Source organism: Pseudarthrobacter phenanthrenivorans, assembly GCF_036455295.1.
GTDB classification, from domain to species: Bacteria; Actinomycetota; Actinomycetes; order Actinomycetales; family Micrococcaceae; genus Arthrobacter; species Arthrobacter phenanthrenivorans_C.
This window is the reverse complement of the sequence record NZ_JAYXNX010000025.1, coordinates 1-41,970: the sequence shown is the minus strand read 5'-3', so window position 1 is coordinate 41,970 and position 41,970 is coordinate 1. Positions and strand designations below refer to the sequence as shown.

Sequence of the window (41,970 nt, the reverse complement as noted above, 5' to 3'; positions counted from 1 at the left end):
CCACCCGGCCAACGCCCGATCCGCCGGCAAATACGCCGACAGCCAGGCCATCCCGTCCCGATCCGCACGGAACTCCACCCGCCGGTCCACCACGGACTTGGCATGGCGTTCCTCGATGCTCTCGGCGTGGTGGCGTTCCCGCCACGTCCGGGCCCTGGCCCTGAACCGGTGCGCCGGCATCTGCCCGGCCGGGCACCCCCGCGCCGCGTCCGGTGCANCCGGCATCTGCCCGGCCGGGCACCCCCGCGCCGCGTCCGGTGCATCCGGGTCCAGGAAATGCGCCTCCAACGCCGCCGCCCCCGCAGCATCCAGACTTGCTGACTCGTCCGCCATGGCCACCGCGTGGCCCCAGGACACCGTCCCGGCCTGCAGCGCCGCAAGGGTCCGCGGCAACGAGGTAATAACGGCATGAGCAGTGGCAAGGAACGATGACGCCGCCCGCGGCCCCAAAGCCAGCACACACCCGATCTCCGCCGCGACCGCCATCTCCTGCGCCTGCACCGTCACATCCGGTCCGGCAACAGCATGGGCGCTCTCCGCGTACACCACCGCCGCCGTGGCCACGCGGCAATTCCGGCCTCCACCTCACCGGCACCAGCCAGAATCTCCAGGCAACCATCCGCCAAACCAGCCAACGGATCCGCCACCGAAAACGGCTCCGAACCAGAGCCCTCCACCTCCGCAACCAGCACGGCAAGGGCAGCACGGATATCCGCCAACGCCCCCACCACCGCCGCTTTCCCCATAAACCCATCATGACAAGGGGGTACGACATTCTGGCCTACGGGGCGTCTACCGATCATCGCCCTGAAGGTCTGTACAGCGAGTGCCGGCCCACGGGACACTGGCGCCATGCGCAAACTTTCCTTCGGCATGAACCTGAGTGTGGACGGCTATATCGCCGCGCCCGGCGGCGACCTCGGCTGGAGCGTACCAAGCGACGAGCTGTTCCAATGGTGGTCCGACCGTGTGGGGACGACGGAGCTGGCGCTGTACGGGCGCAAGCTGTGGGAGACGATGAGCTCGCACTGGCCGACCGCCGACCAGCAGCCGGGCGTCACACCGGCGCAGAGTGAGTTCGCCCGCCGCTGGCGGGACATGCCGAAGGTGGTGTTCTCCTCGACGACCAGCACGGTCGACTGGAACACCCGCCTGGTCACCGGCGACGCGGTCACCGAGATCACCCGGCTCAAGGCGGACGACGGCGGCCCCATGGACATCGGCGGCGCCACCCTCGCCGCAGCGGCCATGCGTGCCGGGCTCATCGACGACTACGTGATGGTCACCCATCCGGTCCTGGTGGGCGGCGGCACGCCGTTCTTCACAGCCCTGGACAGCTGGGTGAACCTGCGCCTGGTGGAAACGCAGACGTTTCCCGATGGTGTACTCCTTACCAGATACGAGACCAGGAGCTGACTGCCAGTCGTCGAATCAGCGTGGTTTCTGGCTGCCCAAGCCCTGCCCTGTCAGCCTAGGCTCCGCGCGGTTCGGCGGGACCGCCCGGCTCGCCGGGGCCACCGGAGCCGTGCCAAAGGCAGGCATCCACCTCGAACGGCAGCAACTGGTCCTGCTGTGCCATCAGGGAGGCGCCGTGCGCCGTCACCCGCCGCATGAAGTGGCGCCGGCACAGCGTCTCGTACCCCACCACCGGAGCATGCTCCGCTTCGGTGGGGGCCGCGGCCTCCACCACCATGTCCACGTCGCCCACCACAACCTGGGCGCCCTCGGTGACCATGACGCCGTCGACCGTCCTGGCATTGTGCGTGGCCCGGCGCCCGCACCAGCACAGCGCTTCCACCTGCAGCACCTGCACCCGGTCCGCAAGCTCTATCAGGCGCTGGGAACCCGGGAAGAGCCGGGTACGGAAATCGGCGGTGATGCCGAAGGCAAAGACGTCGACGTCGATCTCGTCCACCACTTTGGCCAGCTGCTCCACCTGTCCGGGAGTGTAGAACTGGGCTTCGTCGCAGATGAGGTAATCGATGCGCTGGCCCCGGGTACGGCGGATCATGACTTCCTCCCAGAAGTCGGTGGTGTCCTGCACCTCCACCGCGTCCGTCTCCAGGCCAAGGCGGCTCGAGATGCGGGACGCGCCCGCCCGGTCGTTCCGGCTAAAGCGCACTCCCCCGCGGCCACGCGCCCGGTGGTTGTAGTCCATTTGCAGGGCAAGGGTGGACTTGCCGCAATCCATGGTGCCTGAGAAGAAGATGAGCTCAGCCACGGCGGCGGGTCCTTCCTTCAGCGGTAAAGCACAGCAGCGGGACCTCCCGCTCGGCCTTGGTCAGGGAGCCGTGCTGGCCCACCACTTCCATGGCGGTGGGCCGCATCCGCCGTCCGTCGTAAAGCGCGACGGCGTCCCGCGCCGCGATCATCACGTCACCGATCCTGCCCTCGACAGCGGGCCGCACGTCACCGAAGAGTCCACCCGCCACGGCTTCATCCCGGGTGAAAGCCCACACCCGGTCACCGAACCGGTCTTTCCAGGCGGCGAGCAGACGCTCCGCGGCCCCGTCCGCTGCGGCTGCTTCCTCCAGGTACAGGTGGACCATCCGCGGTTCGCCGGCCGTGTGCCGGACGCCGTCCACCAGGCCGGGGTCCTGCGAGAAGTCGATGCGCTGGGATTCGGGGACGTCCAGCATGCCGTGGTCGGCGGTCAACAGGATGGTGGTGCCGGCGGGGAGGGAGGAGTTGAGCCGCTTGACGGTGGAATCGAGTTCTTCCAGCTGGTGTTCCCACTGCTCGGAACGGCAACCATAACGGTGGCCGGCCTTGTCCAGTTCATTGACGTAGAAATACATCAGGGCGGGGCCGGCAGCGGCCATGGCCTCGGCGGCAGCGGCGGTGCGCGCGTGTGAGGTCATCCCGGAGATAAACCGGCCGCCGCGCAGCGCAGCGCGGGTCATGGGCGACCCGTCAAACTGGGAAAGGCTGACGGTGCTGACGTCCACGTGTGCGTCGATCCGTTCAAACACTGTGGGGAACGGCTGCCAGGCAGAGGGGTCCACGCCGGGGTCCCAGTTACCCAGCAGGTTGACCACCTTGTCCTGGTCAGGGTCCAGGACGTCATAGCCCACCATGCCGTGCTGGCCGGCGGGAAGTCCGGTCCCGAAGCTGGACAACGCCGCTGCGGTAGTGGAGGGAAACGCCGAGTCCAGCCACACCGGCACGTCGCCCTGCCCGGACTGCATCACCGCACGCAGGAAGGGCGTATGGGCGGCCTTTTGCTTCAGGAGGTTCCTGCCCAGGCCGTCCGCGAGCACAATGCAGACCCTGGACGCGGCGGGCAGCCCCAACGTGTTGGTGAAGCCCTCAACGCCAAGGCTGGCTGCCGCGCTGGTGAGGACCTCCGCGATCGACCGGTTCCCATAGGCAGGAGCCGGCGGAAGGTCGCTAGTACGTGCGGAAGCTTGTACGGCGTGGTGGTCGTCCGGCATCTCAGCGCTGCTGGTGTCCGCGGCTGAGCCGGTTGCCGAACACTCCGGAACGCGGCCTGGGTGCCATGGACTGTGCGTGGGATACGGGGGCGGCGGAACCGGTGTTGACCGCGCGGAGCGCCCTGGCGAAGAGCTTGGCGTCCTGAACGGCCTGGAGCCCATCCGCCTCGGCACTGATCCGCAGCACGATGTCTTCCTGGGCGATGGTTCCCGTGTAACCGTGGTCGGCCTCGCACTGCGGGTCTCCGCAGCTGGCCGGCCCCATGTCCAGCCGCTGGCCCCCGGACCAGGCAATGGACAGGGTGAGTTCGCGAACGGGGTCGGAGGGCTTGTAGTCCTGCGGCTGGGCGTACATGTAGCTCAGGACCACCGAGCGGATCTGTGCCACGGGGACGGACTCCGTGGAGATCTGGGCGACAATCTGCTCCCCCGCTTCGTCCAGCTGCTGGTCATCCACGTGGGTGATGACCAGCATGTCGGCGGTCAGGACCAGTACCGTGATGTGGCGCCGGACCTCGGCCCGGTCGAAGTGGGTTTCCAGGTGGACAAGGTGTGCCACGCAGTCCCGGCCGTCCAGTGCGTCGTCAACGACGTCGGACACCAGGCGCGGGTAGAAACCGGCCTTCTGCAGCGCGTCTTCCAGGCTTTGGCCCTGGAGTCCGTGATTGTGTGAGCTGTGCTGGCGGAGTGCCTGGTTTTCATTTCCGGGCGTTTCGGGCGCCGACGCAGGGGGCTGGAAGCTCATGTCCCCATTTTCACAGATCGTCCGGTCACTTGCTAACCGCGTCAGCCCAGCATGGCCCGCCGGGCGCTGTCCGTACGCTGCGCGGCGTTGCCGATCCGGACATCCGCGGCGAGGATGGTGGCCCCTGAAGTACCGCACAGGACAGGGTTGAATTCCACCAGCGCGATCTCCGGGTGGTTGTCCTTCATCCACGCCAGCCGCCCGGCAAGGTCCTCCAGCGCCTGGACATCAACGGCCGGGAGTCCCTGGTAGCCGAAAAGTTTCCGTGAGGCCCGTGGCGACCGGATGAAATCGTGCACGTCCGCTGCGGAAAGGGGCGGCACGCGGTGGGCCCAGTCGTCCAGGAGGTTGACGGCGTCTCCGGCCAGGCCGAATGAGATCACCGGGCCCAGCAACGGATCCTCGATGGCACGGAAGGTGCAGGCCTGCCCCACCGGCGCCATGGTCTGCACTTCCAGCGCCGCATCCCCGTAGGCCGCGAGCGCGCGGCGCATCTGCACCACGTTCTGGCGCAGCGACTGTTCGTCCTCGATCCCCAGGCGCACCCCGCCAAGGTCAAGCCGGTGGCGGAGCGCGGGGTCCGTGGTTTTGAGCGCAACCGGCCAGCCCAGCCCGTTGGCCGCGGCCACAGCCTCGTCGGCAGTGGTGAAGGGCGCCGAGGGCAGGACGGTGATGCCGTAATGTCCCAGCAGGGACGCCGTTGCGGCAGGATCCAGCTTCTTGAGCTGCTCGCCGGGGACGTCACGCAGCAGGTGATCGAGTTCGGCCTCCGCCTGCCGGGGGTCGCAGCCGGCGGGTTCCACGAACTGCCCCTGGTCTCGGGCGGCCCACTCGGCGTACCGGACCACGGCGGCGAGTGCGGCCACGGCGGCCCCCGGGTTTGAATAGCAGGGGACGGTGCACCCCTCCACTCCCACCAGGCCCTCAACGTTGATGGCGGGGTCGAGGATTCCGGTGAAGGCGGCAACCACGGGCTTGCCGGCGCTGGCCGCGCATTCGGCGAGGACCTTTGCCACGGCATCGGCGGTCAGCCCCCGTGCCGGGAGCAGGGCAGCGACGGCGGCATGCACGGCATCCGAGGACAGGGCGTCAAGGAGGGCCTTCCGCAGCGCGGGCAGGGCCACTGACTGGCCGGCGTCGAGGTCGAGCCCCGACACCACACGGGCAACTCCCAGTCCGTGCGCGGCGGCGCTGTCCGCCACCACGTTGCCCAGTGCCTGTGAGTTGCTGAAAATGGCAACATCCGCTCCCGAGGGCAGCGGCTGGCCTGACACCACCTGGGCCACATCCACCAGCTGCTCCACGGTCTCCACCCGGATGACGCCCGACTGGCGCAGCATTGCGTCCAGCGCGCCTGCCGGGGCCTGCGTGGTACGGACGGCGTGCCCCGGCGGGAGCCGCAGCCCCATGGTGTCCGACTTCGCCACAATGACGGGTTTGGTGCGGGCCAGCCGCCGCGCGATCCGGGAGAACTTGCGCGGGTTGCCGATGGACTCCAGATACAGGCCCACGGCGGCGGTATCGGCGTCGTCCTCCCAGTACTGCATCATGTCGTTGCCGGACACGTCAGCCCTGTTGCCGGCGGACAGGAGGCTGGAAACACCCAGCCTGCGGCGGCTGGAAGCGGCGTACAGGGAAACCCCGATGGCTGCGGACTGGCTGAACAGCCCCAGGCTTCCCCGCAGCGGCATGCTGGGCGCCATGGACGCATTGAGGGACACACCCGGGTGGGTGTTGGCGATGCCAAGCGACGCCGGCCCGATCACCCGCATCCCGTTGGCCCTGGCCTGGCGCACCAGGGCGCGCTGCCGCTGGAGTCCGCGTTCGCCGTCGTCCCCGAAACCCGCCGAGGCGATCACCACACCCTTGACACCGGCCGCGGCGCATTCCGCCACGACGCCTTCCACTTCCTCGTAGGGCACAGCGACGATGGCGAGCTGGACAGGCTCCGGCACGTCGGAGAGCCTGCCGTAGGACAGCATGCCCGCAAGCTCCAGCGCCTCCGGGTTAATGGCGTAGACCGGGCCGTGGAAGCCACCTTCGATGATGTGCTCCAGGAGCTGGTACCCCACCGTGCCCCACTTGCGGCTGGCACCGATCACGGCAACGGACGACGGCGCCAGCAGCTCCCGCACGCTCCTCGCCTCGGCGCGGTGCTCGCGGGATTCCATCACGGCGCGGGATTTTTCGGTGGGGTCGATGTTGAACTCGAGGCTCACGACCCCGTCGTCGAAGTGGCGCTTGACGTCGTATCCGGCGTCGGAGAAAACCATCAGCATCTTCCGGTTTTCCGGCAGGACCTCGGCGGTGAACTTCCGGATCCCGTTCTCATGCGCGGCGGCGGCAAGGTGCTCCAGCAGGATGGAGCCGATGCCGCGGCCCTGGTGGGCGTCCGCGATGTTGAAGGCAACCTCGGCTTCGGTGGGATCGGTAAGCCGGTCGTAGCGGCCGATGCCGATGATTTCGCCGTGGATAGTGATGACGAACGCCACCCGGTCCTTGTAGTCCACCTCGGTGAAGCGCTTGAGCTCCTTGGCGGACAACCTGGCCTTGAACGCGAAGAAGCGCATGTAGATTGAATTCTGCGACTGCCCGGTGTGGAAGGCCTGGACAGCGTCCGCGTCCGACGGGTGGATGGGCCGCACGTGCGCTGTTCCGCCGTCACGCAGGACGACATCGGCTTCCCAATGTTCCGGATATTCGCCGTCCCCGGGCTGATCCACCATAGGCTTAGCCTAGCCAAAAACTATCGCAGCACACCCCGAAGCCTGCGCAGTAACCCCAGAAGGATTTACCAAACCCATGGCCCGCCGCCAAAGTCCAGCCCCGATTGCAGACGACAACTACACGGAGAACATCGTCGATATCGATGTCACCTCCGAAATGCAGGGCTCCTTCCTGGAGTACGCGTACTCGGTGATCTATTCCCGGGCGCTTCCCGACGCCAGGGACGGGCTGAAGCCGGTGCAGCGGCGGATCCTGTACATGATGAGTGACATGGGCCTGCGCCCTGACCGCGGCCACGTCAAGAGCGCCCGCGTGGTGGGCGAGGTCATGGGCAAGCTGCACCCTCACGGTGACGCCGCCATCTACGACGCCATGGTGCGCATGGCCCAGGACTTCTCCCTGCGCCTGCCGCTGATCGACGGGCACGGCAACTTCGGCTCGCTGGACGACGGCCCGGCGGCGCCGCGGTATACCGAGGCCAGGCTGGCGGCGGCCGCCCTCACCCTCACCAACCACCTCGACGAAGACGTGGTGGACTTCGTCCCCAATTACGACAACCAGCTCACCCAGCCGGACGTGCTTCCGGCCGCGTTCCCCAACCTGCTGGTCAACGGCGCCACCGGCATCGCCGTCGGCATGGCCACCAACATGGCCCCGCACAACCTGGTGGAGGTCATCTCCGCTGCCCGGCACCTGATCGCGCATCCCGACGCCACGCTGGATGACCTGATGCGGTTCGTCCCCGGCCCGGACCTGCCCAGCGGCGGCCGGATCGTGGGCCTGGACGGCATCCGGGACGCCTATGCCACGGGCCGCGGGTCCTTCAAGACCCGGGCCAAAGTGGAAATTGAGCAGCTCTCCGCACGGCGCACCGGCCTGGTGGTCACCGAGCTGCCGTACATGGTGGGCCCGGAAAAGGTCATCGAGAAGATCAAGGATGCGGTCAACGCCAAGAAGCTGACCGGCATCAGCGACATCGTGGACCTGACCGACCGCAAACATGGACTCCGGCTGGTCATCGAGCTCAAGAACGGCTTCAACCCGAACGCCGTCCTGCAGCAGCTCTACCGGTACACGCCGATGGAGGACTCCTTCGGCATCAACAACGTGACCCTGGTGGACGGCCAGCCGCAGACGCTGGGGCTGGTGGACCTGCTGTCGGTCTACGTCAACCACCGGATCAACGTGGTCCGGCGCCGGACCGTCTTCCGCCTGGGCAAGAAGAAGGACCGCCTCCACCTGGTGGAAGGCCTCCTCATCGCCATCGTGGACATCGACGAGGTCATCCAGATCATCCGGTCCTCGGACGAGGCCGCCGCAGCCCGCGAGCGGCTGATGTCCATCTACGACCTCACCGAGATCCAGGCCAACTACATCCTGGAACTGCGTCTCCGCCAGCTCACCAAGTACTCCCGGATCGAGCTGGAAAAGGAACAGGACGAGCTCCGCCGGGAGATCGCGGAACTGCAGGCCATCCTGGACTCGGAGGAGCTGCTCCGCACGGTGGTCTCCGACGAACTCGGCGCCATCGCCGAGGAACACGGCACTCCCCGCCGGACTGTCCTGCTGGAGTCGGAAGCCGTCTCCCCCACCGTGGCCGCCGAGATCGCAGGGGCCAACGGCAAGAAGGGCAAGGCGGCGCCGCTGTCCCTGGAGATCGCGGACGACCCCTGCTGGGCCATCCTCACAGCCTCCGGACAAGTGGCGCGCACCGCCAACCAGGAGCCCCTCGCAGAGGCCGGTCCCCGCAGCAAGCATGACGTGTACACCTCGGTGGTCAAGACGTCAGCCCGCGGCGAAATCGCGGCCGTCACCTCGCTGGGCCGCATGCTCCGGCTGCAGGTCATGGACATGCCCGTACTTGCACCGGTGGGCGGCCTCCCCAACCTCGCCGGGGGCGTGCCGGCCAAGGAATTCCTCACCCTGGTGAAGGGCGAATCCCTGGTGGCGTTCGTGCGCCTTGACGAGGTCCTGGCCATCGGCACCGCCCAGGGCGTGGTGAAGCGCGTCCAGCCTGACTACCCCCTGAACCGCGAAGACTGGGAAGTCATCACCCTCAAAGACAAAGACGTGGTGGTGGGAGTGGCTCCCGCGGGCGCGGATGACGCAGAACTGATCTTCATCACCAGGGAGGCGCAGCTCCTGAAGTTCCCCGCCTCCGCGGTGCGGCCGCAGGGGCGCACTGCCGGCGGCATGGCGGGCATCAAACTTGCCGCGGGCGACCAGGTGGTCTTCTTTGGTGCGGTGCAGCCCAAGGATGAGGCCGCCGTCGTGGTTACCATTGCGGGCACCAACGGTGCCCTGCCCGGCACCGCCCCGGGCACTGCCAAGGTGACCGCCTTCTCCGAGTACCCGGCCAAGGGTCGCGCCACCGCCGGCGTCCGGTCGCACCGGTTCCTCAAGGGCGAGGACATGCTGCTGCTGGCCTGGGCGGGACACGGACCGGCGAAGGCCTCGTCCGCCGCCGGCGTTGCCAGGTCGCTGCCGCAGGAACATGGCCGCCGTGACGGCTCGGGTGTCCCGCTCTCGCAGGCCGTGGATGCAGTGGGCCCGGCCATGGCATGGGCGGACGGCGCGTCGGCGGAGGCCTAGCAGCGGCTGGGGCTTCTCCTCGGCGGACAGGCCCCTGGATAGGAACAAGCTGGAGCTCAGCCGACCACGTCCCGCCGCCGGAAGCCGGGGACGGCGAGCGCAAGCAGCACGGCGATGGTGAGGGCGGAGACCAGCACGCTGTCCCATGCGACCCCCTTCCGCAGCGGGTCCTGGCCGATGTACTGGAAGAACGGTGAGGCTTCCTGGATCCTGTCAAAGGCGTCCACCAGCGGCGCAAGCGCGTTGATGATGTAGGCCAGTACCGCCAGCACGGCCGGGATGCCGCGGCTCAGCCCGGTCCGTCCCGTCGCCGCAGACAGCGCCAGTGCCAGGGAGCCGAAGACAACGCCCAACAGTGCCAGGTGCAGCATGGCGCCCGCCACCTTGTCGGGCGGCAGGACCATGTCTGCCAGGTTGCCCTCCAGCACCAGTGAGAACCCCATGACCGCGGCCAGCAGGAACGTGCCCAGCGCCATGGCCAGGAACTTGTCCACCACCACCCGGCCCCGGCCCACCGGGTTGGACAGCAGCAGGTCCATCGTGTGCCGGTCCTCTTCCCCGCCGATGGCCCCCGCGCCCGCGTTGATGGCGTAGATCAGCACGGCAATGGGTCCCATGAAGGACAGGAGTTCCACCTGGATGTACCCCGTGGGAGTGGACATGTCGGCGCTGGAGGTGGCGAACAGCGACCGGAACGCCTCCGGCATTTGGTCGATGAAGTCGCTCATCGACGGCTGCGACTTCACCGACGGCCAGATTGCTGCATACGTGGCCACGATGAGCGCCAGGGAGAGTGCCCAGGCCAGCAGCAGCCGGCTCTGGTCCCGGAGTGTCTTCGTGAGGACGCTAGTGAGCATGGCCTGCCGCCGTCCGGGCAACGGTTTCGGCTGCCGCCGGGGGCGACTGTCCTTGCCGGCTGTCCATTCCGTAGTAGCTCAGGAACGTCTCCTCCAGGGGAGCTTCGGAACATTCGAAGTCCTCCACCTCCCGTGCACTGACCAGCTTCAACAGTGCGTCGAGGGCGGACTGCGGGGCGTTGCAGCTCAGGGTGCGGCCGTCCACCAGCAGGTCCCGCACGCCGGGCACACCCCCGAACTCCGCGGCGGACACGTCCATGGCAAAGCGGGCCCGCACCCGGTGGAGGGAGCGGGCGGCAAGGTCCTGCAGCCGCTCCACCGCCACCAGTTGCCCCGCGCGCACCACCCCGATCCGGTCCGCCACGCGCTCCACTTCGCCCAGGACATGGGAGGAGAAGAGCGCCGAACCGCCGCCGGCAGTGTGCTCGCGGAGGATGGAGTGGAAGGTCTGCTGCACCAGCGGGTCGATCCCGCTGGTGGGCTCGTCCAGGACCAGCAGCCGCGGCTGCGACATCACGGCCAGGACGACGGCGAGCTTCTGCCGGTTCCCGCGTGACAACGTCCGGGCCGGACGGTCCAGGTCCAGTTCAAGCCGGTCCGCCACCCCGGCTGCCCGGCGCCGGTCGTCCCGGTGGCGCAGATGGGAACAGTAGGCCACGTGCTGGTTGCCGGTGAGCCGGTCGTAGAGGGCGGGCTCGCCGGGCACGTAGCCCACCAGGCGGTGGACTTCCCGGGACTGCCGCCAGGCATCGAGCCCCAGCACGGACGCCGTGCCCGCGGTGGGCCGCAGCATGCCCATGAGGAGCCGGATGGTGGTGGTCTTTCCTGCCCCGTTGGGGCCCAGGTAGCCGAACACCTCGCCGGGTCCTATGGTGAGGCTCACGCCATCGAGCGCGGTGTTGCGGCCGAACCTCTTGGTCAGGCCGTCCAGTTGCACCATGCTTTCGTTGTTTTCCTCGCCCATGCGCGCTTCGGGGCTCATGCCGCAAGGGTAGGCGCGCGTCCGGCGGCGTCCCAGAGTCTTTCGGCCCGCAGCGCCTAGACTGCTCCCATGCCTATCGTTCCTGATGAGAAGGACTGGACCTGGGTCCTGTCCCGCCCCTGCCCGGAGTGCGCCTTCAATGCCTCCAGCGCCACCCCGGCAACGGTTCCGGGAAGCATCGAAAGCATGATTCCCCGATGGCTGGCCGTCCTCCGCCGCCCGGACGCCTCGCAGCGTCCGGACGAGGACACCTGGTCCCCGGCGGAGTACGCCTGCCATGTGCGGGACGTGTTCACCCTCTTCGTCCAGCGGCTGAACCTCATGCTGGCAGAGGACGGTGCCCGTTTCGTGGACTGGGACCAGGACCGGACGGCCATCGAGAAGGACTACGCCAACGCCGACCCGTCCGAGGTGGGGCCCGAACTGGCAGCGGAAGGACACGAAGCCGCCGAGTCCTTCGCCCGGGTCCCGGAAGAGGACTGGGGGCGGAAGGGCCTGCGCAGCAATGGCTCGGAATTCACCGTCCTCACGCTCTCGCAATACTTCCTGCACGACGTCGTCCACCACCTGCACGACGTCAACGGCTAAGCGCGGGCCCCGCGGTCCCTGCCGGGCCCTAGCGGGAATGGGCGAGCGAATCCCGTGGCTGCCCGGCGCCTGCGACGAGGTCCAGCCGGGCGTCGCCGGCCTGGATATCCGCCGGGTTGTGGGTCACCAGCACCACGGTGCGGTGGCTGAGGCCGGCTCGGAGGTCTGCCAGCATGGCGGCGGCGGACTCTGCGTCGAGGTGGGCGGTGGGCTCATCCAGCAGGATCACTTCCGCGCCGGTCAGCAGCGTCCGTGCCACCGCCAGGCGCTGGCGCTCGCCGCCGCTCAGGAAGGCACCACCGGGCCCGATCCGGGTGTCCAGGCCCGCCGGCAGCCTGCCTACCAGCCCGGCAAGTCCGACGGCGGCCAGGACGGCTTCCAGCTCATGGTCCCGTGCCAGGGGGCCGGCGCTGCCCGCTTCAGTGCTGCCCGGCGCCCTGCCCAGCAGCAGGTTCCCACGGATGGTGGAGTCGAACAGGTGGGCCTCCTGAGGGCACCACGCGGCGCGCCCGGTGACCTCCACGTGTCCGGCCGCCGGCGGCAGGAAACCCAAGAGCACTGAGAGCAGGGTGGATTTTCCCGAGCCGGACGGACCGGTAACCGCCAGCCAGCGCCCCGGCCCGGCCACTGCGGCCACGCCCGAGAAGACCGGTGCCCCTCCCGGCCACGAGGCGGCCAGTCCCACCAGCTCGACACCTGGCTCGGCACCGGTCCTGCCGGGAACGGACTGCAGACCATCAGGGGTGTCAGCGCCCTCCTCAAGTGCGCCGGACTCCCCCACCCGGCGTATGACGGCACGGAGCGCCGGGAACTGGACCACCGCCGTCGTCATCGCCGCGTAGGGCTCCACCAGGGCCAGGAGCAGGAGGACAATGACGGCTGCCGTGGCCGGGGCAACCTGCGCCGCAAGGACATTCGGGCCGGCCAGCCAGGCAGCAGCCAGCGCGGCCATGCCGCAGGCGGCGGTGGCAACGGCGTGTCCCAGCCCGTCAGCCCAGGCGGAGCGCTGTGAGGCGCGGGTGGCCTCCCGGTCTTCGGCCAGCAGCGCCTCAAGCACGCGGGGAGCTACACCGTTGGCATGCAGTTCGGCGCGCGCATCCAGGGCTGCCGTGACGCGGCGCAGGACGCCGGAGCGGAGGGACTGCTCGGCGGCCGCCGACCTCCGGTCGCCCCACAGAGCAGCAGCGGGCGCCAGGAGCAGGCCGCAGGCAGCTGCGGCAACCACGGCGGGAAGGGCTGCCGGCACCAGCACTCCGGTGGCTGCAACCGCCAGGGCAGATACTGCGAGCGCCGTGACGGGCGGCAGCACCACACGGGGCAGGAGGTCGCGGACGGTGTCGACGTCGTCGATCACCGTGCCCAGCACGTTGCCGCCCTGCAGCAACCGGCGCACCGACAGGGCCCTGCGGCTCAGGGATTCCCAGAGCCGGCCGCGCAGGCGGGTCAGGGCGGCGAACACGGCGTCGTGCAGCAGCAGCCGCTCCCAGTAACGGAAGACGGCCCGGCCGATGCCGAAGAACCGCACCCCCACGATGGCGGTCAGGAGATAGAGAATGGGCGGCTGCTCGCTGGCGCGGATGATCAGCCAGCCGGAAAGGCCGGACAGTGCGACGGCGAAAATGGCCGCGAGGGTTCCTACCAGGGCCGCAGCAGCGAATTTCCCGCGGACCGGGGCCAGCAGCGCTGCCAGAAGGCGGAGGGCGCCGGGATGGGCCTGGGAGGAACCGGTGCCTGTGTTACCGGTATCCGCGTCGCTGAGGCCCTCCGCCTCCGTGACATGTGGTGTGCTGGGACTCCCCGGCGAGGCGGCATTCTCTGTTGAGGGGCTATCCGGCGAGACAACTGCTGCCGGCAGCGCGATGGCATCGCCAGCCTGTTGCTGCGGTGCGGCGGACCTGTCAGCAGGCTTTACCGGCACCAGCACGTCCGCAAGCTGCCGGGTGCGCTGGTTATGGGCCACCAGGATCACGGTGACCCCGCCGCGGAGCCGCCGGATGGCTTCCTCCACAATGGCCGCGGACGCGTCATCCAGGTGTGCGGTGGGCTCGTCAAGCAGCAGAAGCGTCGCTCCCGCTTCGATCCGCGCCAGACCGCGGGCCAGTGCCACGCGCCGCAGCTCTCCCGGGCTGAGCTCCGCCTGGTGCTTCGCTGCAAGGTGTCCGGCTCCGGCGCGTTCCAGGCATTGCCGTGCAGCGTCCTCGGCGGTGAACCGGTCCGGGCCGTGGGCTGGGTCCGGCGACAGGTAAAGCAGCACCTCGTCGAGGACCGTTCCGGCCACCATCACAGGATGCTGCGGCACCCAGGCCACCAGCCGGCGGTCCAGGCCGCTGATGGATCCGGTGATGCGGGTGCCCGTGCTGCCGGCGCCTGTGCTGCCGGTGCCGCCATCGGTGCCGATGGTGCCTGCCAGCACGCCCAGGATGGTGCTCTTGCCGGCGCCGCTGGGTCCGTCCAGTGCCGTGATCCTGTCCTGGGGCGCGGTGAAGGTCAGGGGCCCGACGGCGGCCGCGGACCGTCCGCCGTACGTCACGGTAAGTGCGGTGACCTCGAGCGGGGCGCCGGGCCTGCCGGCCCTGGCGGCGGAAAGGGGGGTTGGTTCGGGCGCGCCGGTCACCGCGGCGGTTTCCGCGAGGGCCGCCCGGCCGTCGTCGCTGGCGTGGTGTGCGGTGCCCAGTTCCCGCAGCGGGAGGTAGCAGTCCGGCGCCAGGAGGAGTGCCAGCAGGCCGGCTTCAAGGGGCATGTCGCCGTGGACCAGCCGGACGCCGATGAACACCGCCACTACTGCCACCGAGATGGTGGCGATGAGTTCCAGGGCCAACGCCGACAGGAACGCGGTCCGCAGCGTTCCCATGGTGCGGGAGCGGTACTCCTCCGAGATCTCCTCCAAGGCCCTGCGCTGCGCTGTGGCCCTGCCCAGGCCCACCAGGACCGGCAGGCCCTTGGCGAGTTCGAGCATGTGGGCGGACAGCCGGGCCAGCGAGGCCTGGGCCTGGCGCACGCTGTCCTGCGTGTACCGGCCGATGAGCACCATGAACACGGGGATCAGCGGCACGGTGAGCACGATGACCAGCGCGCTGACCCAGTCCGCGAAGAGGATCCGGGCGCCCAGCAGCAGCGGAATGGCGGCACAGTTGACCAGTGCCGGAAGGAACTGGGTGTAGTAGCTGTCCAGGGCGTCCAGGCCGCGCGTTGCCAGCACCGCCAGGCCACCGTCGCCGGGCCCTGAAGCGCGCACGCCGGTGCGCAGGGCGCGCTCCAGAAGCTCCCCGCGAAGCTCTTCCTTGACCCCGAGCGCCGCCCGCCGGGCGGCGACGGCCTGTCCCCACACCGTCAGGGAGCGGAGCACGACGCCGGCAAGTCCGGCAGTCAGCTGGCTCCCCCATGCAGGGTTCCCGGCGGCGAGACCTGCAAGGACGGAGGCCACGGCCTGGCCGATGAGGACCAGGGACAGGGCTTTGAGCGCGGCCAGGAGTCCCAGCCAGTAGATGGCTGACCGGGTTGCCGGGCCTGCCGGGAAGGTGGGCCGCATGTCAGCCCTTGGTGGTGAAGACCTTGGCGGCAATGGCCGGGAGGAAGCTGTGGGCCTCCGGGATGTGCGCGGCGCTGACGCGGCGGCGGAACACCCAGTAGGTCCAGGCCTGGTAGGCAATGACCAGGGGAAGGCCGAACGCAGCCACAATGCTCATCAGTCCCAGGGTGTAGTTCGAGGACGAGGCGTTGGAAATGGTGAGGTCAAAGGCGCGGTCCAGTGTGGACGGAAGCACTACCGGGAACACGGCACCGAAGATGGACGCCGTGCCCAGCACCAGGAAGGCGCCCAGGAACAGGAACGCCCTGCCTTCGGAGCCCTTGCGGGCCAGCAGCCATGCGGTTGCGGCCGCGCCTACGGCCAGGACGACGGCGGCCCAGGTCCAGGGCTTGCCGTCCAGGAACTGGATGGCCAGGGCCCACGCCGCAATGGGCAGGAGCAGGACCGGCAGGAGCCGCACGAACCACTGGCGGGCACGGTGCCGGACGTCGCCGTCGGTCTTGAGTGCCAGGAAGGCCAGGGCGTGGAGCAGCGCGAAACCGACGACGGCGAAGCCGCCCAGCAGGGCGTAACCGCTAAACCAGGCCATGGGGCCGCCTTCGCGGTCTCCGTTGGCGTTCAGCGGCAGGCCCGTGGTGGTGAGGGCCAGCGCGGCGCCGACGCCGAAGGCCGCAAAGAAGGACCCCAGAGCGATGGCCCAGTCCCAACGGTTCCGCCAGCTGTCGGTGTCCACCTTGCCGCGGTATTCGAACGCCACTGCGCGGAAGATCAGGGCGAGCAGGACGACCAGCAGCGGGAGGTAGAGCGCGGAGAACAAGGAGGCGTACCAGAGCGGGAAGGCGGCGAAGGTGGCACCGCCTGCGGTGAGCAGCCACACCTCGTTGCCGTCCCAGACGGGTCCGATGGTGTTCAGGAGCACGCGGCGCTCGGTGTCGTTGCGGGCGAAGAGCTTCATCAGCATCCCTACGCCCAGGTCGAAGCCCTCGAGGAAAAGATATCCGGTCCACAGCACCGCAATGGCGATGAACCAGATGGTGGGCAGCAGTTCCATTGTGTGTTTCCTCTGCTAGTAGGCGAAGGCCAGGACGTCGTCAGCGGGTTTGGAGCCGCCGTTGGGGCCCGGGGTTTCATCCTCGTTCTCGTCCGCCGGGACGTGGCCGAGTTCCGGCATCGCGGAGACCACGCCGCCGCGGATGTATTTGACCAGCAGCTTCACTTCCACCACCAGCAGGACGGCGTATACCGTGGTCAAAGCAACCAGCGAAGCGATCAGCTCGCCCGCGGAGACCCCGGGCGATACGGCGGCGGCCGTGAACATGAACACCTGGTCTATGCCGCTCGGGTCCGGGTTGGGCGCCACGACGAAGGGCTGGCGGCCCATCTCGGTGAAGATCCAGCCGGCGGCGTTGGCACCGAAGGGTGCAAGGATGCCGAACACTGCCAGGCGCATCAGCCAGCGGGATTCCGGCACCGTCCCCTTACGCGTGATCCAGAGGGCCACCAGCGCAGCCAGGGCGGCGAGGCCGCCAAAGCCGATCATCATCCGGAAGCCCCAGTAGGTGACTTCCATGACGGGCACATACTGGATCTCCTGCCCGGCGCGGTCACCGTAGATCGGGTTGTCCGGGAGTGTGGTTCCGTATTTTTCCTTGTACTCGGGCAGCAGGCTGTTGACGCCCTTCACCTCGGTGGTGAAGTCGCCCTTGGCCAGGAAGGAGAGGATGCCGGGGACCTCGATCACTGCCACGACGTCATCGCAGTTCTTCGAGCCGACGTTGCCCACGCTCAGGACGGAGAAGCCGGTGCCGTCATGGCAGGCGGCCTCGGCGGCGGCCATCTTCATGGGCTGCTGCTGGAACATGAGCTTGCCCTGGAGGTCACCGGTGACGGCCGTGCCCGCGAACGAGATCATGGCCACGACGGCACCAATGCGCAGGGACCGGATCCACACGCTGTAGTCGGCGCGGTCGCGGCCGGGAATGCGCGTGTCCTCACCGGGGATGACCCGCCCGTCGGCACCCACGGTGTCGACGCCGTCGTGCCGCCTGCGCCACAGGTGGTACCAGGCGATGCCAAGGAGGAATCCGCCGGCTACCGCGAGGGCGCCGAACAGGGTGTGCGGGACGGCCACCAGGGCGGTGTTGTTGGTAAAGACCGCCCAGGCATCGGTCATGACGGGCCGGCCGTTCACCATTTGCACGCCCACCGGGTGCTGCATCCAGCTGTTGGCCACGATGATGAAGTAGGCGGAGAGGGCTGAGCCGATGACGGCCACCCAGAGGCAGGCGAGGTGGATGGCCGGCTTGAGCTGCTTCCAGCCGAAGATCCACAGTCCCAGGAAGGTGGATTCGACGAAGAAGGCCAGGAGCGCCTCGAGGGCCAGCGGTGCGCCGAAGACGTCGCCCACGAAGCGGCTGTATTCGCTCCAGGCCATGCCGAACTGGAATTCCTGCACGATGCCGGTGGCCACGCCCATGATGAAGTTGATGAGGAACAGCTTTCCCCAGAACTTGGTCATGCGCAGGTATTCGGGCTTGCCCGTACGGAACCACGCCGTCTGGATGACGGCCACCACCAGGCCCAGGCCGATGGTCAGTGGCACCATCATGAAGTGGTAAACGGTGGTGATGCCGAATTGCCAGCGTGCGATTTCCAAGGCGTCCATGGCGGTCCCTACTGTTAGCCAATGCAGTTTTCTACGCTTCGTAGAACTCCAACTTCTACAAAGTGTAGAACATCCTCGGTGGCGGTACGAAAACGAATCGCCCTCCCCTAGGATCCCCCGCCGGGGCGCGGCGCGCCAGATGTTCTACCAGATGTAGAAGGTTGCCGCGTTTCGGGGTAAATTTAAGTCTGTAGTTGAATAACCGCGTGACGTCACCGTGCTACCCAAAGCGCCCGGTGCGGGGAAATAAAGGAAAAGTGAAATGGCTAGTCTTGGTGAACTGGAACGGGCGGTCATGGACCTGCTCTGGGCGGGCCAGGAAGCGGCTACGGCCAACACCCTGAGGGATCAGCTGGCGCGGACGTCCGCCGCACAGGGCGGACCGGGCCACGAAGGCAAGGAACTGGCCGTCACCACGGTGCTCACCGTCCTCTCCCGCCTGGAGAAGAAAGGCCTGGTGGAGCGCGAACGCGGAACCCGGCCCCACCGCTACCAGGCGGTGTCCAGCCGCGCGGACCACACCGCAGAACTGATGCACGAGGTCCTCGGATCGGCCCCGGACCGCGAAGCCGTCCTGGCCCGGTTCATCGGGTCGGTATCCGAAGGTGAAGCCGAGACGCTGCGCAAACTGCTGGGCCACGTCTAGCACACCATGTTCTGGGCCTCATACCTGCTGGCGGTCCTTGCGATAATCCTGGCGTGGCCGGTGCCGATCCTCCTGTCGCGGGCACAATGGCCGGCCAGGTCACCGTTTACGGCAATGCTGCTGTGGCAGGCGATCGCACTCGCGGGTGGGCTCTCGATGATCGGCGCCATGCTGGTCTACGGGCTGGAGCCCGTCGGGGACAACCTCATTGCAGGGCTCCGGGCTCTTGCCGGAATGGTTTTGTTCAACGCTCCCACCACCGCACTGGGATTCTGGCATATCTTTGCGCTGTCCGCCGCCGCGCTGCTCACGGCCCACCTGGTCTTCACTCTGTTGCTGACCTACTACAAGATCCAGCGGCAGCGGCGCCGGCACCGTGAACTGCTCGCCCTCCTGGCCTCGCCCTCCGGCCAGGATGCCGGAACCCTCGTTATCAGCCACGATTCCCCCGTGGCCTATTGCCTTCCGGGTGGCGCACGCTCCGTGACGGTCCTGTCGGACGGCCTGATGGCTGCCCTCGAACCGGCGGAACTGCGTGCAGTCCTGATCCACGAGAATGCCCACCTGAGCCAGCGGCACCATCTCCTGCTGTGGGCATTCGCGGCGTGGCGGCAGGCACTGCCCTGGCTGCCCACCACCCGGCTCGCGCAGGAATCGGTGAACTCCCTCATTGAGATGCTGGCCGACGACGTTGCCCTCCGCACCGAAAGCAAGGCAACGCTGATCAAAGCCATCGCCATTGTGGCCAGCGGCTCGGCAGGTAACGGGGGCACCGGTGATATCCGCCCGTCCTCGCCCACGGTTGCCCTGTCGGGGCTGGAGGCGGCCTCCGGCGGTCCCGGCTCGGATTCAGTCCGTACGGCAGCGTCGCGTGTGAGCCGCCTGCTGTCGCCCCAGCCCCAGCTTCCGGCCGCTGTCCGCACCGCCGTCATGGCCGGCAGCGTCCTCCTGCTGGCGCTGCCCACCGCACTGCTGGTGGTTCCGGGGCTGCTCGGCTGAAGCACCGCCGTCGTTGTTCATGCCGGTGGTTGAGCCCGTCGAAACCGGCGGTCAGGCGTCGATGCGCTCCCGGTCCAGGCTGGATGCGCCGGCGATGATGAAGTCCTTGCGCGGGGACACGTCAGAGCCCATCAGCAGGTCGAAGATTTCCTCCGCCTGCTGGGCGTTTTCAATCCCCACCTTGCGCAACGTGCGGTGCCGGGGGTCCATGGTGGTTTCGGCCAACTGCTCGGCATCCATTTCACCCAGTCCCTTGTAGCGCTGGATGGGTTCCTTGTACCGCTTCCCCTCCTTCGCCAGGCGGGCCAGCAGGACGTGCAGTTCAGCCTCGGAGTAGGTGTAGATCATCTCGTTGGCCTTCTGGCCGGCGTTGATGACTTCCACCCGGTGCAGCGGCGGAACGGCGGCGAAGACCCGGCCCTCGAGGATCATGGGCCGCATGTACCGGAAGAAAAGGGTCAGCAGCAGGGTACGGATGTGGGCACCGTCCACGTCGGCGTCCGTCATGAGGATGACCTTGCCGTAGCGGGCGGCGCTGATGTCGAAGCTGCGGCCCGACCCGGCCCCCACCACCTGGATGAGGGCCGCGCACTCCGCGTTGGAGAGCATGTCCCCCACCGAGGCCTTCTGGACGTTCAGGATCTTGCCGCGGATGGGCAGCAGGGCCTGGAAATCGGAGGAGCGGGCCAGCTTGGCAGTGCCCAGCGCCGAGTCGCCTTCCACGATGAACAGCTCCGAGCGTTCGACGTCGTCCGTCCGGCAGTCAGCGAGCTTGGTGGGCATCGAGGACGTTTCCAGCGCGTTCTTACGCCGTTGCGTCTCCTTGTGCACGCGGGCCGAGATGCGGGACTTCATCTCGTTGACGATCTTTTCGAGCAGCAGCGAGGACTGGGCCTTGTCGTTCTTGTTGCTGGAGGACAGCTTGGCGGAAATCTCCCGCTCCACCACCCGGGCCACGATGGCGCGGACGGCACTGGTGCCGAGGATTTCCTTGGTCTGTCCCTCGAACTGGGGTTCGGCCAGCCGCACCGTCAGCACCGCGGTGAGGCCGGCGAAGATGTCGTCCTTTTCGATCTTGTCATTGCCTGCCTTCAGCTTGCGGGCATTGGTCTCCACCGCTTTGCGGAAGGTTTTGACCAGCGCCTGCTCGAAGCCCGACTGGTGCGTGCCGCCCTTGGGGGTGGCGATGATGTTCACGAAGCTGCGCACGGTGCTGTCGTAGCCGATGCCCCAGCGCAGCGCCACATCAACCTCGCAATCGCGCTCAACCTCCGCCAGCTGGCTGTGTCCCCGCTCGTCCAGGACCGGGACGGTCTCCTTGAACTTCCCTGCTCCGTGGAGCCGCCAGACATCAGTGACTGCCGGATCAACGGCCAGGAACTCAGCGAATTCCGAAATGCCGCCGTCGTGGTGGAAGACCTCCTCGTGCGGGCCCGCTTCACCGGGGGTCCCTGCGAGCCTCCGCTCGTCCCGGACGGTGAGCTTGAGGCCGGGCACCAGGAAGGAGGTCTGGCGGGCACGGGCAACCAGGTCCTCGTAGGAGAACTTGGCGTCGGGGGTGAAGATCTGCCGGTCAGCCCAGTAGCGGATCCGCGTTCCGGTGACCCCGCGCTTGGCCTTGCCCACGATGTCCAGCACTGAGTCGTCCACGAACGGCGTGAAGGGTGCCGCCGGGTCGAGGCGGGAGCCGGTGTCCTTGAACCGCCCGGGTTCGCCTCGGCGGAAGGACATCCGGTAGGTCTTGCCGCCCCGGTCCACCTCCACGTCGAGGCGCGAGGACAGGGCGTTGACCACCGAGGCGCCAACGCCGTGGAGGCCGCCGGAGGCGGTGTAGGAGCCGCCGCCGAATTTGCCGCCCGCGTGCAGCTTGGTGAAGACCACCTCGACGCCGGTGAGCCCCGTCTTGGGCTCCTTGTCGATGGGAATGCCGCGGCCGTCGTCGTGGATCTCCACGGAATTGTCCGCGTGGAGGATGATGCGGATGTCGTGACCGAAGCCGGCAAGGGCCTCATCCACGGAGTTGTCGATGATTTCCCAGAGGCAATGCATGAGGCCGCGTGAGTCGGTTGAGCCGATATACATGCCCGGGCGTTTGCGGACGGCCTCAAGGCCTTCCAGTACGGAGAGGTGCCGGGCGGTGTACTCAGAGCTTGGTGCCACTGGTGATGAACTCCTTCAGGGACGTGGAAGCGGCGCTGGGACCGCACCTTCTAGGGTAGCCGCCGGCGGCCCCGACAGGCGCCTGCCACACGCTCCGGCCGCTGTGCGGCACGCCACGGGCCCCCGTGACCAGTGAAACCCGGCATATCTTGACTGAACCTTGCGGATACGCGCACAGCGAACTTGCCCCATCCTTGCGATGGATTGGATACGAATGCTGGTTATATAGATGTACTGATCTACTAAGGAGGCCGACATGACAACAGCAGTGGCAGACCGCACACTAAATGCACTCGACCGGTGCGACCGTTGCGGAGCTCAGGCATATGTCCGGGTTGTACTCGAGTCCTCCGGCGGTGAGCTGTTGTTCTGCGGCCACCACGCCCGTGCAGTCGAGGCGACGCTCAAGCCCTTGAGCTCCGACTGGCACGACGAGACGGGAAAGCTTCACGAGAAAGCTCCCGTGGAAATCGACTAGATGAGGCATCGGTAACAACCAACCCTGCGGGACCCTTCCACCTAGGAAGGGTCCCGCAGGCGTTTAAGGACCTCCGCCTTCGCCCGCGAAGAGAGCCTTTTACGTGAAAAGAAAGGGCCGTTCCGGAACCACCCGATGGTGGTTCCGGAACGGCCCTCTCTATAAACGGTCCGGCTGTCCCTGCGGACAGGCTTAGTCCAGGTAGTCCCGCAGCACCTGCGACCGGGAGGGGTGGCGGAGCTTGGACATGGTCTTGGACTCGATCTGGCGGATGCGTTCGCGGGTGACGCCGTAGACCTTTCCGATTTCGTCTAAAGTCTTGGGCTGTCCGTCGGTCAGGCCGAACCTCATGGCAACCACGCCGGCCTCGCGTTCGGAGAGGGTGTCCAGTACCGAGTGCAGCTGCTCCTGCAGGAGGGTGAAGCTCACGGCGTCAGCCGGAACAACAGCTTCCGAGTCCTCGATCAGGTCACCGAACTCGGAGTCGCCGTCCTCGCCCAGGGGCGTGTGCAGCGAAATCGGTTCGCGGCCGTACTTCTGGACCTCGACAACCTTTTCGGGGGTCATGTCCAGTTCCAGGGCCAGCTCTTCAGGCGTGGGTTCGCGGCCCAGGTCCTGCAGCATCTGGCGCTGGACGCGTGCCAGCTTGTTGATGACCTCAACCATGTGCACGGGGATACGGATAGTGCGGGCCTGGTCGGCCATGGCGCGGGTGATGGCCTGGCGGATCCACCAGGTGGCGTAGGTGGAGAACTTGAAGCCCTTGGTGTAGTCGAACTTCTCCACGGCGCGGATCAGGCCCAGGTTGCCTTCCTGGATCAGGTCCAGGAACAGCATGCCGCGGCCGGTGTAGCGCTTGGCCAGCGAGACCACCAGGCGGAGGTTGGCCTCCAGCAGGTGGTTCTTGGCCCGCTTGCCGTCGTGGATGATGAACTCGAGTTCACGCTTGTACTTCGGGTCCATGGATCCGTCGTCGGCGGCGATCTTTTCTTCGGCGAACAGCCCGGCTTCGATCCGCAGTGCAAGGTCCACTTCCTGCTCGGCGTTGAGCAGGGCCACCTTACCGATCTGCTTCAGGTAGTCCTTGACGGGGTCGGCAGTAGCACCGGCAGACATGACCTGCTGCACGGGGGCATCGTCATCGTCTGCATCGGAGTAGACAAAACCCTTGCCGCTGCCGGCCGCACCCTTGACGGGATCGGCGTCGGCATCGGCGTCCTCGGCCGCCTCCGGTCCCTCAAGGACGATGTCGTCAAGGTCTTCCTCGACTTCCTCGACCTCATCCGGGTCAACGTCTCCGGCGGCTTTACCTGCAGCCTCTGCTGCAGCCTTGGCGCCGGGCTTGGGCCCACGCTTCTTGGGCTCGCGCTTGCCGTCCGCTGCAGCCGTACCGGCCGAAGCCTTGTTGGCTGCCCGCGTAGCTGCCCGCTTGGCATTGGTCGCGGCCTGCTTCTCCTCAGGGGACAAGACATCCTGGGCGGCGGAATCCTTCTTCGTGGAAGACGGGGTCACAGAAAACCTTTCTAGCGGTGGTCTGTGGAATCACCATACGGGCAACACCACTATGACCCTGTCAAGTCCGTGGTGGAAACCAAGCGCCACCACGGCCGGCAGAGTCACTTAAGACAACTCCCGGAGCGGCTGTAATGTTCCCTTGCGGGGACTGCTACAAGCACTCGATACACGGACCCAACCGGGTCTCGGCATCCATTGTCTCATGTTTTGCCCGGATCCGGCCTCCCTCGCTGCCATCGGATCCAACAGCCTTCCAGCGCCACCGGTGGGCGGCCGCCGATTCCGGCCCGCGGGGCGGCCTGAGCTGCCGCCGCCGTCAGGGCGCCTCCTGGCCCCAGGCGGAGCCGTCATGAAACTTTTGCCACGCCGCTTCCTTCCGGGCCGCCCAGCCGCAGAGCGTCCCCGTGCCCACCAGATTCAGCAGCAGCTCCGCGAGCCGGTATCCGGGCTCGAGTTCAAGGGCCTGGCCCAGGTAGGCAGCTGAGTAGGAGCCGCGCCCGCGGGACCACGCCACCCAGCCACGGACCGTCAGTGCCGCGGCCGCCGCCGGCCCTCCGGGCACGGCGAGTTCCCGGAGGACACCGTCCAAGGCGTCCAGGCCCGCCCAGTCAGGCACGCTTGGGGCAACACCCATCAGGACGTCACCGTAACCGGCGGGAGCGGAGGCAGATACGGGGGCGGGCGTGGCCGGGCCCAACCCTGCCCGCTGGACCTGGGCCGCCTTGCGGCCGGTTCCGCCCACCGCTTTCAGTCTCGTCCGGGACTGCCGGGAAGCAACCGCCGGCGGCAGCAGCGGCAGCAAGGAAACGTCCGTGCCGTCGCTCTCTTCCCCGTCGGGGAAGAGTCCGAACTGTTCTGCGCCCGCGGCCGCTGCGCTCCTGCCTGCTGCGGCCATCACCATCACAGCGTCCCGCCAGGCGGGGATGAGCAACGTGGCGCGGAGGAAACCATCGCGTTCGACGTCCGGTATCCAGGCGGCCCCACCAACCCGGTCCAGGAGCATCTCCCAGAACCCGAGCACGGCGTGGAACTGCGCCCGGCTTCGGGTCCTCCCGCCCAACTCCGCCTCCCATCCGGTCTGTGCCTCACGGACGGCTGCGTCGTGCAGTGCGGAACCTGCTGATGGTGCAACGCCGCCGGCCTCCGGGGCCGGCCCCACGCTGCTCCCCCGGTACACCATCTCCGCGTTCAGCATGCTGTCCCGGATCTCCTGCACGGGACGCCCCGGCAGCGGACAGCACGAGCCATCACTGCACCAGGCATCCCGCCAATACTCCCGGCCCACCAGCCAGGCATCGCGGACGGGCATGCCGGCACGTTCCAAGTGCGACTGCACCACGGAAATAAGGCGGTGGCAGTCGGACGGCGGAACAATTCCGGCGTCGCTGGTGAAAACGGCGAGCAGAGCCCCGTCGGCATCCCGATCGGACTCAAGGTACCGGCGAACGGTGCTGGCGAACGCGGCGGAGCCGGCCTGCGATTGCGGCCCTGGCAGGTCCAGCCGAAGCGTGGCCCCCAGGCTGGTGCCGTGCAGCGTCATGGCCACCAGGCTGGAGGCGGGCCAGTACCCGAGGGAATGCGGAATGAATCCAAGGATGTCCTCCGGCCCACGGACTATCAGTCGTTCTGAAGCTGTCATGGCTTCAGCATCCGCTCCATGATGCGCCCCGGACAGGCGCGGGCTCAGCTATGTGCGCAAAGGGCCCCTGTGGAGGAACAGTGCGGGACGAAGGGCGCCACGTCAGTCGTCGCTTGGTGCCGGCTGCCGGCGGCGCGCAAGGCTTTCGCGCCGCTGCCGGGCCAGTGCGCTGCGCAACGGGGGCACCACGATCCCCTGCTCGGCCATTTGGCGGCGCACCTTCCGGCGAGAGGCCAGGATGGCTGCCGCGCCGAACGCCAGAAGCACGAACTGAACGCTCAGGGCAAGCCTGAAGGGATCAAGGCCGTACAGGACGCCTTGCGAAAATCCTGTGGCGTAAAGGAAGTCCAGGACCAGGCCAATCAGGAAGATGGACACCAGGGCAGCGATGAAGCCACCGACGTTGACGATCCCCGTGGCCGTGCCGATCCGGTGCGCGGGGTTGAAGGTGCGGGCGAAGTCGAAGCCGATCATGGAGCCGGGGCCGCCGATGGCGAGCACCACCACCAGTCCGGCCAGGAGCCACAGCGGGGCCCGCCCGGGCAGCAGGAGCACCGCGGCCCAGGCGCCGGCAGTGGCAGCGGCGATCAGCAGCACCATGGTGGACCGGCGCAGTGGATGCCGCGAGACGAACCGGCCGATGAACGGCCCCACGGCCATCGCGGCGGCGACGTACAGCGCCATCAGCCCGGCAACGGTGCCGGCGTCCAGGCCCTGTCCGGAGATCAGGAACGGGTAGCCCCAGGTCATTGCGAATACCGTGCCGCTGAACTGGATGGTGAAGTGGCTCCACATGCCCAGCCGCGTGCCGGGCTGGCGCCATGCGCGGGCAAGGGAGGCTCCGGTGGCCTTGAGCCCCTGGCGGGCGTGCGGGCGCTCGGTGCCCGGCGGGGCGTCCTGCAGGAGTACCAGCACCAGCACGACGGCGAGTGCGGACATCCCTGCGAGCATCAGGAAAGCGGTGGTCCAGCCGGACAGGTGCAGGACCAGCGCGAAGGGCAGCACACTGAACAACTGCCCCAACTGCCCGGACATGCCGGTCAGCTGGGTGACAAGGGGGACGCGGGCGGGAGCGAACCACAGCGGGATGAGGCGGATGACCGAGATGAACGTCATCGCGTCGCCGGCCCCCACCAGGACACGGCCAAGGACTCCGCCGGGAATGCTTTCGGCAAAGGCCAGCTGAAGCTGCCCCAGTCCCATCAGCACAGCGCCGCCGGCGATCATGGCACGTGAACCGAACCTGTCCACCAGCAGGCCAACGGGAATCTGGAGTCCGGCGTAGACCAGCAGCTGCAGGACCGTGAAGAAGGAAATGGCGGATGCGGTCGCATGGAAGCGCTCCGTAGCTTCGAGTCCCACCACGCCGAACGACGTCCGCTGCGCCACGGCAACCAGGTATCCGAAAATTCCGATGGTCCAGATAAGCCAGGCGCGGGGTGCAGTCACTTCTTCATTATGCCCGGCGGGCGGCCACTTACCCGGAAGCTGTGACGCAGGACTACTGCCCGGGGTTCTCCCTCGCCAGGTAGGCCTCCACCGCGGCGCCGAGGTCGTCGGCGTCGGGAAGCTCATCATTTTCGTTGGCCAGAAGTGAGCGGCGCACGATGCCGTCCGCCTTCTCGTCATACCGGGTTTCCAGCCGGGAAACCACCTGCTGGACTTCCTCGGACGCCTCAATCTGCTCGGCGATCTGGCGGCTGACCTCGCGGCCCGACTCCCGGAGCCGGTCGGTGGGCAGCATCAGGGACGTCGCAGCACCCAGGTATTCCAGCCCCGCGACGGCGGCGGTGGGGTACTCGGCTTCGGCGAGGTAGTGCGGGACGTGGATGACGTACCCGGCAACGTTGCGTCCGGCCTCCACGAGGCGCAGCTCCAGGATGTGGCCGACGGCGGCGGGAACCTCGACGGTGGGCTTCCACACCGAGATGCCCTCGATCAGTTCCGGCCGGTTTCCGTGCACGGTCACGCCCACGGGCCGGGTGTGCGGCACGGGCATGGGAATGGAGTGGATCCAGGTGACCAGGTTGACGTCCAGCTTCTCCACGATGTTCACCACGGCACGGGCGAACCGTTCCCACTGCAGGTCCGGTTCGAAGCCGGCCAGGAGGAGGAACGGCTTGCCCAGCCCGTCCACCAGCCGGTACAGCGCCAGCCGGGGCTCCTGGTAGTCCTGGATGTGGTCTTCCACGAAGCTCAGGTGCGGGCGGCGGGAGCGGTAGTCGATCAGCTGGTCCGCGTCGAAGACCGCTACGGGCTGGGCGTCGAGGGAGTCCAGCAGCTCAGCGTTGATCTGCTTGACGACGTGGCCGGCGTCGGCGAACCCGGTGAAACCCATGACCATGTTCAGCCCCTGGAGTTCGGGGCTGTGGAACAGCTCGATGTTGCTGGCATAGAGCGCGTCGGGGTCCAGCAGGGAGCCGGAAATCCGTTCAAGCACGGCATGTTCCTTTCAGGGGCGGGGTGGACATCATTCATAACGCCGCAGGAGCAGCCGGCATTCCGCCGGCATGTGTGGCGCACCTCTCAGGAAATTCTTTCGCCGCCCGCGGTAAGGGCTACGATCGGAACTGGCCTGCCAGGCGGGCTTGCACGCACCCTGGGACCGTCCGGAACGGCCGGATCCGGGCCACCATGGCAGAGCGCCCAACATGCATCCCTGCCCGAACGTTTTCGAGAATTGAGGACTCATCCCTGTGGTCAAGAATACTGAACTAAACCTTAGTACCGTCTCGCGGGAACTTAAGAGGAACCCCAGCGACGCAGTTGTCATCGGGGTGGGCCAGGGCACCGACGGACCCGTACTGCTGGACAACCCGTTGAGCGCGAAGTCCGCGGAAGCTGTGGCGGACTCACTCAAGGCCCTTGGCGTCACCGGCGCCGCCGACCAGCTGGTCCGCCTGCCGGGCCTGCCCGAAACCGGTGCAGGCATCCTGGTGCTTGCCGGCGTGGGCAAGGTTTCGGCAACCGCTTCCCTTACGGGTGAGTCACTGCGGCGCGCCGCGGGATCAGCCATCCGGCAACTCGCCGGCCTGCCCACGGTCACCCTGGCATTCCCGACGGCGACAGTTGGGGACGCCGCGGCCGTCGCCGAGGGTGCCGCGCTGGGCGCCTACTCCTTCACCGAGTTCCGGTCCTCCACGGACGGCCTCAAGGACCCCGTGCGGAATGCCGTCATCTTCACCGAGCTCGCCGGTACCCCGGAGCTGGAGGCGGCGCTGAAACGCGCCGGACTGGTGGCCAGGGCAGTGAACGCCACCCGGTCCCTGGTGAACACCCCGCCGAGCCACCTTTACCCCGAATCCTTCGCGGAGGCCGCCAAGGATCTCGCCAAAGGGCTGCCCGTCAAGGTCACCGTTTGGGACGAGAAGCGCCTCGAGAAGGAAGGCTTTGGCGGCATCATGGGCGTGGGCAAGGGCTCCACAAGGCAGCCGCGCCTGGTCAAAGTCGAGTACTCCCCCGCCAAAGCCACCGCAAAGATCGCACTCGTCGGCAAGGGGATCACCTTCGACACCGGCGGAATCTCCCTCAAGCCGGCCCTGAACATGGGCGACATGAAGAGCGACATGGCGGGCGCCGCCGTCGTCCTTAACACTGTCCTGGCCCTCGCCGGCCTGGGCCTGCCGGTCAAGGCGACCGCCTGGCTGTGCATCGCCGAGAACATGCCCGGCGGCGGCGCCTCACGCCCTGCCGACGTCCTGACCATGTTCGGCGGCAAGACCGTGGAAGTGCTCAATACCGACGCCGAAGGCCGGCTGGTGATGGCGGACGGCATCGTCGCTGCGAGCCGCGAATACCCTGACGCGATCATCGACGTCGCCACCCTGACCGGCGCGCAGCTGATCGCACTGGGCAACCGCACCGCCGGCGTCATGGGATCGGACAGCGTCACCGGCGCCCTCAAGGCAGCTGCGGACCGTGCGGGCGAACTGGTCTGGCCCATGCCCCTGCCGGAGGAACTCCGCCCCACCCTGGACTCCCAGGTGGCAGACATCGCCAACATCGGCGAACGGCACGGCGGCATGATGACCGCCGCGGTGTTCCTGCGCGAGTTCGTGGGCAAGGACAAGGCAGGCGAACAGATCCCCTGGGCGCACATCGACATCGCAGGACCGTCCTTTAACAACGGCAGCCCTTACGGCTACACGCACAAGCAGGGCACAGGCTGCACGGTGCGTACCCTCGTCGCCTACGTGGAGGACATCCTGGCGGACACCGCCCCGGCGGCGTAGCCACCCCGCGGCAACCGGTGTCACGCGGCCCTTGGGCGCAGGTGATTCCTGTGCCACAGAGCCGCGTGACACTGGACACAAGCGCTCCACAAACGCAGCGCCAAGGTGGAGCATGGATAGGTGGTTCGCTAAGGTGAACCACGGTAGTCACAAATGCAAGAGAGTTGCCCTGCTGACATAATCACGGCAGTGCAAGTTCCAAGACCAGATGATGCGCGCTGATCGCGTCATCGTTCACGCGAGGGAGCGTTTTAGTGGCCGATCAGGCAACTGCGCAAGAATTCGACATCCTGGTACTCGGTGGCGGCAGCGGCGGATACGCTGCGGCCCTGCGTGCGGTACAGCTCGGCCTCACCGTCGGCCTCGTGGAGAAGGGCAAGCTGGGCGGCACCTGCCTCCACAACGGCTGCATCCCCACCAAGGCCCTGCTGCACTCAGCAGAGCTGGCCGACCACGCCCGTGACTCCGCCAAGTACGGCGTGAACGTCACCCTCGACGGCATCGACATCAACGCCGTCAACGCGTACAAGGACGGCATCATCGCCGGCAAGTACAAGGGCCTGCAGGGCCTCATCAAGTCCAAGGGCATCACCGTCATCGAGGGTGAAGGCAAGCTGCAGGGCACCGACACCGTCGTAGTGAACGGCACCGCCTACAAGGGCAAGAACATCGTCCTGGCGACCGGCTCCTACTCGCGCACCCTCCCGGGCCTCGAAATCGGCGGCAAGGTCATCACGTCCGACCAGGCCCTGACCATGGACTTCATCCCCAAGAGCGCCATCATCCTGGGCGGCGGCGTCATCGGCGTCGAATTCGCCTCGGTCTGGAAGTCGTTCGGCGTGGACGTCACCATCGTCGAAGGCCTGCCCTCCCTCGTTCCCAACGAGGACGCCACGATCGTCAAGAACTTCGAGCGCGCCTTCAAGAAGCGCGGCATCAAGTTCTCCACCGGCATCTTCTTCCAGGGCGTCGAGCAGAATGACGACGGCGTCAAGGTCACCCTCGTGGACGGCAAGACGTTCGAAGCCGACCTGCTGCTGGTCGCCGTGGGCCGTGGCCCCGTCACCGCAAACCTCGGCTACGAGGAAGCGGGCATCACCATCGACCGCGGCTTCGTCATCACCAACGAGCGCCTGCACACCGGCGTGGGCAACATCTACGCCGTCGGCGACATCGTCCCCGGCGTGCAGCTTGCCCACCGCGGCTACCAGCAGGGCATCTTCGTGGCCGAGGAAATCGCCGGCCTGAAGCCGGTGGTCGTCGAGGACATCAACATCCCCAAGGTCACCTACTCCGAGCCTGAAATCGCCACCGTTGGCTACACCGAGAAGGCCGCCAAGGAAAAGTTCGGCGAGGACCAGGTCCAGACCCAGGAATACAACCTGGCCGGCAACGGCAAGAGCTCCATCCTGGGCACCTCCGGCCTGGTCAAGCTGGTCCGCCAGAAGGACGGCCCCGTGGTGGGCGTCCACATGATCGGCGCCCGCATGGGCGAGCAGGTGGGCGAGGCCCAGCTGATCGTGAACTGGGAAGCCTACCCGGAGGACGTGGCGCAGCTGCTGCACGCCCACCCCACCCAGAACGAAGCCCTCGGCGAAGCCCACCTGGCGCTGGCCGGCAAGCCGCTGCACGGCTAGTTCCCCCCAGCATTACCAGGCCCGGTGCACCCGGTCGCGCAGACCGGGTGCACTAGGCTTCCAACAAGGCAGCAATCATTCGCACTAAAGATCAATAAGGAGAACGGGGACGACATGTCTGAATCCGTTAACTTGCCCGCCCTCGGTGAGAGTGTCACCGAAGGAACCGTCACCCGCTGGCTCAAGCAGGTAGGTGACCGGGTAGAGGTGGACGAGCCGCTGCTCGAAGTCTCCACCGACAAAGTAGACACTGAAATCCCCTCTCCTGTAGCTGGCGTGATTGAAGAAATCCTGGTGGCTGAAGACGAGACCGCCGAGGTAGGCGCACCGCTGGTGCGCATCGGCGACGGCTCCGGCGGCGGTTCCGCGCCGGCCGAAGAAGCTCCCGCGGCCGCACCGGCCCAGGAAGCCCCGGCGCAGGAAGCGCCGGCTGAAGCAGCTCCCGCCCAGCAGGCACCGGCAGCAGCTCCGGCTGCAGAGGCTCCGGCTGCAGGCGGCGGCGAAAGCCACGAAGTCACCCTCCCCGCACTGGGTGAGAGCGTCACCGAAGGCACCGTCACCCGCTGGCTGAAGGCCGTTGGCGACTCCGTCGAGGTGGATGAGCCGCTGCTGGAAGTTTCCACCGACAAGGTGGACACCGAGATTCCCTCCCCCGTTGCCGGCACCCTGCAGGAAATCCGGGTCAACGAGGACGAAACGGCAGAGGTCGGTTCCGTGCTCGCCGTCATCGGCTCCGGCGCCCCGGCTGCCGCAGCACCCCAGGCCGCGCCGGCCGCTCCGCAGCAGGAGGCTCCCAAGCAGGAAGCCCCCAAGCCGGCACCGGCAGAGTCAGCCCCTGCGCAGACCGCTCCCGCCCAGGCAGTTCCGGCCCAGCAGGCTCCCGAGCAGGCTGCTCCGGCTCCCCAGGCCGCGCCCGCCCAGCAGGCAGCCCAGGAAGCCGCCCCGGCCGGTGGTTCCGAGTCCGGCTACGTCACCCCCCTGGTCCGCAAGCTGGCCAACCAGCACGGCGTCGAGATCTCTTCGCTGACCGGCACCGGTGTTGGCGGCCGCATCCGCAAGCAGGATGTCATCGCCGCCGCCGAAGCCAAGGCCGCTCCCGCTGCGGCGCCGGCAGCAGCCCCGGCCGCATCGGCTCCTGCTGCATCCGGTGCAGCTGCCTCCTCACTGCGCGGCACCACGCAGAAGGCTCCCCGCATCCGCCAGGTCATCGCCCGGCGCATGCGCGAGTCGCTGGAAATTTCCACCCAGCTCACGCAGGTCCACGAGGTGGACATGACCAAGGTCGCCAAGCTGCGCGCCCGTGCCAAGAACTCCTTCCAGGCCCAGAACGGCACCAAGCTGACGTTCCTGCCCTTCATCGCCAAGGCCGTGGCCGAGGCCCTCAAGCAGCACCCCAAGCTCAACGCTGCATACGACGAGGACAAGCAGGAGATCACCTACCACAACGCCGAACACCTGGCGATCGCCGTCGACACCGACAAGGGCCTGCTGGTCCCGGTCATCGCCGACGCCGGCAACCTGAACCTGGCCGGGCTGGCCGGCAAGATCGCCGACGTAGCGTCCCGTACCCGCGACGGCAAGATCGGCCCGGACGAGCTGTCCGGCGGCACGTTCAGCATCACCAACATCGGTTCGGTTGGCGCCCTGTTCGACACCCCGATCATCAACCAGCCGCAGGTGGGCATCCTGGGCACCGGTGCCATCGTCAAGCGCCCCGTGGTGGTGTCTGACGAGAACGGTGACGACTCGATCGCCATCCGCTCCATGATGTACCTGTCCCTGACGTACGACCACCGCCTGGTGGACGGCGCCGACGCAGGCCGGTTCCTCCAGACCCTGAAGGCACGCCTCGAAGAGGGCGCGTTCGAAGCGGACCTGGGACTCTAACCTCCGCAGGAACGACGACGGCGGGCCCCGGCACGGGTGGGAAACCACACCAGGCCGGGGCCCGCCGTCGTCGTTTAGCCACACCGGCCCCGTGCGGCCACCGCGTGGCTTTGCTACGCGCTGTAGAACAGACTGGCTAAGCTTGGAGCCATGACTATTCTCCTCAACATCCTGGTGTTCCTCCACGTCGTCGGCGCCGCCATGATCGTGGGCTACTGGATCGCCACCATGCGGACGCCCACCGTGCACCCCCGCCAGCGTGACGGCGCTTTCCTGCAGCTCCTGACGGGCATTGCCATGATGGGGATCCTGCCGGTGCTGCACAACCAGGATCCCGCGCACTTCGAAGAACTCAACTATGTCAAGCTGGGCATTAAGTTCGTCATCGCCGTGGTGGTCGCCGTCCTGGCCATCATTGGAACCCGCAAGGTTAAGAACGGGCAGCCCGTCTCCACCGGGCTCGCGCACAGCGTCGGCGGCCTGGCGCTGGTAAACATCGCCATCGCCACCATCTGGCAGTAACCACCCCGACAGTGGGCGGTCATAATCCTCTGAGAGCGGACAACCGGTGCGCCGGGAGAAGCTGGTCCCTAGGATGGACAACGGTGGGCCCGGCAGCGGATGCCGGGCCCGGATCGAATCGACGTTGAGGAGAGACATGGCTACAACACGCAACGCCCACACCGTATGGACCGGCAGCCTGACCGAGGGCTCGGGCAACACCACCCTGGACAGCTCCGGCCTTGGTACCTTCGATGTCACCTGGAAGGCCCGCACGGAAGCCGCCGGCGGAAAAACCAGCCCCGAAGAACTGATCGCCGCGGCCCACTCCGCCTGCTTCTCCATGGCCTTCAGCCATGAACTCAGCCAGGCCGGCTTCACGCCCGAGGAGATCAACACCAAGTCCGAGGTCGGCTTCCAGCCCGGCACCGGCATCACCGGCAGCCACCTGACCCTCAACGCCCGGATCCCCGGCATCTCGCAGGAGGATTTCCAGCGCATTGCCGAGGCTGCCAAGAAGGGCTGCCCGGTGTCGCAGGCCCTTGCCGGCATTGAGATCACCCTCGACGCAACCCTGCAGTCCTAGGCCGCAGCGCCGGACGCAACAACAAAGGCCCTGCCTTTCCGGATCATTCCGGAACGGCAGGGCCTTTGTTGTTGGCTAGCTTCCCTGCGGCCGCGCCGGCAGGGGTTCGGGCAACAGCTTGCGGTAGCCGGAGCGGGCCGGCGGACGGTCGGTGGGCAGTTCCTGGATCATTTCCTTCAGCGCACCGATGCCGTACTCCAGCTGCGGATCACGGCCCGCGGCGTAGGCGTGCGGCGGGTAGGTGACCTCGATGTCAGGATCGACGCCGTAGTTCTCCACGCTCCAGCCCACACCGCCGCCGAACCAGTTCGCATAGCGCGGTTGGGTGACGCCGGTGCCATCGGCCAGCGAGAACCGGTTGTCGATGCCCACCACGCCGCCCCAGGTGCGCGTTCCGATCACCGGGCCGATGCCCCGCAGCTTTGACACCTGCGTGATGATGTCGCCGTCCGAGCCGGCGAACTCGTCCGCGAGGATGATCACAGGTCCCCTCGGCGCGTGGTGCGGGTAGGTGCGCGGCTTTTCCCCGCGCGGCATGCTCCAGCCGGTGACCTTGCGGCCAATCAGTTCGGCGACCAGCTGGGACGTGTGTCCCCCGCGGTTCCGGCGCACGTCCACGATGAGGCCGTCCAGCGCCGTCTCCGTATCGAGGTCGCGGTGCAGCTGCGCCCAGCCGTTGGCCATCATGTCCGGGATGTGCAGGTAGCCGAAGGTTCCGTTGGAGGCCTCGCGGACCGTCCGGCGGTTGCCGGCAACCCATTCCTGGTACCGCAGGCGCTCTTCATCCTTGACAGGCACGACGGCGACCCGCCGCTGGGTGCCTTCGGCAGCAGCGTGCCCGGGACCATTGAGGAGGGTGAGTTCCACTGCCCGGCCCGCCGCGCCCACCAGCTGCATGGCCGGGGTGACGCTTTCCGACAGCGGGACGCCGTCGATGGCCAGGAGCACGTCCCCGGCTTTGGCGCCGACGCCGGGCCGGGTGAGCGGTGAGGTGGCCAGCGGATCGGAGGACTCGCCGGCCAGGATGCGGGTGATTTCCCAGCCGCGGGCGGTATGTGCAAGGTCGGCGCCCAGCCTGCCCTGTCCCCGGCTGCCACGTTCGGTAACCGCGGCGGGCCGTACGTACGCGTGTGACGTCCCCAGTTCGCCGTGCAGTTCCCACAGCAGGTCCACCAGGTCATCATGCGACCCGAGCCGGTCCACAATGGGTCGGTAGCGGGCGTGGATGGAGTCCCAGTCCTGACCGGCCATGTCCTCGGTCCAGAAGAAGTCGCGCTGCAGCCGCCAGGCTTCGTCGAACGCCTGGCCCCAGACGCTGAGCGGGTCCAGCAGGACGCGGACCCGGCCAAGGTCCACCTTGACCACTTTGCCGGATTCCTCGTCTGCCTTGGCGTCCGTGGGGATAACCGTCACCTGCTTGTCTGACACCAGCACTGCCTTGCTGCGGTCGCCGGAGAGCCGGTAGCTGTCCACGGCGTCCGCCAGCGTGGCCTGCTTGCGCCGTGCGATGTCGTAGCGGACCAGGGCGGGCCGGGCGTCCTTGTCCTCCTGGCTGGCTTTGCCGTCGCCGGTCACGCCGGCCAGGACCGAGTCCAGCCAGAGAAGGGCGCCGTCAACGGCCTTCAGGGAACTGTAGTTGCCTTGCGGGACCGGAACACCGATCACGCGGTGCGCCAGGCCCTCCGCGTCAACGTGAACGGCGGGCACCCCGTTTTCGGATTGCTCGGCCAACTCCGGCCGTTCGCCGTCGGCATCAGCGACCGGCTCCCCTCCTGCAGGATCCACCGAGGGACCAAAGGGCGACGGCGTATCGGCCGCGAGTGCCACCAGGTACGGCTTGATGGGGCTGGGGAAAGAAAGGTCGAACGAGTGCCCGTCGTACACGGGGTCGAAGCTGCGGTTGGACAGGAAGGCGAGGAACTTGCCGTCCGGCGTGAAGGTCGGGGAGGCATCGCGGAAGCGGCCATCGGTGACATCGACGGGCGCGGCGTCCAACTGCTCCACCGTGGCGAGGCGCATCCGGCTGCGCGAGCCAAAGGACGTCACCGGCTCCGACCACGCCAGCCACCGGGAGTCGGCCGACCAGGCCAGTTCGGAGATGCTGCCTTCGCCGATGCTGGCCACCTGGCTGAGGTCACCGGTGCGCGTGTCCACCACGTACACGTCGCCAAAGGAGGTGCCCAGGGCAAGCCATTTGCCGTCCGGGCTTGCTTCCAGTGAGCTCGGCCGCGACGGTGTCGCCACACTGACCGCCGTCCGGTCCCCCGCGCCAGGTGACAGGTCCAGCGTTGCCTGTCCTGTCAGGGCCTGGGCTTCAGCCGCCGGAGCGGTGGCCTGCGGAGCAACATGGGCCTGCTGGTCGTCGTCTGCCGGAACGTGGGTGGTGGTCCCTGCGAGGACTGCGGCCCCGGATGCGGGAACCGGCTGCGGCAGGCTGACCGTTTCGGTTCCTTCGGCCTGCTCCGCATCCCCGGAAGAAGGAGCTGTTGAAACGGCGGTCCCGGAAGGGGAGCCGGCCTTGCCGGCTTCTGCCTCGACCCGTGCGGCGGCGTGCTGGACGGGAGCAGCAATGTCCTTGATGTGCAGGGCCTCGACACCGTCGTGGTCCGCGATGTAGGCAATCCGCCCATCGCCCAACGGCCGGGGCAGCCGCCCACGGACACCGGGGGTCGCCTCGATGATCCGGGACGGTCCGTCCTTGTGCCGCAGCCAGTGGATGATTCCGTGCGATTCCACGGCGCTGGCCGCGCCAGCGGCATCCGGTGCTGCTGCACCGAGGTGTTTGGCAGCGTCGAGGGGGGCGGGACGCCTGGTCTGTGAGGCGGAGCCCAGGGTGATGTCCAGCTTTACGGCGTCTGAAGCGAGATCCCGGAGGACCCAGAGTTCGCCGGCGGATTCGAAGATGACCCGTTTGCCGTCAGTGGCGGCATGGCGGACGTAGAAGTCCTGGTGGTCGGTGTGCCGGCGCAGGTCATTTCCGTCGGGGAGCACCGAGTACAGGTTGCCGTAGCCCTCGTGGTCGGACAGGAAGGCAATCCGGCCGTCCACCCACAGGGGGTCGGTGAGGTTGCCGTCAAGGTCCGGCAGCAGGCGCTCGAACTCACCGTTGCCGTCGCGGTCGATCCACAGCTTCCCGGCCGTTCCGCCGCGGTACCGCTTCCACCATGCCGGTTCCCGGGACAACACGCTCGCCAGGACCACCGGGCGTTCGTCGCCCACCTCGGGCCCATAGGCCACGGATTCGACCGGGCCATACGGGAGTTCCTGGGCCCAGCCGCCCTCGAGGGGCACGCTGTAGGCGTGCGTGTGCCGGCTTTCGGCCTGGCGGAACGCACTGGTGACCACCACGGAACCACCGGCGGTGAAACCCTTGACCTTCGTTGTGCTGTGGCCGAAGTAAGTGAGCTGCCGGTAACCGCCGCCGTCCACCTGTGCCGACACCACCTCCGGGGCCGTTCCCTGGACAACGGTCCACACCAGCCGCTTGCCGTCCGGAGAAAAACGGGGGTTGCGGGCAGGAAGCTGGAGCGACGAAACACGCCAGGCCCGGCCGCCGTCCAGGGGCGCGATCCACACATCGTCCTCGGCCACGAAAGTGACCAGATCACCGTGCAAATGCGGGAAACGGAAGTAGCTCGAAGAGGTCATCGTTCGATCATAGTCAACCCCTCCCCTGCCCCGTGGAACGTACAGAACGGACGCCGTCGTGGTGTGATGGACCATGCACATTGTCATGGCCGGCGCCTCCGGGCTCATCGGCACCTCCATGTCCGCAGCCTTCCGCGACGCCGGCCACTCCGTGGTGACGCTGGTCCGGAGGCCGCCTGCCGGTTCAGACGAAGTCCGCTGGGACCCGGCTGCGGGCGTCTTGGATCCCTCTGTGCTTGCCGGCGCTGATGCCGTGGTCAACCTTTCCGGTGCCGGTATCGGCGACAGGCCCTGGACCCGGAAGCGCGTGGAGGAGCTGTTCAGCTCCCGGCTGGAACCCACCAGGACGCTGGTGCAGGCCATGTCGAAGCTGGACAAGCCCCCCGCGACCTTCATCAGCCAATCAGCGTCCGGCTATTACGGGGATGCCGGCAACACCGTCCTGCGGGAAGACGCTCCCCCGGGCACGGGCACGCTGGCGCAGATTTGTGTTGAGTGGGAGCAGGCGGCCTTGGGGGCGCCGGCCGGGGTGCGGGTGGTCACGCCCCGCACAGGGGTGGTGTTCAGCCGCTCCGGCGGCGCGCTGGGAAAACTGCTTCCCTTGATGCGCTTGGGGGTTGGCGGTCCTTTCGGCAATGGCCGCCAGTTCTGGCCGTGGGTCACACTGCCGGATGTTTCCGCCGCCTTCCTGTTCCTCCTCGGCTCGGCGGTTTCCGGACCGGTCAACGTGAGCGCCCCGGAACAGGCGGACGTCAATACGATCGTCGGGGCACTCGCGCACGCGCTGCACCGGCCGGCCGTGCTGCGTGTTCCTGCACCGGTGCTGCGCACGGTAATGCCCGGACTTGGCGAGGAGCTTTTGCTGCACAGCCAGCGAATGGAGCCCGCGGTCCTGTCCTCGGCGGGATTCCACTGGCAGCACGGCAGCCTGGATGACGCTGCGCGCTGGGTCACCGCCAAGGAAGGCACGATGCAGCAGAAAGGCATCCTGTAGCAGGACCCCATCCGTTGGTATGTACTGCTTGACGCGCAGGGACGCCAGCCATCTCCGTCCGGGGGGCGGCAATACGGTGCCGACTCGACCGTTTGCTTCAACGTCGCGGGCCTTGCACATGTCACAGGCCCGGCAGGATGTCGCTGACCCGCCATTCGCCGTCCAGGCGGAGCAGCACCAGGCGCAGCGGCTGCGGCCCGGTAGCCGCGCCCGTGGCCACGACGCTGCCCTCGCCGCCCGTCGTGCTGTACCCGGAGGTGGCGGCCACCACGCGAACCACGGCCCGGCGCCCGGTTCCCCCCTCATCCGCGGCCACCCCGGAAAGGGTGCTGGTGAATCCGGCGAGGCGTTGCCCGGTTGGGCGCAAAGCCGCGGCGATGCGTTCATCTGCTGCAGCCGCAGCGGACCCGGGCACGTTCACGTCCGCCAACAGCTCCAGCCTGCCGCTGTTGAACGCGTAGTCCCGCAGTGCCGCCAGCCCGCGGACGGCCAGGGCGGGATCGTCAGCGTGGGCCTGGCGCCTGGCATCGCCAAGCGGAGAGCCGGGCCCGGTCTCCCCGCCCGGAACAGCACCGTTGGGCGCGGCGGATACCGCCGACGGACCGGCATCCCCGCCGCCCGTCCACATCCGCTGCCCGGCGGCTCCTGCCAGCAGCAGGAGCCCCGCCACAGTTGCGGCAACGGAGGGCAGGACAGACCGGAGCAACAGCCGCCTTCTCCGCCCGGCATGCTGTTCGCCGGCATGTTTACCCCGGCCTCCCACCGATTTTGCCTCCGGCGGCCCGGCGGTCCCTGGGACTGTGCCGGCAGGTGTGGGGCGTTTGTTCCACCTGGCCGTCACCGCCCGGCGGCGCAGGGCCCGGAGTTTCACCGGGAATTCCCTGCGCTTTGATTCATCGTGAATATGCCGCCGGGTCAGCAGTTCAGGCAGGACGGTTGGATGGACGGAGCCGGAGAGATCCACCGGCTGCGCCTCGGCGCTGCGGTACACGGCCGTCGCAAGCGCCAGCGCGCCCGGGCGCAGCCGCCGGTCCTCGCTTAGCCCTGCCTCCAGGGCTGCGGCGAGCTCCTTAGGCACCCCGGGAACCAGAAAGGACAGTGGGGGACGGTCAGCAGTACGGCCCGGGGCTGCACCGGTCAGGCAGAACCACCCCAGCGCTGCAGTCGAGTAGATGTCGCGTTCCGGCTGGAGTCCGGCCCGGACAGCGTCAACAGGTAAAGGATCCAGGAAGCCGGCCGTACCGCCGTGTCCGCTGCCGCCCGGGTCGCCGAGCATTCGCGCAATTCCGACGTCGGACAGCAAGGGTTTGCCTTGCCCTGTGAACAGAACATTTCCTGGCGACACGTCAGAGTGCGTGAAGCCTTTGCCGTGAAGGTAGCCCAGGGCCTGGGCAATGGGCGTCAGGACCGTGACCGTCTCCCCCACGCTGAGCTTTCCGCGGGCGCAGACCAACTGCGCCAGCGAGCCGCCGGCCGCGTAGTCCATAACAAGCGCGGTGCCCCTGGTGCCCTCTCCCGTGCGCACCGCATCGTGCACCTTGACCAGGTGCGGATGGTCCAGGCCCGAAAGGATCCGGATCTCCCGCCGGACGTCCTCCTTCGCCATGCCGGTGCTGTCCCATGTCCGGCGCCCTTCCGCGCGGAAGCATTTCAGCGCGTAATCCCTGCCGGTGCGTTGTTCCCTGGCCAGCCACACGTCCGAGCTGCCGCCCCTGCCCAACAGCCTGCCGACGTCGTAACCGGGGACTTCCGGCGCCTGTGCATCGTCCATGGTCCATGTCTAGCCGAGTTTCGAGGATGCTGCAGAAGTTATCCACAGGCCCGGCTGCCGCAGTCATAAAGGGGGCAGGCGGTGAGCTTGGACACTAAACCGGGCTGGCGCGCCTGCGGGGTCTAAGCTGGATGCCATGACTCTTGAGTTTTCACAGCTGGGTCTTGCCCCTGACTTCGTTGATTACATGGAGGGCTGGGACGCCCAGCGCGGGCTCCATGACAATGTTGTCGCCGGAACTGCCCCCAGCACCGTCCTGCTTTTGGAGCATGCGGCCGTTTACACGGCAGGCAAGCTCACCGAGGACCATGAGCGCCCGTTCGACGGAACCCCGGTTGTGCCGGTGGACCGCGGCGGCAAGCTTACCTGGCACGGCCCCGGCCAGCTGGTGGCCTACCCCATCCTGAAGCTGAAGAACCGTTCCGGCATCCGGGATTACGTGGAGCGCCTTGAAGAGATCATGATCACCGTCATGGCGGACTACGGCATCAAGGCGGAGCGCATCAAGGGGCGCGCGGGCGTATGGATCAAGGCCGACGCCAAGGGCCCGGACCGCAAGATCGCAGCGATCGGAATCCGTGTCCTGAATGGCGTCACCATGCACGGCGTCGCCATCAATTGCAGCAACGACCTCGCGCCCTACGGACAGATCATTGCCTGCGGCATCACCGACGCCGGGGTTACCACGATGTCCCTGGAAACGGGCCGCGACATCCGGCCTGCGGACATCGTGGACAGGTTTGTAGCGGAATTCCGCAAACATGAAGAAGCATTGGTTTCGAGCCCTGAAGGAGCTCTACTGTGACATTGGCACCTGAAGGCCGGAAGATGCTGCGGATCGAGCAGCGCAACGCTGCGGTTCCGGTGGAACGCAAGCCGGAATGGATCAAGGCCAAGGTCCAGATGGGCCCGGAGTTCGTGGGCCTGAAGAACCTGGTCAAGAAAGAGGGCCTGCACACCGTCTGTGAAGAGGCCGGCTGCCCCAACATCTTCGAATGCTGGGAAGACAAGGAAGCCACCTTCCTGATCGGCGGCTCCGAATGCACCCGCCGCTGCGACTTCTGCCAGATCGACACCGGCAAGCCCTCACCCCTGGACCGGTTCGAACCCACAAAAGTCGCCCGCTCCGTCCAATCCATGCAGCTGCGCTACGCCACC

Annotated in this window: 29 protein-coding genes and 2 pseudogenes; 14 read left to right on the top strand and 17 right to left on the bottom strand. The window is 67.6% G+C overall.

The window, feature by feature from the left end; all coding sequences use genetic code 11:
• Window positions 1–746 (bottom strand): annotated as a pseudogene (locus VXJ37_RS21205) (HNH endonuclease signature motif containing protein); the annotation flags it as partial.
• A 106-nt stretch (window positions 747–852) separates the two neighbouring features.
• On the opposite strand from VXJ37_RS21205, the gene VXJ37_RS20275 reads away from it, so the two are divergent.
• Window positions 853–1,416 carry a dihydrofolate reductase family protein gene (locus VXJ37_RS20275; protein ID WP_331324806.1) on the top strand — a complete coding sequence of 188 codons (564 nt, stop codon included), beginning with the start codon at window positions 853–855 and terminating at the stop codon, window positions 1,414–1,416.
• 55 nt (window positions 1,417–1,471) lie between these two features.
• On the opposite strand, the gene VXJ37_RS20270 is transcribed toward VXJ37_RS20275, so the two are convergent.
• The 4 genes from VXJ37_RS20270 to VXJ37_RS20255 are packed head-to-tail and all read right to left on the bottom strand — an operon-like array spanning window position 1,472 to window position 6,905.
• On the bottom strand, window positions 1,472–2,221 hold the full coding sequence (locus VXJ37_RS20270) for a thymidine kinase (protein WP_331324805.1): 750 nt from the start codon (window positions 2,219–2,221) through the stop codon (window positions 1,472–1,474).
• Window positions 2,214–3,434 carry an alkaline phosphatase family protein gene (locus tag VXJ37_RS20265; RefSeq protein ID WP_331324804.1) on the bottom strand — a complete coding sequence of 407 codons (1,221 nt, stop codon included), beginning with the start codon at window positions 3,432–3,434 and terminating at the stop codon, window positions 2,214–2,216. The genes VXJ37_RS20270 and VXJ37_RS20265 overlap by 8 nt, the downstream gene beginning before the upstream one ends.
• 1 nt (window position 3,435) lies before the next feature.
• Complete coding sequence (locus VXJ37_RS20260) at window positions 3,436–4,179, bottom strand: DUF5998 family protein (RefSeq protein ID WP_331324803.1); 744 nt, start codon at window positions 4,177–4,179, stop codon at window positions 3,436–3,438.
• A 41-nt stretch (window positions 4,180–4,220) separates the two neighbouring features.
• The gene (locus VXJ37_RS20255; RefSeq protein WP_331324802.1) at window positions 4,221–6,905 is read right to left on the bottom strand and encodes a bifunctional acetate--CoA ligase family protein/GNAT family N-acetyltransferase; all 2,685 of its coding nucleotides are present in this window, start codon (window positions 6,903–6,905) and stop codon (window positions 4,221–4,223) included.
• Window positions 6,906–6,981: 76 nt separating this feature from the next.
• Between VXJ37_RS20255 and VXJ37_RS20250 the strand changes: the two genes are divergently transcribed.
• The gene (locus tag VXJ37_RS20250; protein ID WP_331324801.1) at window positions 6,982–9,498 is read left to right on the top strand and encodes a DNA gyrase/topoisomerase IV subunit A; all 2,517 of its coding nucleotides are present in this window, start codon (window positions 6,982–6,984) and stop codon (window positions 9,496–9,498) included.
• A gap of 56 nt (window positions 9,499–9,554) precedes the next feature.
• Here VXJ37_RS20250 and VXJ37_RS20245 read toward each other — a convergent pair whose 3' ends face one another.
• Both VXJ37_RS20245 and VXJ37_RS20240 read right to left on the bottom strand, forming a co-directional pair.
• Complete coding sequence (locus VXJ37_RS20245) at window positions 9,555–10,355, bottom strand: ABC transporter permease subunit (protein WP_331324800.1); 801 nt, start codon at window positions 10,353–10,355, stop codon at window positions 9,555–9,557.
• Entirely contained in the window at window positions 10,345–11,337 is a 993-nt protein-coding gene (locus VXJ37_RS20240; protein WP_331324799.1) for an ABC transporter ATP-binding protein, read from the bottom strand. Before VXJ37_RS20240 ends, VXJ37_RS20245 begins: the two co-directional genes overlap by 11 nt.
• Window positions 11,338–11,406: 69 nt before the next feature.
• On the opposite strand from VXJ37_RS20240, the gene VXJ37_RS20235 reads away from it, so the two are divergent.
• Window positions 11,407–11,925: a DinB family protein gene (locus VXJ37_RS20235; RefSeq protein WP_331324798.1), complete on the top strand. Its 519-nt coding sequence runs from the start codon at window positions 11,407–11,409 to the stop codon at window positions 11,923–11,925.
• Between the two features lie 28 nt (window positions 11,926–11,953).
• Here the strand turns inward: VXJ37_RS20235 and cydD are convergent, their stop codons facing one another.
• Genes cydD through VXJ37_RS20220 form a run of 3 tightly spaced genes read right to left on the bottom strand, consistent with a single transcriptional unit; the run spans window position 11,954 to window position 18,119 of the window.
• On the bottom strand, window positions 11,954–15,454 hold the full coding sequence (cydD, locus tag VXJ37_RS20230; RefSeq protein ID WP_331324797.1) for a thiol reductant ABC exporter subunit CydD: 3,501 nt from the start codon (window positions 15,452–15,454) through the stop codon (window positions 11,954–11,956).
• A 1-nt stretch (window position 15,455) separates the two neighbouring features.
• Window positions 15,456–16,505 carry a cytochrome d ubiquinol oxidase subunit II gene (cydB, locus tag VXJ37_RS20225; protein ID WP_331324796.1) on the bottom strand — a complete coding sequence of 350 codons (1,050 nt, stop codon included), beginning with the start codon at window positions 16,503–16,505 and terminating at the stop codon, window positions 15,456–15,458.
• 15 nt (window positions 16,506–16,520) lie between these two features.
• Window positions 16,521–18,119, bottom strand: a complete 1,599-nt coding sequence (locus tag VXJ37_RS20220; RefSeq protein ID WP_331324795.1) for a cytochrome ubiquinol oxidase subunit I — start codon at window positions 18,117–18,119, stop codon at window positions 16,521–16,523.
• A 262-nt stretch (window positions 18,120–18,381) separates the two neighbouring features.
• Here VXJ37_RS20220 and VXJ37_RS20215 point away from each other — a divergent pair, with 262 nt between their 5' ends.
• Window positions 18,382–18,765: a BlaI/MecI/CopY family transcriptional regulator gene (locus tag VXJ37_RS20215; RefSeq protein WP_015936823.1), complete on the top strand. Its 384-nt coding sequence runs from the start codon at window positions 18,382–18,384 to the stop codon at window positions 18,763–18,765.
• Window positions 18,766–18,771: 6 nt separating this feature from the next.
• Complete coding sequence (locus tag VXJ37_RS20210; protein ID WP_331324794.1) at window positions 18,772–19,764, top strand: M56 family metallopeptidase; 993 nt, start codon at window positions 18,772–18,774, stop codon at window positions 19,762–19,764.
• A 51-nt stretch (window positions 19,765–19,815) separates the two neighbouring features.
• Here VXJ37_RS20210 and VXJ37_RS20205 read toward each other — a convergent pair whose 3' ends face one another.
• Window positions 19,816–21,924, bottom strand: coding sequence for a DNA gyrase/topoisomerase IV subunit B (locus tag VXJ37_RS20205; protein WP_331324793.1), 2,109 nt, complete (start codon window positions 21,922–21,924; stop codon window positions 19,816–19,818).
• A gap of 256 nt (window positions 21,925–22,180) precedes the next feature.
• Here VXJ37_RS20205 and VXJ37_RS20200 point away from each other — a divergent pair, with 256 nt between their 5' ends.
• The gene (locus VXJ37_RS20200) at window positions 22,181–22,402 is read left to right on the top strand and encodes a DUF7455 domain-containing protein (RefSeq protein ID WP_018761086.1); all 222 of its coding nucleotides are present in this window, start codon (window positions 22,181–22,183) and stop codon (window positions 22,400–22,402) included.
• A 192-nt stretch (window positions 22,403–22,594) separates the two neighbouring features.
• On the opposite strand, the gene VXJ37_RS20195 is transcribed toward VXJ37_RS20200, so the two are convergent.
• The 4 genes from VXJ37_RS20195 to VXJ37_RS20180 all read right to left on the bottom strand — a co-directional run bounded on the left by VXJ37_RS20195 (window position 22,595) and on the right by VXJ37_RS20180 (window position 27,996).
• Window positions 22,595–23,914, bottom strand: coding sequence for an RNA polymerase sigma factor (locus VXJ37_RS20195; protein ID WP_331324792.1), 1,320 nt, complete (start codon window positions 23,912–23,914; stop codon window positions 22,595–22,597).
• Window positions 23,915–24,233: 319 nt separating this feature from the next.
• Window positions 24,234–25,556: a DUF4192 family protein gene (locus VXJ37_RS20190; RefSeq protein ID WP_331324791.1), complete on the bottom strand. Its 1,323-nt coding sequence runs from the start codon at window positions 25,554–25,556 to the stop codon at window positions 24,234–24,236.
• A 102-nt stretch (window positions 25,557–25,658) separates the two neighbouring features.
• A complete protein-coding gene (locus VXJ37_RS20185) occupies window positions 25,659–27,005 on the bottom strand; it encodes an MFS transporter (RefSeq protein WP_331324790.1) in 1,347 nt (448 codons plus the stop codon).
• A 52-nt stretch (window positions 27,006–27,057) separates the two neighbouring features.
• On the bottom strand, window positions 27,058–27,996 hold the full coding sequence (locus VXJ37_RS20180) for a proteasome assembly chaperone family protein (RefSeq protein WP_331324789.1): 939 nt from the start codon (window positions 27,994–27,996) through the stop codon (window positions 27,058–27,060).
• Window positions 27,997–28,252: 256 nt separating this feature from the next.
• On the opposite strand from VXJ37_RS20180, the gene VXJ37_RS20175 reads away from it, so the two are divergent.
• The 5 genes from VXJ37_RS20175 to VXJ37_RS20155 all read left to right on the top strand — a co-directional run bounded on the left by VXJ37_RS20175 (window position 28,253) and on the right by VXJ37_RS20155 (window position 34,399).
• The gene (locus VXJ37_RS20175; RefSeq protein WP_331324788.1) at window positions 28,253–29,788 is read left to right on the top strand and encodes a leucyl aminopeptidase; all 1,536 of its coding nucleotides are present in this window, start codon (window positions 28,253–28,255) and stop codon (window positions 29,786–29,788) included.
• Between the two features lie 254 nt (window positions 29,789–30,042).
• Entirely contained in the window at window positions 30,043–31,425 is a 1,383-nt protein-coding gene (gene lpdA / locus VXJ37_RS20170; protein WP_331324787.1) for a dihydrolipoyl dehydrogenase, read from the top strand.
• A gap of 114 nt (window positions 31,426–31,539) precedes the next feature.
• Entirely contained in the window at window positions 31,540–33,312 is a 1,773-nt protein-coding gene (gene sucB / locus VXJ37_RS20165; RefSeq protein ID WP_331324786.1) for a 2-oxoglutarate dehydrogenase, E2 component, dihydrolipoamide succinyltransferase, read from the top strand.
• 150 nt (window positions 33,313–33,462) lie between these two features.
• Window positions 33,463–33,834 (top strand): hypothetical protein, encoded by a 372-nt coding sequence (locus tag VXJ37_RS20160; protein ID WP_331324785.1) that lies wholly within the window; start codon window positions 33,463–33,465, stop codon window positions 33,832–33,834.
• Window positions 33,835–33,970: 136 nt separating this feature from the next.
• The gene (locus tag VXJ37_RS20155; RefSeq protein ID WP_141940901.1) at window positions 33,971–34,399 is read left to right on the top strand and encodes an OsmC family protein; all 429 of its coding nucleotides are present in this window, start codon (window positions 33,971–33,973) and stop codon (window positions 34,397–34,399) included.
• A gap of 75 nt (window positions 34,400–34,474) precedes the next feature.
• On the opposite strand, the gene VXJ37_RS20150 is transcribed toward VXJ37_RS20155, so the two are convergent.
• Window positions 34,475–38,047 carry a S41 family peptidase gene (locus VXJ37_RS20150; protein WP_331324784.1) on the bottom strand — a complete coding sequence of 1,191 codons (3,573 nt, stop codon included), beginning with the start codon at window positions 38,045–38,047 and terminating at the stop codon, window positions 34,475–34,477.
• A gap of 73 nt (window positions 38,048–38,120) precedes the next feature.
• On the opposite strand from VXJ37_RS20150, the gene VXJ37_RS20145 reads away from it, so the two are divergent.
• A complete protein-coding gene (locus VXJ37_RS20145) occupies window positions 38,121–39,041 on the top strand; it encodes a TIGR01777 family oxidoreductase (RefSeq protein ID WP_331324783.1) in 921 nt (306 codons plus the stop codon).
• A gap of 121 nt (window positions 39,042–39,162) precedes the next feature.
• Here the strand turns inward: VXJ37_RS20145 and VXJ37_RS20140 are convergent, their stop codons facing one another.
• Complete coding sequence (locus VXJ37_RS20140) at window positions 39,163–40,812, bottom strand: serine/threonine-protein kinase (protein WP_331324782.1); 1,650 nt, start codon at window positions 40,810–40,812, stop codon at window positions 39,163–39,165.
• Window positions 40,813–40,948: 136 nt separating this feature from the next.
• Between VXJ37_RS20140 and lipB the strand changes: the two genes are divergently transcribed.
• Together lipB and VXJ37_RS20130 are read left to right on the top strand one after the other, a co-directional pair.
• On the top strand, window positions 40,949–41,617 hold the full coding sequence (gene lipB, locus VXJ37_RS20135) for a lipoyl(octanoyl) transferase LipB (protein ID WP_331324781.1): 669 nt from the start codon (window positions 40,949–40,951) through the stop codon (window positions 41,615–41,617).
• A pseudogene (locus VXJ37_RS20130) lies at window positions 41,614–41,970 on the top strand (lipoyl synthase); the annotation flags it as partial. The gene lipB and the pseudogene VXJ37_RS20130, both read left to right, overlap by 4 nt.

Excerpts from the sequence above, each read along its gene's own strand:
- VXJ37_RS20275 (WP_331324806.1), top strand. The coding sequence starts at position 853 with ATGCGCAAACTTTCCTTCGGCATGAACCTGAGTGTGGACGGCTATATC.
- VXJ37_RS20265 (WP_331324804.1), bottom strand. The coding sequence starts at position 3,434 with ATGCCGGACGACCACCACGCCGTACAAGCTTCCGCACGTACTAGCGAC.
- VXJ37_RS20260 (WP_331324803.1), bottom strand. The coding sequence starts at position 4,179 with ATGAGCTTCCAGCCCCCTGCGTCGGCGCCCGAAACGCCCGGAAATGAA.
- VXJ37_RS20255 (WP_331324802.1), bottom strand. The coding sequence starts at position 6,905 with ATGGTGGATCAGCCCGGGGACGGCGAATATCCGGAACATTGGGAAGCC.
- VXJ37_RS20250 (WP_331324801.1), top strand. The coding sequence starts at position 6,982 with ATGGCCCGCCGCCAAAGTCCAGCCCCGATTGCAGACGACAACTACACG.
- VXJ37_RS20245 (WP_331324800.1), bottom strand. The coding sequence starts at position 10,355 with ATGCTCACTAGCGTCCTCACGAAGACACTCCGGGACCAGAGCCGGCTG.
- VXJ37_RS20240 (WP_331324799.1), bottom strand. The coding sequence starts at position 11,337 with ATGAGCCCCGAAGCGCGCATGGGCGAGGAAAACAACGAAAGCATGGTG.
- VXJ37_RS20235 (WP_331324798.1), top strand. The coding sequence starts at position 11,407 with ATGCCTATCGTTCCTGATGAGAAGGACTGGACCTGGGTCCTGTCCCGC.
- cydD (WP_331324797.1), bottom strand. The coding sequence starts at position 15,454 with ATGCGGCCCACCTTCCCGGCAGGCCCGGCAACCCGGTCAGCCATCTAC.
- cydB (WP_331324796.1), bottom strand. The coding sequence starts at position 16,505 with ATGGAACTGCTGCCCACCATCTGGTTCATCGCCATTGCGGTGCTGTGG.
- VXJ37_RS20220 (WP_331324795.1), bottom strand. The coding sequence starts at position 18,119 with ATGGACGCCTTGGAAATCGCACGCTGGCAATTCGGCATCACCACCGTT.
- VXJ37_RS20215 (WP_015936823.1), top strand. The coding sequence starts at position 18,382 with ATGGCTAGTCTTGGTGAACTGGAACGGGCGGTCATGGACCTGCTCTGG.
- VXJ37_RS20210 (WP_331324794.1), top strand. The coding sequence starts at position 18,772 with ATGTTCTGGGCCTCATACCTGCTGGCGGTCCTTGCGATAATCCTGGCG.
- VXJ37_RS20200 (WP_018761086.1), top strand. The coding sequence starts at position 22,181 with ATGACAACAGCAGTGGCAGACCGCACACTAAATGCACTCGACCGGTGC.
- VXJ37_RS20190 (WP_331324791.1), bottom strand. The coding sequence starts at position 25,556 with ATGACAGCTTCAGAACGACTGATAGTCCGTGGGCCGGAGGACATCCTT.
- sucB (WP_331324786.1), top strand. The coding sequence starts at position 31,540 with ATGTCTGAATCCGTTAACTTGCCCGCCCTCGGTGAGAGTGTCACCGAA.
- VXJ37_RS20160 (WP_331324785.1), top strand. The coding sequence starts at position 33,463 with ATGACTATTCTCCTCAACATCCTGGTGTTCCTCCACGTCGTCGGCGCC.
- VXJ37_RS20155 (WP_141940901.1), top strand. The coding sequence starts at position 33,971 with ATGGCTACAACACGCAACGCCCACACCGTATGGACCGGCAGCCTGACC.
- VXJ37_RS20150 (WP_331324784.1), bottom strand. The coding sequence starts at position 38,047 with ATGACCTCTTCGAGCTACTTCCGTTTCCCGCATTTGCACGGTGATCTG.
- VXJ37_RS20145 (WP_331324783.1), top strand. The coding sequence starts at position 38,121 with ATGCACATTGTCATGGCCGGCGCCTCCGGGCTCATCGGCACCTCCATG.
- VXJ37_RS20140 (WP_331324782.1), bottom strand. The coding sequence starts at position 40,812 with ATGGACGATGCACAGGCGCCGGAAGTCCCCGGTTACGACGTCGGCAGG.
- lipB (WP_331324781.1), top strand. The coding sequence starts at position 40,949 with ATGACTCTTGAGTTTTCACAGCTGGGTCTTGCCCCTGACTTCGTTGAT.